Genomic DNA, 55,738 nt, shown 5'->3' with positions numbered 1-55,738 from the left:
GCCTCGCTGTTCGCCCCGCTGCGTGATGGCATGTACGCGGTGATGACGCCCGTCAGCGATTTTATCTGGAGTTATATTCTCGTCTACCTGCTGCTGGGGGCCGGCCTGCTGTTCACGATCCTGACCCGTGGCATGCAGTTTCGTCTGTTCGGTCATATGGCGCGGGTGACATTTACGGCCCGCGGGGCCGGTGAAGGCGTCAGCGGTTTCCAGGCGTTTGCCACGTCGCTGGCGGCACGCGTGGGCACCGGTAACCTGGCGGGGGTGGCCATTGCCCTATGGGTCGGCGGCCCGGGAGCCATTTTCTGGATGTGGATGACGGCGCTGGTGGGCTTTGCCACGGCCTTCGTGGAGTCGACCCTCGCGCAGGTCTACAAGCACCGCCACGAAGATGGTGTGTTTCGCGGCGGCCCGGCCTATTACATCGAGCGTAGCCTGGGTTGGCGCTGGCTGGGGGCCCTGTTCGCCATCTTTCTGCTCATCGCCTATGGCCTGGCCTTCAATGCCGCCCAGTCCAACACCATCGCCCAGGGGATGAACGGTGCCTTCGGTATTCCCAACTGGCTAAGTGGTGTGGCGCTTGTCGGTGTGGTTGCTCTGGTCATCTACGGCGGCCTGAAGTCCGTGGCGCGCACGGCGGAGAAGATCGTTCCGGTGATGGCCATCGCGTATCTTCTGGTAGCGCTGTGGGTACTGTTCATGAACATTGCCGAGGTGCCCGACATGCTGGCGCTGATCGTCAAGAGTGCCTTCGGTTTCGGCCCTGCCGTGGGTGGCGCCGTAGGCTATTCGATCAAGGTGGCGATGGAAAATGGCATCAAGCGCGGGCTCTTTTCCAACGAGGCCGGCATGGGCTCGGCGCCGAATGCGGCTGCTCAGGCAACGGTCAAGCACCCCGCCGCTCAGGGGCTAGTGCAATCTTTCGGGGTATTTATCGACACGCTGGTCATCTGTACCTGTACTGCTGTGGTGATCCTGTTGTCCGGCGTCTACGAACGACTGTTGAACACGTCGGCCGGTGAATCGATCGAGGGGATCAAGCTGACCCAAGACGCCATGGTCGATCATCTCGGCAGCTTCGGCGAGATATTCATCGCCATCGCTATCCTGCTGTTCGCCTTCACCTCGATAATTGCCAACTTCTCGTTTGCGGCGGTCAATATCGAGTACCTGTTCCGGCGCCATGCACGCAAGGCCGTGCATGCCTTGCGCTTTGCCGTGCTGGCTATGGTCATGATCGGTGCGTTGGCCAATCTCGAGTTCGTATGGCGTTTTGCGGACCTGTCCATGGGGCTGATGGCAACCACTAACCTGTTTGCCATCCTGATGCTGGCGCCGGTTGCCCTGCGCGTTCTCAAGGACTATGAGAGCCAGCGCCGCAACGGAGTCAGAGAGCCGGTGTTCGACCCCAAGGTGCTCAAGCGTCCGGAACTGGTCGATGCCGATGTCTGGCCACCGAAGAATGCCGACGTCTCGCCGTCGAAGGATGCCCGTTGAAGTATTTGGCGTTAAACTATGGGCCCGTCGTGTGGCGGGTCTGCCTTCCTGAACGATGAGGCTGCTATGCAGATTCAGCTAAATGGTGATCCTCGCGCTTTCGAAGCCGAGCCGACGATCAGCGAGCTCATCGCTTCCCTGGGCCTGACCGGCCGGCGCATCGCCGTCGAGGTCAACGAAGAGATCGTACCGCGCAGTCAGCACGACGAGACCCGCCTGGCCGATGGCGACCGTGTTGAGATCGTGCATGCCATCGGTGGTGGCTAGGCGCGATGTGCTGGCCGCTGTAACCCAACTATGCTGTGTCGCGCCGTTCCGGCCACCCGCCTGCGGGATGGGCAGGTCCGACGCGGACCCGTCAGCGCCTTTCTGGAGACGCCCCCATGTCTGAACGTATGGACATCCCAGGTGACCAGCCCTGGCACGTTGCCGGACGCGAGTTTGCCTCACGCCTGCTGGTCGGTACCGGCAAGTACAAAGACCTGGACGAGACCGCCGCCGCCATCGAGGCCAGCGGTGCCGAGATCGTGACCTTCGCGGTGCGGCGTACCAATCTCGGCCAGAACGCCGACGAGCCCAACCTGCTCGACGCCGTCTCGCCCGAGCGCTATACGCTGCTGCCCAACACTGCCGGCTGCTACACCGCCAAGGATGCGGTGCGCACCTGCAAGCTGGCCCGCGAGCTGCTGGACGGCCATAACCTGGTCAAGCTCGAGGTACTGGGCGACGACAACACGCTCTACCCCAACGTGGTCGAGACACTCAAGGCCGCCGAGGAGCTGGTCCGCGACGGCTTCGACGTGATGGTCTACACCAGCGATGACCCGATCGTCGCCAAGGAACTCGAGAAGATCGGCTGCAGCGCGGTCATGCCATTGGGCTCGCTGATCGGCTCCGGCCATGGCCTGCTCAATCCGGCCAGCCTGGCGATCATCCTTGAGAATGCCAACGTGCCGGTGCTCGTCGATGCCGGAATCGGGACGGCGTCCGACGCTGCCCTGGCTATGGAAATGGGCTGTGCTGGCGTACTCATGAACTCGGCGATAGCCCATGCTCGCCAGCCGGTGCTGATGGCTCGCGCCATGCGCAAGGCCATCGAGGCCGGACGAGAGGCGTTTCTTGCTGAGCGCATGCCGCGCCGCCAACGCGCCGAGGCGTCGTCGCCGATGGCCGGACGCATCAACCGCTGAACCCTTCGAGAGATTCAAGACCGCTGCATGAACAATGACCGTTTGAACGCCGACGACCCAGAGCAGGATGCCCAGCCCACTGTGTCCGAGCGTCCCCGGCGTGGCATCAAGAGCTATGTGCTGCGCGCCGGACGCATGACCGCCGCCCAGCAGCGTGGCCTGGAGGAAGTCTGGCCACGCCTGGGCCTGCATGTCGAGGATGGGTTGCAGGATCTCGACGCGCTGTTCGGCCGCCAGGCTCCGCGAGTGGTGGAGATAGGTTTCGGCATGGGCGCCTCGCTGATTGAGCAGGCAGCGGCCCATCCGGACACCGACTTCATCGGTATCGAAGTGCATGCGCCCGGCGTGGGCAAGTTACTCGATGAGGCCGACAAGTGCGGGCTGACCAACCTTCGCGTCTACCGTGATGATGCCCTGGAGGTGCTGACGCGTTGCCTGCCCGAGGCAAGCCTCGACGGGCTGCAGTTGTTCTTTCCCGATCCCTGGCCGAAGAAGAAGCACCACAAGCGGCGGATCGTGCAGCCGGCCTTCGTGGAACTGGTACGCAGCCGCCTCAAGCCTGGTGGTACGCTGCACATGGCCACCGACTGGGAAGCCTATGCCGAGGTCATGGCCGAAATTATGGCCGAGGCGCCCGGTTTCAGTAATACCTCGACCGATGGACCCTATGTGCCGCGGCCTGACTTTCGACCGCTGACCAAGTTCGAGCATCGAGGGGCCCGGTTGGGACATGGCGTATGGGATCTGATTTATCGACGTTGCGAGTGATCGCCACGCTAGCAGACCACTCAGGAGCCGCTCCCTTGGAGCGGCTCTTTTTTATGCAAACGTGACGTCGTAGGTCTGACAAACTGAACAAAAGAAAGCCGCTCCAAAAGGAGCGGCAAGACCGTGACTAGCTTGATGAGGAGATAACCATGGCAGGGAACGCCGCGCTTTCAGCATCCTCTGCGATGGAAAGTAGCGCCTGGCGAGCGCCACAACTTCAAAGTAAATCATTCTCATTTATTTCGTCAAGGTAAACGCGAATATTTTTTATTCGCTTTCTTACCCTGCCATTGCCAGCCAGGCTGGCAAGGTCAGCATGGCCAGCAGCGTCTGCCCAGTGATCAGGGCGGCCATGAGTTCGGCGTCGCCACCCAACTGACGCGCCAGGATGTAGGCCGACGTTGCGGTTGGCAGGGCAGCAAAGAGCAGGACCACATCCCGGCTCACGCTATCGAGCCCCAGAAGCACGGACAGCCCCAGTACCAGCGCCGGCATCAGCGCCAGCTTGATCAGGTTGGCGGCCCAGACTCCGCGGTCGAGACGTAGCAGGGCGCGGGGGCGCAGGGCAACGCCCACCGCGACTAGCCCCATGGGTAGCGCCGCGCGACCCAGCAGGGCGATGGCCTCACCACTCCAGCCGGGCAGGCCGACATCGGTGAGATTGAGCGTAATCCCCACCACACAGGCCAGGATCAGCGGGTTGCGTACCAGGGCGGCCAGGCTTTTGCCGAGACTCGATGAGCCCAGCGTGCCGGCAGCCACGAAGCTCGCCACGCAGAGTACATTGACCACCGGGACCATCAACGCCACCGCCACGGCGGCGACCGTGGCGCCTGCCTTGCCATGCAGCGCCGCGGCCCCGGCCACACCGACATACGTGTTGAATCGCAGCGCCCCTTGGAAGACCGAGGTAAAGGCCGCCGCCTCGAGGCCGAGTCGGACGCGCCATCGCCAGAGCAGTACGGCGAACAACACCATGCTGCCCAGCAAAGCCAGGGCGACGCGGCCGACCGGCACCTCGGCGACGTTGGCCGTGGCCAAGGTAGAGACCAGCATGGCGGGAAACAGCACGAAGTAGATCAGGCGCTCGAGTGGCGGCCAGAATCCGTCACCGGGAAAGCGGCAACCGCCCAGAACGGCGCCCAGCAAAATCAGCAGAAAAAGTGGCCCAAGGGCGCTCTCGACGCCGGTCATTTCGTCTCCTTGCGAGGTGGTCCCGTGCGACATCGTTTCGCAGGGGAAGTGTCGACAAACGCTGGTAAGCTTACCCGTTTCCGCCTTCCAATGGCTTCTCGAGTATGGCCATGTCCCGCCAAGACGACGATAGCGCGCGTTCGCCGCTGCTCAAGCTGTTAATCATCGTGACGTTGGCCACCATCGTGGTGGCACTCTGGTATCTGGTCGATTATTACGTTCGCAGCAGCACCGAAGACATTACCTGGTATCCGCCCCAGGTGCCTTGCGACCTGCACCGCAACGCCTGCCAAGCTGACCTGGGCGTGCATGCCGACCTGCGTCTGTCGCTAGGCCGGGAGCTGCAGCCCCTGCAGCCGGTGGAGATCGACGTGCATCTTCACGGCATCGAAGCCGAACAGGTCGTGGTAGAGTTCATAGGGCGCAACATGTATATGGGGCTGAATCGCTATGTCCTCGATGATGTTGGCAACGGCCATTTTCAGGGGCTGGGGCAGTTCAGTGACTGCAACGAGACCATCATGCACTGGCGCGCCCAGGTGATGATCGAGACCGCCGACGGGCGCAAGGGAAGCTGGTTCGATGTCGACATCCGACGGAGAGCATCATGAGACGTAGGCTCAGACAGCAATGGCCATGGCTCGCGCTGGGTGGTGTGGCGTTGGCCGCTGCGCTGGTCCTTGCCTGGACATTGCAGCAACTGTACCGCGACGATGATGGGGGGTTGCCTCAAGGTGGCCCGATTGAGCTGTCCTCTACCGTCGGTGCGTTCTCTCTCGATCAGCTCGACGATGGCCAGTTGGCCGTGGTCTTCTTCGGGTATACGCATTGTCCCGATGTGTGCCCGATGAGCTTGTCGGTGATGCGCCAGGCCCTGGCCCGGCTGGATGCTGGCGAGCGACAGCGCGTCGTGCCGCTGCTGATCTCGGTAGACCCGGCACGTGATGATCTGGAGCGTTTGCGGGAATACGTGGGCTTTTTCGGGCCACAGTTCATCGGCGCCACGGGCAGCCAGACGCAATTGGCCGATATTGCCGAGCGCTACGGCGTATTCTGGCGCAAGGTGGAGGCTGGCGACTCAGCCATGGGTTACACCGTCGATCATAGTGCTTCGCTGCTCATCGTCGACAACGACGGCGACATTCTCGAACGGGTGATGTATTCGCCGACGCCGGGACTATTGACCGAGACACTCGATCAGGTACTGGCCGCGACGCAATGATGTTACAGCGACACGAGTCGCTAGCCGGCGGGTGCCAGCCCGGAAAGGTGGTCGACCATGGCCTTGATCGCTTGGACCTGACGGCCCTGACGGCTGTCGTAAAGCGGATCGCGTTGCCAGCTGCTTTCATCGTAGCCCCACCAGTCCCAGCACGCCTTGGGATTGGGCAAGCTGGGTTCCACCTGGGGATATAGCACGACGATGCGGTTTGCCGCCGCCCAGGCATTCAGCCCCGACTCCCGGACAAAGGTCTCACCGATCTGTTCGGCACTCATGTCGCATCCATGTAGCGCTACGGTCAGCGCACAGCTCGCGCCTTCTTCGCACACTTTAGGTACATACACATAGCCCTGCTCGGCCAGCCGGTGCCCATCGTAGAAAGGGAACTGGTCGAAGGGCATCAGCATGCCCCGCTCCTCACCGGTGGGCGATTGCAGATCGCTGCCGTATAACCATTGCAGGGCTTGGCCGGCGCCATCCACGCCGCAGTCCAGCAGGTAAGGGCTGCCGCCTTGGCTGCAGTCGGCCGCTGTTGAGGATGCTACCGGCCAGCCATGGGCGGCCAGAGGGGAGTGTGCCGTCTTGAGCTGCGTCTCTGGGTCGCTCAGCCAGCCACGGTATTGATTGGCGAGAAGGGTGCCGAGTTGTGGATCGACCACGTCGTCCTGGCCGCCATGCCAGAGATAGACGCGTTGCTTGGCAAGCTCGTCGGGAGTGCCGACACGACCGGCATGTTGATAGTCGGCATGGCGCTGATGGAGGGATTCGAGATCGGGGGGCCCGAAGCGTGTCTGCATGCAGCGCATCAGGGCCTGCGAGAGTGTACCTTGAGCGCAACCCCAAGGCCCGGCGGCGAACACCGCCAGCCCCGAGAACCACGCTGGCCAGGCGACGGCCAGCTGTGTGGCCATGTAGCCCCCCGACGATACGCCCATCACACTGATGGTGTCGGGCTCAATGTTCAGCACCGGCAGTGGGGCCGGGCTCGTCGAGGGTTCGGCCAGTACGGTGGCCGGAAGGGCCACCAGAAACGAGGCCGCAACTACGGCCAGCGCGTTCACGCTGGGTTAACCCTGGTCGCTGCTTTCCGCGTTATCGCTACCGCTCCCGGCTTCCTCGACACCCAGCAGCTCGACCTTGAAGGACAGCGTTTCGTTGGGGCCGATCGGGCCACCGGTACCAGCCTGGCCATATGCCAGATCGGACGGCAGATAGATCATCCACGTATCGCCGACGCTCATCATCTGCAGGGCTTCCTGCCAGCCTTCGATTACCTGGTCGACCCGGAACTCGACCGGTTCACCACGCTCGTAGGAGCTATCGAAAACGGTTCCATCGAGCAGCTTGCCCTCGTAATGGACCTTGACGTTGTCCTTGGGCCCGGGCGTGGCGCCGTCACCGGATTTCAGCTCCTTGTATTGCAGGCCGGAGTCGGTGACCTTGATGCCTTCCTTCTTGGCATTCTCGGTCAGGAACTTCTCGCCTTCGGCTTTATTGGTCTCGGCGGCCTGCTTGGCCTTGGCCTGTTGCTCGGCCATCTTTTGCTGTTGGAACTGAGTCAGAGCCTGGGCCATCTCTTCCTGGCTCATCTGCAGTTCGTCGCCGGCGTAGATGTCTTCCAGCGCCTGGGTAAAGGCGTCGATATCGAGGTTTTCGACATCCTGGGAGAGGCTCTGACCAAGCGTGACACCGATGCTGTAGCTGAGCTTTTCCTGGTCACTCTCGGGAGCAGCCAGCACGAACGGCGCGGTGCTCAATGCTGCCGTGAATGCAGCGGCGGTCAGTAGGGTTTTCATAGGGCTCCTCTGGAATCGATATGCCTGCGGTTGAACTGTTATGGGGCCGTGTCGTACCAGCCCGAAACCTTGGGACTCTAACAGGACGCCATGGGTTCCGCACCCGCGGCACGAATCAGTCGGACCAGGGCCGGTTCGGTGGCGGGGGACAAGGCGGGAATCAGACAACGCAATTGAGCTTCCAGCGTGTCATTGGGCCGCATGGGGCACGTACCGTGCCCTGACTCGGCGAGGCGAGCCAGGCGAGCCAGCGCTTCGCGTTCCGCCAGCAGTTCGGCCTGCTTGATCGTCTCACGTAGCTGCGCCACGTTCTCATCATGCACTGCAAGGGACTTGAGCTCGCGACGCTGTGCCCGTAGCGGGCGGGTATAGCGAGCTTGCCAGCCACGTACTTCGACCAGGTGCACTTCGACATCCTCGGCTGGGCGCAGGCCGCGCTGAAATAACCAGCAAGTCCATAGCAGTTCGCAGACGTCAGCGCCGGCTTCGTCCTGCAGCGTCAGGCAGGCTTCTGCCACGCCGTGACGGCCATACAGGGACAGCGCATAGGTCCATAATTGGGTAGAATCGTCACTCATTTTTTGCGCGGCCTTCGCCGCCGTTCCCTCACCGTTTTATTTCGGAGTCGGCATGATCGCACTGCGCCAACTGGCCCTGCAACGCGGCACCCAGCCCCTCTTCGAGGAGGCCGAGCTGACCCTGCATCACGGCCACAAGGCCGGTATCGTCGGCCCCAACGGAGCCGGCAAGTCGAGTCTGTTCAAGCTGTTGCTCGGTGAACTGACCCCCGACCAAGGTCAGATCGAGCTTTCCGGTGGCCAGCGTATCGCTCACATGGCCCAGGAAATCGAGGCGCTGGATCGCTCGATTCTCGATTACGTCCTGGATGGCGATGTCGAGTTGCGTCGCACCGAGCTCGCGTTGGAAGAGGCCCGGCAGCACAATGACGCTCATCGAGAGGCCGAATTGCATGGCGAGCTCGAAGCATTGGATGGCTACAGTGCGCCGGCACGGGCCGCTCAGTTGCTGGTCGGACTGGGCTTCAGCCAGCCCCAGCTCGACCAGCCGCTATCGGCTTTTTCGGGGGGCTGGCGCATGCGCGTCAATCTGGCGCGCACGCTGTTCATGCCGTCCGACCTGTTGCTGCTCGACGAGCCCACCAACCACCTCGATCTCGACGCCCTGTTGTGGCTCGAACAGTGGCTCATTCGCTACCCCGGCACGCTGCTGCTGATTTCCCACGACCGCGATTTCCTCGATGCCGTATGCGACCACATCGTGCATTTCGACCGGCGTCGCCTGGTACTCTATCGCGGCAATTATTCCACCTATGAGCGGACCCGTGCCGAGAAACTCGCGCAACAGCAGGCCGAGGCTACCAAGCAGCAGGCCCGTCGTGAGGAAATCGAACGCTTCGTAGCACGCTTCCGCGCCAAGGCGACCAAGGCACGCCAGGCCCAGAGCCGCCTCAAGATGCTCGAGCGCATGGAAACCATTGCTGTCGCACATGTGGATTCACCGTTCCACTTCACGCTGCCATCCTCCGACAAGACCTCACATCCGTTGCTCGTTCTCGACCAGGCCACGCTGGGCTATGACAAACCGTTGCTGAACGATGTGAAGCTGACCCTCCTGCCTGGCCAGCGTATAGGGCTGCTGGGTCCCAACGGGGCGGGTAAGTCGACGCTGATCAAATCGTTGACAGGCGAGTTGCCAGTGCTTGGCGGCAAGCGCGTGGCCGGTGAACACCTGGCGATCGGCTACTTCGCCCAGCATCAGCTCGAAGGGCTCGATCTGTCGTCGACCCCTTTTATCCATGTGCAGCGCCTGTCACCCAAGGCCAGCGAGCAGGAGATCCGCAATTTTCTGGGTGGATTCGGCTTCAAGGGTGACGATGCCTTCGGCGAGGTCGGGCGTTTCTCGGGCGGCGAGAAGGCACGTCTGGCCCTGGCCCTGGTTGCCTGGCAAAAGCCCAACCTGTTGCTGCTCGACGAGCCCACCAACCACCTCGACCTGGAGATGCGCGAGGCACTGACCGAAGCCTTGGCCGGCTTCGAGGGTACGGTAATCATCGTTTCTCACGACCGTCACCTGCTGCGAGCAACGGTCGACGAGTTCTGGCGGGTGGCCGACGGCACGGTCGCGCCTTTCGATGGCGATCTGGAAGACTATCGTGCCTGGCTCAAGGCGCGCCTGGAGAGCGAGCGCCGTGAGGCACGCACGGACAAGACTGCCGAGAATACGCCGGCTCTGGATCGTAAGGCGGCCCGTCGCGCGGCAGCTGAGTTGCGCGAAAAGCTACGCCCGCTCAAGCGTGAGCGAGACAAGGCTGAGCGTGACATGACCCAGGTGAGCGACGAGCTGGTTGCGGTAGAGGAGCAACTGGGCGATGCCGAGCTTTACACCGACGCATCGCGCAAGGACGAGTTGACTACGTTGCTGGCCCGTCAGGGTGAGCTCAAGACCAGACTGGCCGCCCTCGAGCAGACCTGGCTCGATGCCGAAGAGGCGTTGGAGCAGCTCGAGGCCGAGCTTACCGCTGACTGACGAGGACAAGCAATGACGCAAAAGGTGTGGGTGGCGACGATCATGGTCGCTGTGCTCGGGCTGGTTGGCTGTGAGGATGCTCGCCTGACGCTGGACAGTTACGAGCAGCTCCAGGCAGGCATGACCCGGGCGCAGGTCGAGGATATTCTCGGCGAGCCCAGTGAATGCTCGGGTGCGGTAATGATCGACAATTGCCTGTGGGGTGATGAGTCTCGCTTCATACAGGCGCAGTTCGTCGGTGGCAAGGCCATGGCTTATCAGTATCAAGGGCTGAAGTAGGCGGGCGGGGTACGCATCCAGCACCTAGACTGCGTCAGAGCCAAGGTGAGAACTGGAGAGGCCTCATGCCTTACGATAAACGCAGCGACCTGCCTGACAATGTGCGTAATGTGTTGCCACCTCATGCCCAGGATATCTACCAGGAAGCCTTCAACAGCGCCTGGGACGAATACAAGGACCCTGAGGAACGACGTGGCAACGCCTCGCGGGAAGAGACTGCCCACCGTGTCGCCTGGGCGGCAGTGAAGAGCAAGTACGACAAGGGCCAGGACGGCAACTGGCATCCCAAGCAGGAATGATGCGGGCCATGAGCCCTAAGCAGACAGGCTGCCGATGGGCAGCCTGTCTGCTTAATGCCGTATGACTGGCCGGATCAATGCCGGTGACGCATGAAGGGCACTGGGCGTGCCCGCAAGGCAATCCCGGTTTCCCGCAACACGTTGCCGCAATCCTTGAACAGACGGAGCATGTAGGTCGACATGCGAAGGAAAGCATCCCCGGTCGGAAACGAGTTATCGCCATGCTTCATGAAGTAATTCAAGGTGGCCAGCAGGTCGAGTTCATCACGTGATACACAAGGTGATTTGGGGCCGAGCAGTTCGAACTCGCCTCGACTGTCCAGAGCATTCTTGATCAGCTGGACGAAGGGTGAGCTGTCGTCCGGATGAATGCCGAGGCGTTCCAGGACAGGCTCCACATCGGCCAATTGGGAATCCGCTTGCTTGATGGCCCTGAGGGCGCGTAAAAGTTCCTGCTCGGATTTCGAGCATTGAGCCTTGAGAAATAGAACATTGCCTTTCATCGCTAATGCCCTCCCTTGATCGGTGGTATGGCGCCGCAGCGCAGCATCCGGTGGCCAGTACCTCCGATGCCGTTCAACGTGCTAAGCAAGTGAACTTGTTCCACTATCTATTCTTTTAGTAAACAAGATTAACCATGGTTGAATTATGGGCGTACAACAGAAGGATTCCCACTGCCTCTTGATGAGAAATGACTATGACCGCCATTGTTACTCACGATAGGTGTCGACTCGATTGCCAACAGGATACAAAGCTGCCGATCCGGCAGCTTTTGCATGGTGGGACTACTCAGCCTGGCGGGGTTAGTCGGCGTAGATCATCTTGCGTGTCATGCCGCCATCGATGACGAACTCCTGGCCAGTGATAAAGCCGGCCTCGTCGCCCGCCAGAAAGGCCACGGCAGCGGCGACGTCATCGGGCTCCCCGACCCGGCCGGCGGGGTGCTGTTCACGATCGATGGGCCGATGTTCCGGTGTGCTGCGCTGACTGCTTTTCTGCCAAGGGCCGGTCTCGATCCAGCCCGGACAGATGGCGTTGACGCGCACCTCGGGTCCCAGGCTGATCGCCAGGGCGTGGGTCATTGCCAACAAGCCGCCCTTGGCGGCAGCGTAGGCTTCGCAGTGTGGTTCCGACTGCAGGGCCCGCGTCGAGGCCATGTTGACGATACTGCCTCGGCGAGTTCGCAGGCCGGGGATCGCCGCCCGCGTGCACAGGAAGGCGCCGGTCAGATGACTATCCTGCCAGCGCCGCCAGTCGGCCAGCGACAGCTGCTCCAACGGCCCGGTCTCGGGATCGGCAATACCGGCATTGTTGACCAGCAGATCAATCCCCGGGGGCTGGTTGGCCGCGCCCTGCCAGTCGTGCAAGCGGGTGATGGCTGCGTCCACCTCGGCCTCGTGGCGGTTGTCGGCTACTAACGGCAGTAGAGGGGAGGAGGGATGGGCGGCGTCCAGTTCAGCCAACGCCTCTCCATCACGGTCCAGGGCGGCGACACGCCAGCCGCGAGCCAGCAGGTATTCGACGATGCCGCGGCCGATGCCCTGGGCACCTCCGGTAATCACTGCGAGTCTCGAACTGGCCATGGGGTATCCTCCGGGTTGGTTGTTCAGGTTTCCAGCAAGAACGTAACGGGGCCGTCGTTGAGCAGGCTCACCTGCATGTCGGCACCGAACTCACCACTGGCGACGTTTGGCCATGCGTCACGTGCGCGTGTCAGCAGGTAGTTGAACAGGTGCTCGCCTTCGGCCGGCGGCGCGGCGCTGGAAAAACTCGGTCTCAGCCCCTTGCGGGTATCTGCCGCCAGGGTGAACTGCGAAACCAGCAACAGGCCACCGCCTATCTGCTGCAGGTCGAGGTTCATCTTCCCAGCATCGTCGCCGAACACCCGATAGTGCAGCAGCTTGTGCAGCAGCTTGTCGGCGCGCGCCTCATCATCACCTTTCTCCACGCCGATCAGGGCCAGCAGCCCCTGATCGATGGCCCCCACTGTACGGCCGTCGACATCCACACGGGCATGGCTGACGCGCTGTATCAATGCTCTCATTATTGCTCCAGAAAAACCCTCGCCCGTAGACGAGGGTAGCACGCGGATAAACGCATCGGCTCAGTTGGCCAGGTTGGGCAGGAACAGGGAGATCTGCGGAAACGCAATGATCAGGGCGGTCGCCAGCAGCAACAGGGCGATGAACGGTGGGGTTCCCTTGATGATATCCAGATAGGGCTTTCGGAACACCGCCACGGCCGTGAAGATGTCGCAGCCGAAGGGTGGCGTGGCCGAGCCGATCGCTGCCTGTAATGTGACGAGCACCCCGACATGTACCGGGTCGAGGCCGGCAGTTTCTATTGCCGGGGCGAACACCGGTGACAGGATCAGGATCACCACGATCGGGTCCACGAACATGCAACCGACGAAGAAGGCGGCGGCAATTACCACCAGTAGTGCATAGGGATGCTCAGAGAGGAACGGGATATAACCGCCAAGGACGGCGTCGGGAATCTTGGCGAAAGAAATGATCCACGAGAAGGCAGCGCCCGCGGCGACCAGTATGAATACCACGGCAGTGATCAGGCCGGTGCTGAAGGCCACCTTGGGAAGATCGCTGAACGAGACGCCACGGTAGATGACCATCTCCAATAGCAGGGCATAGAGCACCGATACGGTAGCCGCCTCGGTGGGCGAGAACATGCCTGAATAGATCCCGCCGATGATGATCACCGGAAATCCCGCCGGCAGGCTGGCGCGCTTGACGGCATGCCAGCGCTCGGCCCAGCTCTTGCGGGGTAACGGTTCGATGCCCAGCTTGTTGGATTTCCAGATGCAGTACACCGAGAACAGCGCCAGGATCAGCAGCCCCGGCAGGATGCCGGCGATGAACAGGTCGCCCACCGAGGTGCCGGTAGCCACGCCGTAGATGATCATGCCAATCGAGGGTGGAATCAGTAGCGCAATGTCCGAGGCATTGATGATCAGGGCGATGGTGAACTTGTCGCTATAGCCGGCATCCAGCAGACGCGGGCGGAGTGGACGGCCCATGGCAACCACGGTGGCCTGGGTCGAGCCGGATACGGCGCCGAACATGGTGCAGCCCATCGCGGTGGTCACCGGCAACCCGCCCTTCCAATGGCCGACGAAGCTCTCGATGACGTCGAGCATCCGCTGTGCGGTACTGCCCTTGAGCATGATATCTGCCGCCAGGATGAACATCGGTACGGCAGTCAGCACTACCGGCTGCAACCCGCCGATCATTTGCTGGATGGCGAGTTCGGGCTTGAGAAAGCTGAAACCGCTCAACAGAATGGCGAAGGCGCCGGCAAGCAGCGGAACCAGCATGGGTAGCCCCAGCAGCAGCAGGCCAACCATCATTAGCACAATCCACATGGGCTAGAATCCTCGTGTTCTTCTTGGTTCCCTGGTGTTACAGGTTGGTTTCGCTGAGATCGCCGCTCTCGGCATCGATTTCGGGCATCTTCCATGACATCCAGGCGCCACGGCTCAGCAGGTTGCGCATGATTGCCATGAGGAATTGCACGGCGCCGAGGCCCAGGCCGATGGGTACGATGGAATAGAGCAAGTCCAGCGGCCAGCGTAGCGACGGGGTGACACGTCCGGAGGCGGATAGGCTAACCACGTACTTGTAGGCCAGCCAGGCCAGCCAGGCCAGCAACGCACAGGTGATGATCTGTCCTGCGACCAGTAGCCACTTGCGGAAGGTTTCGCCAACCATGTCGAGCAGGGCGGTCACCCGGATATGGCGGCCGGCCCGGGCACCGTAGCTGATGCCCAGAAAGGTCAGCCAGATCTGAAGGATCTGCATGATCTCTTCGGTAAAGGGCAGGCTGTAGTTGAAGAGGTTGCGACCAATTACATTGGAAAAGCTGGCAACGGCCATGCCGATGACACAGCCAGCGATTAGCCAGCGCTCCACCACGGCCATGACACTGTCTGCCTTGTCGAGTCCGTGAGCCACACTTAACAGTCCCCGCGGTAAATGGCTTAGCGATTGCTCTCGTTCTTCTTCTGGTGTGGCCATGAGCGGTCCTTTGTTCGAAAGAATGAAAGTGCACTCTGCATTAATTGACTATTATCATAATGATAAATAATGGAGCTTTGGCAAAGCCTCGACCAATCTGTTATGTATGTATCACACCACCTCGAAAAAGGGATAACAACATGTTTAAGAAAGCAGGCCTGATTGCCGCGATTGCCACTGCTGGAGCCATGTCTACTAGCGTAGCTCAAGCGGAAACCTGGCGTTTTGCTCTTGAAGAAGTGGATGGCAGCGTACAGGACGCGTACGCAGAAGAATTCAAGAAGCGTATCGAGGAAAAATCCAACGGCGACATAACGGTCGAGATTTATCCCTACGGAACGTTGGGTACATCTTCGCAGCTGACCGAGCTGGTCCAGCAGGACGCCATTCAGCTCGCCTTCGCCTCACCTGGTCACTTGGCCTCGGTGATTCCCGAGACTGGCGTATTCACCCTGCATTTCCTGTTCTCGGATGACAACGAGGTCAACGAGCAGGTTCTGGGTAGCTCCAAGGCCATTGATATGCTTCAGGAGGCCTACCATGAACAGAACCTTGAGCTGCTGGGCGTAATTCCCGAAGGCTGGATGGTGTGGACGGCCGATCGCCAGATCCAGACGCCGGAGGACATGGAAGGCTTCAAGATCCGCACCATGACCTCACCGATTCTGGTCGAGTCTTACCGTGCCTACGGCGCCAACCCGACGCCGATGCCATACTCCGAGGTCTATTCGGGGCTGCAGCTCGAGCAGATCGACGGTCAAGTGAATCCGATCTTCGCCATCGAGGAAATGAGCTTCTACGAAGTTCAGGATTACATGATCCAGGCCAAGCAGGCGCAGTTCATTACTACGCTGGTAGCGGCCCAGGATTTTTACAGCAACTTGCCTGAAGAGCAGCGGCAGATGGTCGATGAAGTTACCGACAACATGCGCAGCTATATCTTCGAAAAGCAGGCTCAGTTCAACGAGGAGCGCCTGAATACCATTAAAGAAAATAGTGATATTCAGGTTTCCACACTGACCGATGAACAGCGCAATGCATTCCGTGAAAAGAGCATGTCGGTACGCGATACGTTCATCGAGCAGGCGGGTGATCGTGGTAAGCAGATCCTCGAAACACTGCAGCAGGACATCGAGGCAGCTGAAAAGCAGAAGAGCGGCAGCTAAGCTGGCCGTCTTGCCCTTGATGCAAAAGACCCGGCCTTTGCCGGGTCTTTTCAATAGGTACTAAGGCAGGATCAGAACAGGCCTTGACGCCTCGTCGCTACCAGGCGCGACATACCATCATGTCGCAGTGCGGTTCGGCGAGCAGGCGCTCGGTCAGATGGCCGTCGCGTCCCAGACGCATCTGGCTGCTGAGCGCCAGCAGGTCGGGTGGCTGGCGGCGCAAGCGGTTGAGCAGTACCTCGCCGGGGTCGCCCTGCTCCAGTTCCAGCTCGAGCTCGGGCACGTCACCGAGTTCGTTCATCATCCTGTCGATTTCGCCCTGAAGCTGCTGACGTAGCCGCTCCACCTCATGATCGCGCCACTGCGCGTAGCCGCTATTTGAGCCGAACTCCGCCTCGCCCGGGACATTCCAGGTATGCAACAGGGTCAGGCGGGCATCGGGGAAGCGCAGCAAGGTCTGTCGCAGGGTGTGTCGACAGCCCAGGGAGAAATCCACTGGCACCAGTATATCCTGCCACTCCTGGCTGGCGGCGTGGCTGATGAGGTAGACAGGGCAGGGCGCACCACGCATGACCCGCGCCAGGGTCGTGCCGCCCACCAGCTCCGGCTGGCCACGCTTGCGATGCGCGCCTAGCACGATGGCGCTGGCCTGACGTTCATGCGCCTCGCGAACGATTTCCACATAAGGCGATCCGGCCACGGTCTGGATCAACGTGGGCGGTGCTGGCAAGGCGTAATCCTCGCGCAGTTCGGTCATCAGGCGTTCCATTTCCTCGACGACGGCAGTCTCGAGATCACGCAGGGCCTGACGGGGCAGGTGTGGGTCGAGGACATGCAAGACATCCAACTGAGCACCATTTTCCACGGCCAAGCTTATGGCACGGGCGAATGCCGCGCGGTTTTCGGCGGACAGGTCGCAGGCAAACAGCAATGTCTGTGGCATGGCGGCTCCCTCCGGGTCGTTGAAGGTCGGTCATGTCCGGGGTATTCACCGGCCACCTTGGCTGCCGGATACCGTAGCCTCAGCATGGTCAGCCTCTGGCGGTCCTGCAAGTGATGCGATTCGGCAAGTTACCACCACGCATGGAAGTGATGCACCGGTCCCCGGCCGCGGCCGACATCAAGGCGTCCGCTTTCATGCAGTGCTTGGCTTAGCCACACCTTGGCACGTTGCACGGCGCTGACCAGCGACTCCTCGTGGGCCAGGCAGGCGGTAATTGCCGATGAAAGCGAACAGCCTGTGCCATGCAGGTTATCGGTGGCAATGCGCTCGGCTTCCAGCCAACTGCTGACGCCGGCGGACGCCAGCAGGTCGGGGCAGCGCTCGCCCTGCAGATGACCACCCTTGAGCAGCACGTGGGGAGCACCCAGAGCCAGTAGGCCCGGCACCATGGTCTCCATGGCATCGGCATCCAGAACACGGGGCGCATCCAGCAGAACGGCGGCTTCCGGCAGGTTGGGGGTGATCAGGTCAGCCAGAGGCACCAGGACGTCGCGCACCGCACGGATACCGGCCTCATCGACCAGCACGTCGCCGCTCTTGGCAACCATTACCGGATCGAGCACGACCCATCGCGGCCGCTGTTGGCTTAGCGCCTCGCGGATCACTTCCGCCACCTCCAGGCTGGCCACCATGCCGATCTTGACCGCATCGATGCGTACATCGGCGAGCAGCGTCTCGAGCTGAGCGGCAATAAAGTCGGCAGGGACCGGGTGCACTCCTGTCACACCTTGCGTGTTCTGGGCGGTCAGGGCCGTAATCACACTGGTGCCATAGGTACCGAGCGCCGAGAACGTCTTGAGGTCGGCCTGAATGCCGGCGCCGCCAGAAGGATCGGACCCGGCAATGGTCAGTACGTTGGGAATGCGGGAAGGTGTGGTCATCTTGAGCGGTCTTATGGGCTTGCGGAAATCGTATAGCCTAGATGATTTTGGCATGTCACGACTACGTTACCAGCCTCTGACAAATCTCTAATGATCTCCTACGCTTAAGCCAGATGAACGAAAACAGGGCGGTTCAGAGAAACTGCCTATGCCGTGAGACGGCCAGCCATGGCCGATCGGGCGTGGCTTGATGGGGAGAAGTATGGAGCAGAATGCTGCAGCGCTGATCGCCCAGTACTGGGCCGTGGGGCTCTTCGTGGTAGCCGTGTTCGGTCTGTGTGCCTTCATGATCGGTGCCGCCAGCTTGTTGGGCGGACGCAGCCGTGGCCGCAGCAAGTCCTTGCCGTTCGAATCCGGCATTATTGGTACCGGTAGCGCGCGTCAGCGCTTTTCCATCAAGTTCTACCTGGTCGCGATGCTCTTCGTGATCTTCGATATCGAGGCCGTATTCCTGTTCGCCTGGGCCGTCTCCGTACGTGAGGTCGGCTGGGCCGGGTTCTGGGGGGCGGCGGTATTCATCGCTATCCTGCTGGCCGGGCTGGTCTATGACAGCCGGGTCGGGGCGCTGGACTGGGCGCCGACGGCGCGCCGCAAGCGTCAGGATGGCGAGGCCTGACATCGTGACCCACACGCCAGAACCTGTTTTTTCCGATCGTTTTATCGCTTTGTCATGGGAGGAGTCGCATGGCGTATACCCTGACGCGTGCCGATGACGTGATAGCGGCGGACAACGCCCGCTATCCACTGGGCGAACGCCAGCGTGTAGAAGACCCGCTCGACCAGCAGGTCCATCGCAGTGTGTTCACCGGCAAGCTGGAGGAGGTGCTCCACTCGGCGGTCAACTGGGGGCGCAAGAACTCCTTGTGGCCTTACAACTTCGGCCTGTCGTGCTGCTACGTGGAGATGACCACGGCGTTTACCGCACCCCATGACATTGCCCGTTTCGGCTCCGAAGTCATTCGCGCTTCACCTCGCCAGGCGGATTTCATGGTTATCGCCGGGACCTGCTTCATCAAGATGGCGCCGGTCATACAGCAGCTTTATGACCAGATGCTCGAGCCCAAGTGGGTGATCTCGATGGGCTCGTGCGCCAACTCAGGCGGCATGTACGACATCTATTCCGTAGTTCAGGGGGTCGACAAGTTCCTGCCGGTGGATGTCTATGTGCCGGGCTGCCCACCGCGCCCCGAGGCGTTCCTGCAGGGGTTACAGCTGTTGCAGGACTCCATCCAGGAGGAACGGCGTCCGCTGTCGTGGGTGGTTGGCGATCAAGGCGTCTATCGTGCCGAGATGCCTTCCCAGCGCGAGAAGTCGCGGGCCCAGCGCATCCAGACCACCGAGTTGCGTACACCAGACAGCATCTAACGCATTGTACGATTGAGCAGGGAGAGCTGCCCGAGACATGAACGTCGCCACCCCTCATGACACGACCGCGAACGAAGCGCAGGCCGATCCGGTCGTCGTTGCCCTGATGCAGCGCTTCGGCGAGCACGCCTTCGTCGAGCAGGCCACCCTGATCGGCATGCCGGTGTTGTGGGTCGCTCGCGAGGCGCTGGTCGAGATGCTCTCCTTCCTGCGCGGCATGCCCGAGCCGTTCGAGATGCTGTTCGACCTCTCCGCCAACGACGAACGTCTGCGCGGGAACCGGCAGGGGCTGCCGGATTCGGATTTTACGGTGTTCTACCAGTTGCTGTCGGTTTCGCGGAATCGCGACATCATGCTCAAGGTGGCCCTTGCCGAGTCCGACCTGGAAATGCCCAGCATCGTCTCGCTTTATCCCAATGCCAATTGGTACGAACGTGAGGTATGGGACATGTTCGGAGTGGTCTTCCATGGCCACCCGCACCTCACCCGGATTCTGATGCCGCCGACCTGGATCGGCCATCCGCTGCGCAAGGACCACTCTGCGCGAGCCACCGAGTTCGACCCTTATACGCTGACTGTGGAGGGGCAGGACAAGGAGCAGGCGGCGCTCAAGTTCGACCCCGAGGCCTGGGGCATGCGCCGCGGGAACGAGAACAGTGAATTCATGTTCCTCAATCTCGGGCCCAATCATCCCTCTGCCCATGGGGCGTTCCGCATCGTGCTGCAACTCGAGGGCGAGGAGATCGTCGACTGCGTACCCGACATCGGTTATCACCATCGCGGTGCCGAGAAGATGGGCGAACGTCAGTCCTGGCACAGCTACATTCCTTACACCGACCGCGTCGACTACACCGGCGGGGTGATGAACAACCTGCCTTACATCCTGGCGGTAGAGAAGCTTGCCGGGATCACCGTCACCGACCGCGCCCGCACCATCCGCGTAATGATGGCCGAGCTGTTCCGCATCAGCAGTCACCTGCTGTTCCTCGGCACCTACCTGCAGGATCTGGGTGCCATGTCGCCGGTGTTCTACAGCTTCTCCGACCGTCAGAAATCCTATGAAGTGATCGAGGCGATCACCGGCTTTCGCATGCACCCGGCGTGGTTTCGTATCGGCGGTGTGGCTCAGGACCTGCCCAAGGGGTGGGATCGCCTGATGCAGGGCTTCGTCGACTGGATGCCCAAGCGGTTGCATGAATACGAACGGGCAATGATGGAGAACTCCATCGTCCGTGAGCGTACCCGTAATGTGGCTGCCTACTCCACGCAGGAGGCGCTGGAATGGGGCGTCACTGGCCCGAACCTGCGCGCCACCGGGTGCAATTACGACCTGCGCAAGAAGCGCCCCTACTCGGGCTACGAGAATTTCGACTTCGAGGTGCCGCTGGGGGGCAACGGCGATGCCTTCGATCGTGGCCAGGTGCGTATCGAGGAGATGCGCCAGAGTCTGCGCATCATCCAGCAGTGCATCGACCACATGCCGGCCGGTGACTACAAGGCCGATCATCCACTGACCACGCCGCCACCGCGCGACAAGATGTTGCAGCACATCGAGACGCTGATCACCCATTTCCTGCAGGTATCGTGGGGGCCGGTGCTCAAGCCCAACGAGTCTCAGCAGATGATTGAAGCCACCAAGGGCATCAATAGCTATTACTTGACCAGTGACGGCAACACCATGAGCTATCGCACGCGTATCCGTACGCCGAGTTTTCCGCATCTGCAGCAGATTCCGGCGGTGATGCGCGGTGGCTTCGTGCCGGATCTGATCGCACATCTGGGTAGTATCGATTTCGTCATGGCCGACGTGGACCGCTGAACATGAATTCGACCGCCGCTTCCCGTACCGACGCTCGCATCGCCACCGATGCCTTCATCCTGCACGACGAGGACCGCCGTGCCATCGTGCATGAACTCGGCCATTACGAGCAGCCGCAGGCGGCCTGCATCGAGGCACTAAAGATCGTCCAGCGTCGCCACGGTTGGGTCCCCGACGGGGCGATCCCGGCAATTGCCGAGGTGCTGGGCGTCGGCGCGGCCGATGTCGAGGGAGTGGCCACCTTCTATAGCCTGATCTTCCGTCAGCCGGTGGGGCGCCATGTGATCCTGGTCTGCGATAGCAGTTCGTGCTTTCTCACCGACTACGAGTCGCTGTATGCCTCCCTCTCTGAGACGCTCGGCATTTGCTTCGGCCAGACCACACCGGACGGTCGCTTCACACTGCTGCCGGTGTGCTGCCTGGGCGCCTGCGATCGCGGTCCGGCGCTGATGATCGACGACGATACCTATGGCCCCGTCAATCCGGACGACGTGGCCGAGCTGCTGGAGGCCTATGCATGACGGCAAGTCGCTCTTCGCTTCGTTATCGCTGTCAGTTACGCCAGCCGGCCACCGAGCGGCGTGCCGAGACGCACCCGCTGACCTGGCGGCTGCACGACGACAACCGCCTGATCGGGCTCGACGAGTATCTCGACAAAGATGGTTACGTTGCCGTGCGCGAGGTGCTCGGCAAGCAGTCGCCCGATGAGGTGATCGAACAGGTCAAGGAGGCCAACGTACGTGGCCGCGGCGGCGCCGGTTTCTCGGCCGGCATGAAGTGGAGCCTGACCATGAAGGGCGAAGGCATCCCGCGCGGCTATCTGGTGTGCAACGCCGATGAGATGGAGCCGGGCACCTTCAAGGACCGCCTGTTGCTCGAACAGCAGCCGCACCTGCTTATCGAAGGCATGATTCTCGGCGGTTACGCCAATAACTCGCGCTACGGCTACATTTTCCTGCGTGGGGAGTATGTCGAAGCTGCACGCGCCTTGAGCCGGGCGCTGGAGGAAGCCCGCGCCGCCGGCTGGCTGGGTAACGATATCGCCGGCAGCGGCTTCGATTTCGATATCGCCCTGCACACCGGCGCCGGGCGTTATATCTGCGGCGAAGAGACGGCGCTGATCAGTTCGCTGGAAGGCAGTCGCGCCAATCCGCGCGCCAAACCGCCGTTTCCCGGTCAGTCCGGGGCCTGGGGCAAGCCCACCGTGGTCAACAACGTCGAGACGCTATGCAACGTGCCGGCCATCCTGCGCCATGGCGTCGAATGGTACCAAGGCTTGTCCGGTGGGCGCAGCGACGACGGCGGCACCAAGCTCTATGGCGTGTCGGGACGGGTCAACACTCCCGGCCTCTGGGAGTTGCCGATTGGCACCACTGGCCAGGAGCTGATCGATCTGGCCGGAGGCATACGTGATGGCAAGGCACTAAAGACTTGGCTGCCGGGCGGCGGCAGCACGGGGTTCCTGCTGCCTGAGCACCTCGAGCTGGCGCTCGATTTCGATACCGTCGGCCAGTACGGCAGCCGCATGGGTACCGGACTGCTGACCGTGGTTACCGAGGAGCAGAGCGTGGTATCGCTGCTGCGCAATCTGGAGCAATTCTTCTCCCGCGAGTCGTGTGGCTGGTGCACGCCGTGCCGCGACGGCCTGCCGTGGGTGGTCAAGATCCTTCAGTCGATCGAGCGCGGCGAGGGTGAGCAGGGCGATATCGAGCTACTCGAGGATCTTGCCGTCAAGCTGGGGCCAGGCAAGACATTCTGTGCCCATGCGCCCGGCGCGGCGATGCCGTTGCAATCGGGGCTCAAGCATTTCCGGGACGAGTTCGAGCGCGGCATCTCGCATCGGCCACGGGCCGCCCACGAGGATCCAATACCGGTGGGGGAAGTATGACGCTGGCAGGCGCAGGGGAGACGCAGTAATGGCGACGATTCATGTGGATGGCAAGGCCTATGAGGTCGATGGCTCGGACAACCTGCTCCAGGCCTGCCTGTCGCTGGGGCTCGATATTCCTTACTTCTGCTGGCATCCGGCCATGGGCAGCGTGGGCGCCTGCCGCCAGTGCGCGGTCAAGCAATACAAGGACGCCGACGACACCAAGGGCATGCTGGTAATGTCGTGCATGGCGCCGGCCAAGGACGGCACTTATATCTCTATCGATGACGACGAAGCTCGTGACTTCCGAGAGAGCGTCATCGAGTGGCTGATGATCAATCATCCCCACGATTGCCCGGTATGCGAGGAGGGCGGCCATTGCCACCTGCAGGACATGACCGTGATGACGGGCCATGACCGGCGTCGCTACCGCTTTCGCAAGCGTACCCACCGCAACCAGTATCTCGGCCCGTTCATCGCCCACGAGATGAACCGCTGTATCACCTGCTATCGCTGCGTGCGTTTCTATCGAGACTATGCCGGCGGCGGCGATCTCGGTGCCTTTGGCGCTCACGACAACATCTATTTCGGACGCCACCAGGAAGGCGTGCTGGAAAGCGAGTTTGCCGGCAACCTGACCGAGGTGTGTCCTACCGGTGTGTTCACTGATCAGACCCACTCCGAGCGCTATACGCGAAAGTGGGACTTGCAGTTCGCTCCCAGTATCTGCCACCAGTGTTCGGTGGGCTGCAACATCAGTCCCGGCGAGCGTTACGGCGACATCCGGCGCATCGAGAATCGCTACCATGGCGAGGTCAATCGCTTCTTCCTGTGTGATCGTGGCCGTTTCGGCTACGGTTACGTCAACCGCAGCGATCGGCCTCGGCGCCCTGAATGGCGTGACGAGAACGGGCATGAGCCGGTCCCGCTCGAGGTCGATGCGGCACTCGAGCGTGCCGCCGATCAGTTACGTACCGCTCAGCGCGTGATCGGCATCGGTTCGCCACGCGCCAGCCTGGAAAGCAACCACCAACTGCGCGAGCTGGTCGGTGAAGGCAATTTTTCGACTGGCATTGCGGCTAACGAGCTGGCCTGCCTGGACGCCATGAATCGCCTCAATCGTGAGAGTGGTGTAGCCACCCCGACGCTGCGCGAGGTGGAGTCGCACGACGCGGTGCTGGTGTTGGGCGAGGACCTGATCCAGAGCGCCGCACGCCTGGGACTGGCGGTGCGCCAGGCGGTGCTGGGGCGCCGCGATGCGCTCGCCGAGCAGCGCGGCATTCCTGACTGGAATGCCGAGGCAGTCAAGACGCTGGGCCAGGATTCGTTCTATCCGCTGTTCAGCGCCTATCCCACGACGACCGGGCTTGATGCCATCGGCGAGGCAACCTGGACGCTGGCGCCGGATGACATCGCCCGGCTCGGTTTTGCCGTCGCTCATGCCATCGACGATACGGCGCCGGTTGTCGAAGGCCTCGACCCGGCCATGCGTGACGAGGCCGGGCGCATCGCAACCGCGTTACTTGCTGCCAAACGGCCATTGATTGTCAGTGGTGGCTCGCTGGGCTCGAAGGCCATCATCGAGGCCGCCGGCAGCGTGGCCCGGGCTCTTGCCCGGCGCACCAGGCAGGCTGGTCTGACACTGGTGCGCCGCGAGGCCAACAGTACCGGCGTTTCGTTGCTCGGCGGCGAATCGCTGGAATGGGCACTGCACGAACTCGAGGAGGAGCATGCCGATGCGGTCATCATCCTCGAAAACGACCTTTATCAGCGCTTGCCACGAGGCAGCATCGAGTCCGCCCTGGACGCAGCCGATACCGTCATCGTGCTCGACCATCAGCGCACGGCGACCTGGGAACATGCCCACCTCGGGCTACCGGCGGCGACGTTCGCCGAAGGCGACGGCACGCTGGTCAGTCTCGAGGGGCGCGCGCAACGCTTCTTCCAGGTCTTCGACCCTCGTTACATCCGTCCCGAGACGCGCATTCACGAGAGCTGGCGCTGGCTGCATGTTCTAAAGTCGGGGCTTGAGGGACGCAGCGGCGCAGAGGTCACCCTCGACGAGGTGACCCGTTCGTGTGCCGATCGCCACCCGGCACTGGCCGGCATCGTCAAGGCCTCTCCACATGCCGACTACCGGGTCGAGGGGCTCAAGCTGGCCCGCGAGCCCCACCGCTACAGTGGTCGCACGGCGATGCGCGCCAACCTGGACGTCAACGAGCCGCGGGCATCGCAGGATCCCGACTCGCCGTTCAACTTCTCGATGGAGGGCTATAGCGGCTTCCACCGTCCACGCCAGGAAGTGGCCTTCGCCTGGGCGCCGGGCTGGAACTCACCGCAGGCCTGGAACAAGTTCACCGATGAGGTCGGTGGTCACTTGCGCGCCGGTGACCCCGGGGTGCGCCTGCTGGAGCCTCAGCCCGGTGACTACTCCTACGCGGACGAGATTCCTCCCGGCTTTACGCGACGTGAGAATGCCTGGCAGGTGATCGTCCTGCCGCGGCTGTTCGGAGGTGAGGAGACGTCGCTGCGTGCCGCGCCGATCGAAGCACGTGCAGCGGCACCGGCCATCATGCTGGCCGCAGAGGACGCACAGCGACTGGGGCTTGCCGAGGGTGAGCGTGTTTCCCTCGAGACCGAGACGGGGCGAGTGATACTGCCACTCCACTCCTCCGAGGGCTTTCCGGCCGGCCTGGTTGGCCTGCCGGCAGGTGTCTCGGCGGACATGGTCACGGGCGCGTGGGGCCGGTTGTGTGCTGCAGGCGCAGATGATGCCGGCGATGGGGCCGATGTCAGCCCGTCATCCCGCGCCGATCACGAGGAGGATCGCCCATGAGCTGGTGGACGCCGACAGTCGAGGCCGCATTCATCGCCATGTTGCAGGCACTGGTCATCCTCCTCGGGGCAGTGCTGCTGGGCGCGGTTATGACTGTGGTCGAGCGCCGGTTGCTGGGGCTGTGGCAGGACCGCTATGGTCCCAACCGCGTTGGCCCGTTCGGTTCGCTGCAGCTGGTCGCCGACATGCTCAAGATCTTCTTCAAGGAGGACTGGATACCGCCGTTCGCCGATCGCACGCTGTTCGTGCTGGCGCCGGCCATTGCCATGGCCTCGCTGTTGCTATCGTTCATGATCATTCCCATCACCCCCGGCTGGGGGGTGGCGGATCTGCACATCGGGCTACTGTTCTTCCTGGCCATGGCCGGCATCAACGTTTATGCGGTGCTGTTCGGCGGCTGGTCTAGCGGCAATAAGTACGCCCTGATCGGCGCCATGCGCGCCTCCGCACAGACATTGTCCTACGAAGTCTTCATGGGCCTGGCATTGATGGGGGTGGTGGCCATGGCCGGCAGCTTCAACATGCGCGAAATCGTCGATGCCCAGGAAGGGATCTGGTTCGTCATCCCGCAATTTTTCGGTTTTTGCACCTTCCTGCTTGCAGGCGTGGCCGTGACTCACCGAGCGCCTTTCGACCAGCCCGAGGCCGAACAGGAACTGGCCGATGGTTATCACGTCGAGTACTCGAGCATGAAGTTCGGCATGTTCTTCATTGGTGAATACGTCGGCATGGTGCTGGTCTCGGCGCTGATCGTCACGCTGTTCTTCGGTGGTTGGCATGGGCCGCTGCTGCCGCCCATCGTGTGGTTTGCGCTCAAGACAGGATTCTTTCTGGTGTTGTTCGTCCTGCTGCGTGCCGCGCTGCCCAGGCCGCGCTATGACCGGGTGATGAGCTTCGGCTGGAAGGTCTGTCTGCCGCTGACGCTGGTCAACTTGTTGGTGACGGGAGCGGTGATTCTGCTCGTCTCCCCGCAATGACATGTTCGAACGTAAGGAGTCACGTATGTTCATGTGGCTGATCAAGGGCACCTGGTCGCAGCTACGTACACTGGGCATGGTCTTCATGCACAGCTTCCGCAAGCGCGAGACACATAACTACCCCGACGAGCCGGTGCCGCTACCGCCACGCTATCGCGGGCGCATCGTACTGACCCGCGACCCCGACGGCGAAGAGCGCTGCGTGGCCTGCAACCTCTGCGCCGTTGCCTGTCCGGTGGCCTGCATCTCGCTGCAGAAGGGCGAGAAGGACGATGGCCGCTGGTATCCCGAGTTCTTCCGCATCAACTTCTCGCGCTGCATCTTCTGTGGCATGTGCGAGGAGGCCTGCCCGACCTCGGCGATCCAGTTGACGCCTGACTTCGAGATGAGCGAGTACCGTCGTCAGGAGCTGGTCTACGAAAAGGAGGACCTGCTGATCAACGGGCCCGGCAAGGATCACGACTACCACTTCTACAAGGTGGCCGGGCTGGCGATCGCCGGTAAGGACAAGGGGCGGGCGCAGAATGAAGAAGCGCCGATCGACGTCAAGACCCTGCTCCCATGAATGAAGCCTGCGCGGGCTCGGCGTCCCGGCAACCGCTGTTGCGCGGCAGGTGATCGTTAGCAGGTTGGCAAGGGGATAGGGAATGGAATTCGCTTTTTACTTGAGTGGCCTGGTAGCAGTGCTGGCAACCCTGGGGGTAATCATCAGCCCCAATCCGGTGCATGCGCTGCTGTATCTCATTGTCTCGTTGATCGCCGTGGCGATGGTGTTCTTCTCTCTGGGCGCGCCATTTGCCGGGGCGTTGGAGATCATCGTCTATGCCGGGGCGATCATGGTGCTGTTCGTGTTCGTGGTGATGATGCTCAACCTCGGCGAAGCTGCGGTCGAACAGGAAAAGGCCTGGCTGAGCCCCGGGACCTGGCGGGGGCCGGCGGTGCTGGCCGCGGTGCTGCTGGTGACGCTGGTCGTCACGTTGTGGCAGGGCGACATCGGCATGGTGATCGCCGGTGAGACGCTGACCGCCAAGGCAGTTGGGGTAACGTTGTTTGGCCCGTGGCTGCTGATTGTGGAACTGGGGGCGATGCTGCTGCTGGCGGCGCTGGTCACAGCGTCCCATGTGGGGCGGCTGGCGGCGCCACGTCAAGCGTCAGGGCGGGATTCGAGCGGAAAGGAGGGGGCATGAGCGGCATTCCAATGGAACATGGCTTGATCCTGGCGTCGATCCTCTTTGCGCTGGGGCTGGTGGGGCTGATGGTCCGCCGCAACATGGTGTTCGTGCTGATGAGCCTGGAAATCATGCTCAATGCGGCGGGGCTGGCCTTCATCGTCGCCGGCACGGCCTGGGGTCAGCCCGAGGGGCAGGCGATGTTCCTGCTGGTGATCACCCTGGCGGCAGCCGAAGCCAGTGTGGGCCTGGCACTCCTGATCCAGCTTTATCACCGCTTCAAGACCCTGGATACCGATGCCGCCAGCCGGATGCAAGGATGATGGAGTCGCCGATGTCGCTGTTTCTGCCCTTGACCTTTCTGTTGCCCCTGGCAGGCACATTGATCCTGTCGTTGTCCCGCGGCCGGCTGGGGCGAGCCGACAGCGCCTGGGTCGGCGTATCGAGCGTCGGGTTGGCCGCCGTGGTCACGGCACTGCTGACCTGGACCTTCCTGGCCTCGCCGGGCACCTATGAAGTCACGCTATGGACTTGGATCTCGGTCGGCGATTTCCAGCCCACTATCGGCCTGGCGCTGGATGGCCTGTCGCTGACCATGCTTGGCATCATCACCGGCGTAGGTTTCCTGATTCACCTGTTCGCGGCCTGGTACATGCACGGCGAGAGTGGCATCACGCGCTTCTATGCCTACATGAACCTGTTCGTGTTCAGCATGGTCCTGCTGGTGCTGGGCGACAATCTGCTGTTGCTGTTCCTCGGCTGGGAGGGGGTCGGCCTGTGCAGTTATCTGTTGATCGGCTACTACTACCAGACCGCGGCCAACGGCTGGGCCGCCTTCAAGGCGTTCATCGTCACGCGTATCGGCGACGTGTTCCTGGCTATCGGCCTGTTCCTGCTATTTCGTGAGCTGGGTACGCTGGATATCTCCGAGCTGCTCCAGCGTGCTCCGCAGGTGTGGGCCGAAGGCGATGCCACGGTGGAGTTGGCGGCCCTGCTGCTGCTGGGTGGGGCCCTGGGCAAGTCGGCCCAGTTGCCGCTGCATACCTGGCTGGCCGATGCCATGGCTGGCCCCACGCCGGTCTCCGCACTGATCCATGCGGCAACCATGGTCACGGCGGGGGTTTACCTGATCGCCCGGCTGCATGGTGTGTTCCTGCTGGCGCCGGATGTGCTTTACCTGACCGGAGTGATCGGTGCGCTGACCCTGCTTCTGGCCGGCTTTGCCGCTCTGGCACAGACCGACATCAAGCGTGTACTGGCCTACTCGACCATGAGCCAGATCGGCTACATGTTTCTGGCGCTGGGCGCAGGCGCTTTCGATGCCGCCATCTTCCACCTGATGACGCATGCCTTCTTCAAGGCGCTGCTGTTCCTCTCCGCCGGGGCAGTGATCGTCAGCTGCCATCACGAGCAGGACATGCGCCGCCTGGGCGGACTGTGGCGGCGACTGCCGCTGGCCTACGCCGGGTTCGTGGTCGGCGGGGCAGCGCTGGCGGCACTACCGCTGGTTACTGCCGGCTTCTACAGCAAGGACGAGATTCTCTTCCAGACACTGCTGGCCGGCCAAGGCGGGTTACTGCTGGCAGGGCTGATCGGGGCCTTCCTGACCTCGATCTATACGCTGCGCCTGATCATCAACACCTTCCATGGCGAGATGAAGAGCGACAATGCCCGGCATGCCGAGCCTGGCCGCGGCCTGGTGCATGGCGTGCCGCTGGTGGTTCTGGCGATCCTCTCGACATTTCTGGGTGCCTGGATTACTCCGCCGCTTGAGGGCGTGTTGCTGGCGGCGGAAGAGACCGGGCATGGCGCATTGCACACCACGCTCGAGATCGTTGCGGCCGGGGTTGCCCTGGCGGGTATCGCACTCGGGGCGTGGCTGTTCCTGTATCGGCGGGCGTGGCTGCGTGAGCAGGTCGCCCAAGGCTGGGGCGCACGGCTGCGCACGCTGTGGTACACCGCCTGGGGGCTCGATGCCTTCTTCGACCGCACCTTGGTGCGTCCGTACCAGGGCCTGGTGGGTTGGCTGCGCAGTGACCCCATCGACCGAACCGGCAGCCGAGTCGCCTGGCTGGCTGGGGTAATGCACCGGGGGCTATCGAGAACACAGACCGGGCGGCTGCGCTGGTATGCCACCTCGATGGTGATCGGTGCGACCGTGGTACTGCTGATATTGACGCTGGGGGCGTAGCGTCGGCCTGCATACCGACGCCGCTGGGGGAGCCGTGATGACAAGACGACAAGGAATGCGACATTTATGACGCTGGTCTGGCTGATTCTGATTCCCTTCATTGGCGGGCTGCTGTGCTGGAAGGCGGAGCGCTTGGGCGAGATGGCACCCCGCTGGATTGCGCTGGGGACCATGGGGCTGGTGCTGCTGATTACGCTCGGGCTGTGGTTTCAGGGCGAGTACCACCTGCCCGATCCGACCGCCTCCAGCGAGGCGGCGCGCTGGTCGATGGAATGGCGGGCGGCGTGGATTCCCCGCTTCGGCATCGAGGTGCATCTGGCGCTGGATGGCCTGTCGCTGGTGCTGATCGCCCTGACCGGCTTTCTCGGTGTGCTGGCAGTACTGTGTTCCTGGAACGAGATCGTGCGCCGTGTCGGCTTCTTCCATCTCAATCTGCTGTGGATCCTCGGCGGGGTGGTCGGTGTGTTCCTGGCCATCGACCTGTTCCTGTTCTTCTTCTTCTGGGAAATGATGCTGGTGCCGATGTACTTTCTGATTGCGCTGTGGGGACACAGCGGTTCGGAGGGCAAGACACGCATCACCGCCGCCACCAAGTTCTTCATCTATACCCAGGCCAGCGGGCTTCTGATGCTGGTGGCGATACTGGGCCTGGTTTTCGTCCACCATGCCAATACCGGCGAGTATTCTTTCAGCTACGACGACTTGCGCAACACGCCACTGTCCGACGGCCTGGCGATGTGGTTGATGTTGGGCTTTTTCATTGCCTTCGCGGTCAAGCTGCCGGTGGTGCCGCTGCACGGCTGGCTGCCAGATGCACATGCCCAGGCACCGACCGCGGGTAGCGTCGATCTGGCGGGTATCCTGCTCAAGACGGCTGCCTACGGCATGCTGCGCTTTGCGCTGCCGCTGTTTCCCGAGGCCTCGCAGGCCTTCGCTCCGGTAGCCATGGCGCTGGGCCTGATAGGCATCTTTTACGGAGCGGTGCTGGCGTGCGGTCAGCACGACGTCAAGCGGCTGATCGCCTACACCAGCATCTCGCACATGGGCTTCGTGCTGATTGGCATCTATGCAGGGACCGAGTTGGCCCTGCAGGGCGTGGTCATGCTGATGGTGGCGCATGCCTTCTCGGCGGCCGGACTTTTCATCCTAAGCGGCCAGCTCTACGAGCGACTGCATACCCGTGACATGCGCGAGATGGGGGGGCTGTGGGGACGCTTGGGTAGCTTACCCGGGTTTTCGCTGTGTTTCGTTGCCGCCTCGCTGGGCATGCCGGGCACGGCCAATTTCGTTGGCGAGTTCATGGTGCTGTTCGGCAGCTTTGCGGTGGCGCCATGGGTAGTGGCGACCGCCAGCGCCGGGCTGGTACTGGCGGCCATCTACTCGCTACTGCTGATGCAGCGCGTACACTTCGGGCCCACCCAGAACGATACCCCGCTTGCCGGGCTCGACCGGCGCGAATTTTTCATGATGTTGGGCCTGCTTGCCCTGGTGCTGTTGTTTGGCTTGTATCCGCAGTTGCTGCTCAACACTACCGATGCCGCCATGCTGGAGGTGCAGCGCCTGTTCAGTGCGGCTGACACACTCATCACCACACTGCCGACGGGGGTCGCATGACACTGACCTTGACGCATCTCGTTGCGCTACTTCCGTTGATCTTGGTCTGTGTCACGGCCATTGTGGTGATGTTGGGGATCGCCTGGCGGCGTCATCACTCAGGGACTGCCTTTGCCACGGTGGTCGGACTCAATCTGGCCCTGTTCTCGCTGCTCATCGTATGGCAGGTGGCGCCGCTCGAGACGCCGCTGCTGGCCGTGGATGGCTTGGCGATGTTTGCCGCCGTGCTGATTCTCGTCTCTTCGCTGGCCTGCGCCACGCTGGCCCACGCCTATCTGGAGCATTACCAAGGACCTCGCGAGGAGTTCTATCTACTGCTGCTGTGCGCCGCCGCTGGCGGGCTGGTACTGTCGGCCAGTCAGCACTTGGCCACGCTGTTCTTCGGTCTTGAGCTGCTGTCGATGCCGCTCTACGGGATGCTTGCCTATACCTTCCACGAGCGTCGCTCGCTGGAGGCCGGCATCAAGTATCTTGTGCTATCGGCGGGGGGTACCGCCTTTCTGCTGTTCGGCATGGCGCTGCTTTATGCCCAGACCGGACGCCTAGACTTGGCCGGCCTATCGGCGGGTCTCGTTCAGGGTGCGGGCGCATGGGGAGTGGCCGGTGCCGGGCTGATGCTGGTGGGCCTGGGCTTCAAGCTGTCGGTTGTGCCGTTTCATCTATGGACCCCCGATGTCTACGAGGGCGGGCCAGGACCGGCAGCGATGTTCCTTGCCTCGGCCAGCAAGGTGGCAGTGTTCGTTGTGCTGTTGCGCCTGGTGCTGTCGGCACCGGCCTTCCAGGATGCCTGGCTGCATGATGTGCTGGCGGCTCTTGCGCTGCTCACCATGCTGGTCGGCAATCTACTGGCGTTGACCCAATCCAACCTCAAGCGCCTGCTGGGCTATTCATCGATCGCTCACTTCGGCTACCTGTTGGTAGCGCTGGTGGTCAGCGACGGGTTGGCGGCGGAAACCGGTGCCGTCTATCTGATCACCTATCTGATCACGACACTGGGCGCTTTCGGCGTGGTGACATTGCTGTCGAGCCCCTACGGTGGCAGCGATGCCGCGGGGCTGCATCATTATCGCGGCTTGTTCTGGCGGCGGCCCTACCTGACGGCAGTACTCACCGTGACCATGCTGTCGCTGGCCGGCATTCCCTTTACGGCGGGGTTCATCGGTAAGTTTTACATCATTGCGCTGGGGGTCGAGGCAGGCCGATGGTGGTTGGTTGGCGGCATCGTCGTGGGCAGCGCCATCGGTCTGTATTACTACCTGCGGGTCATGGTCACGCTATATCTGGTCGAGCCGGGCATGCAGAGTCGTGATGCGCCGCATGACTGGGGCATACGTGCTGGCGGGGTAGTGGTGCTGGGGCTGGCGCTGCTGGTGGTCCTGCTGGGCATCTATCCGGCGCCAATGATCGACTGGGTGCGTGCCATGGGCACCTTAACGAGCTAGCAGCGCTGAATATAAAAAACCGGGCTCGCAACGCGAGCCCGGTGACCGATGCGCTACAGCGATTATTGCTGCTGGGTGGTGGGGGTATCGCCGTCCGGGTTACGGGCGTTGTAGTACGCCTGCTCGGAGATGGCGTGGTAGTTCTCGACCTTGTCCTGGAACGCGCTGTAGGAGTCGTAGATCTTCTTGGCCATGTCGTTGGTCTCGGCCAGCTCCTGCACCACCGCCTGTGAGTGCTTCTTGGCTTCGGCCAGCACGTCGTCGGGGTAACGCTTAAGCTGGACGCCATGCTCCTCGACAAGCGTCTGCAGGGCATCGTTGTTACGCGCGGTGTACTCGTTGAGCACCGACAGGTTCACGTCATGCACGGCGGTCTTGAGGATTTCCTGCAAGTCGGCTGGCAGCGAGTTGTAGGCCTCCTCGTTGACGATGGCCTCGAACATCACGGTCGGCTCGTGCCAGCCCGGGTAGTAGTAGTAGTCCGCTGCCTGGTGCAGGCCGAAGGCCAGGTCGTTGTACGGTCCGATCCAGTCGGTGGCGTCGATGGCACCGGACTGCAGCGAAGTGAAGATCTCGCCACCGGGCATATTGACGATCGCCGCACCCATGCGGTTCATGACCTCGCCACCCAGCCCCGGCATGCGCATCTTGAGCCCGTTGAGATCCTCGACCGAGTTGATCTCCTTGTTGAACCAGCCGCCCATCTGCACACCGGACGCGCCGGCGGTCATGACATCGACGCCGAACTGGTCATACAGCTCATTCCACAGCTCGATACCTCCGCCATACTGCAGCCAGGCGTTCATTTCCTGGGCGTTCATGCCGAACGGCACCGCGGCAAAGAACTGTGCGGCCGGCGCCTTGCCCTTCCAGTAGTAGGAGGCGGAATGGCCCAGCTCGGCAGTGCCCTCGGAGACTGCATCGAAGACCTCGAAGCCGGGGACCAGCTGGCCGGCTCCGTAGACGTCGATGGTGAGACGACCGTCGGACATCTTGTCGACCAGCTCGGCCAGGCGCTCCGGCCCTTGACCGACACCGGGGAAGTTCTTCGGCCACGACGTGACCATTTTCCACTTGTAGGTGTCATCCTGCGCATGGGCGGGGTTATCGAGGGCAGTTGCCAGGCCCAGGCCGGTGGCGGTGCTGGCCATGGCGATGACGGCGGCAAGAGACTTGAGTTGCATAGCGCATTTCCCCTTATTGTGTCGTTGAGCGCGTTGTGCGCCTAGGGTTGTCATCGTGCGGCGGTGGGCGGGTACCCACCGCCAACACATACTAATCAGTCTGGACCATTCCCCCGATCAGAACTGCGCTGGTAGCCAGGTGGCGAGCTCCGGCACGAAGGCCAGGGCGACCAGCATGCCCAGCTGCAGCACGATGAAGGGAACGACGCCACGATAGATCGCCGTGGTGGGCACCGTGTCCGGTGCCACGCCGCGCAGGTAGAAGAGCGCGAAGCCGAACGGCGGTGTCAGGAACGACGTTTGCAAGTTGATAGCGATCATGATGCCCAGCCAGATCGGGTCGAGGCCCATGGCCAGCAGCACCGGACCGACGATCGGCACGACGACGAAGGTGATCTCGATGAAATCGAGAATGAAGCCGAGCAGGAAAATCACCAGCATGACGATGATCGTCGCGCCGACCACACCGCCGGGCATATTGTCGAACAAGTGCACGACCAGTTCCTCGCCACCGTAGGCGCGGAATACCAGCGAGAACAGCGCGGCACCGATCAGGATCAGGAAGACCATGGTGGTCACGTGGGTCGTCGAGCGCACGACTTCCTTGAGCGTGGCGAAGTCCAGCTTGCGGTAGGCCAGGGCCAGGATCAGCGCGCCGAAGGCGCCCACCGCCGAAGCTTCCGTCGGCGTAGCGAAACCGCCAAGGATCGAGCCCAGCACGGCAACGATCAGCACGATCGGCGGTACCAGCCCCTTGAGCAGCAGGAGGCCCAAGCCGCCTTGGTGGCCGAGTTCCTCCATCAGCTCCTGGCGATCCGCAGGCGGAGCGGCGCTAGGCCGCAACCAGGCGATGACAGCGACATAGATAATGTACAGCGCGACGAGAATCAGGCCCGGGACGATGGCACCCATGAACAGGTCGCCGACAGAGACGGTCTTGGGGCTGAAGATCCCCATGGCCAGCTGCGCCTGCTGATAGGCGGAGGAGAGTACGTCGCCGAGCAGCACCAGTGCGATGGAAGGCGGAATGATCTGGCCAAGGGTGCCGGTAGCACAGATCGTGCCGGTGGCCAGCGACTGGCTGTAGCCGCGCTTGAGCATGGTCGGCAGCGACAGCAGGCCCATGGTGACCACGGTGGCGCCGACAATACCGGTGGAGGCGGCAAGCATCATGCCGACAATGGTCACCGAGATACCCAACCCACCGCGCAGCGAACCGAACAGCAGAGCCATGGCGTCGAGTAAGGTCTCGGCGACCTTGGATTTTTCCAGCAGGACGCCCATCAGTACGAACAGCGGCACGGCCAGCAGCGTCGAATTGGACATGATGCCGTAGAGGCGGTTGGGAAGCGCCGACAGAAAGGCCGAGTCGAAATTGGCGTCGATGCCCAGCGATTCCAGGCCCATTCCCAACCCGGCGAAGGCCAGCGCAGTGCCGGCCAGCGACAGCGCCACCGGGTACCCGAACATCAGCACGATACAGATGACGGCGAAAAGCACGAGCGCCATGTATTCGAACATTTACACACGCTCCTCAAGGTGATCGTCGTCATGCGCCGGGGGCGCGATGCGTCCGGCAATGATCAGGGCGTTACGGATCAATTCGGCGATGCCCTGTACAATCATCAGTACGGCGAACACGGGAATCAGCGTCTTGAGCAGGAAAATGGCAGGAATGCCGCCGGTATCCGGGGACCCTTCGAGGATCGCCCATGACTTGCTGACGTAGCCCAGGCTAGAGACGAGCACGAAGAGCATGACCGGCATCAGCAGGAACAAGGTTCCGAACAGGTCGACCCATGCCTTGCGACGCGCCGAAAATCCCCGATAAAAGATATCGACACGTACGTGGCCATCGTGTTTCAGCGTGTAGGAGGCGGCGAGCAGGAAAACCAGGGCATGCATGTACATGACCGATTCCTGCATGGGTATGCTATTGAAGTTGAACATGTAGCGCAGCACCACGATCAGGAACTGGATCAGCATCATCGCGAGGATCAGCCAGGCAAGTGCCTTACCCAACCGCTCGGTGACAACGTCGATCCAGGCCAGGGGGGCTGGCACGGACGAAGCACGATTCATGGAACCCTCTCAGTCTAGGCGTTTTGCGCCGTTATTTTGCTGGAACGTCACGCTGCTGCCCAGAGCGACAGCAGACTCGACATGCCAGGGGGCCTATCTTCGCACAGTCCGGCTTGTGGCCGTGATGGTGGCGATGGCCGCGCTTCACGCAAAATCTACGCTAGCGTGAACGCTGGCCGCCGCCAGGGCAATGGTTCATTGGTCTGACAAGGCAGGGATGGTCTGACGGCAGGCGTCGGGAAGATGAATATCCACTGCCAGCGGCAAGTGATCGGAGGTCAGCGGATCCAGTGCCATGATCTCGCCTGCCTCAAGCGAGGAAGACAGCAGAATATGGTCCAGGGCCCGGCTCGGTTGCCAGGATGGATAGCTCAGCAACGGGCGTACCGGATGCAGCGGCAGCGAGGTACAGAATCGGGAATGGGCGTTTAATTGATCGGGGGTACAGTTGAGATCGCCCATGACCACCACATGCTTCAGCGGGGTGATGATCTCGCTGAGGTAGTCGAGCTGGCGCACACGCCCGCGGTGGCTCAATGCCAGATGAGCAACGAAGACGTGCAGAGCATCGGGGCCTTCGCCATAACGGGCATGGATGGCTCCGCGGCCGGGCAGGGTGCCAGGCAACCGGTGCTCTTCGACCTGGTTAGGCGACATTCGTGACAGCAGGCCGTTGCTGTGCTGGGCCACACGGCCCAGATTGCGGTTCAACTGCTGGTAATGGAAGGGAAACCCCGCCCGATGGGCGAGGTATTCAACCTGATTGACATTCCCCGAGCGAAAGCTGCCACCATCGACTTCCTGTAGGCCGACGATATCGAAGCGGCCAAGTACCTCACCGAGCAGGTCGAGGCGTCCCTGCCGCTTGGCGTGTGGCAGCAGATGCTGCCAGCTGCGGGTGATGTAGTGGTGGTAGGCCGAAGTGTGAATGCCGACCTGCAGGTTGTACGTCAGCAGGCGCAGCGTGTCTGCACGGCCTTTGTGGATGGCACGCGCGTGCATCGCTCACTCTCCCTGATTGCTGCGTTCGCTACGGACCTGCTCGATGAGGGCACCGGCAATCTGCGGCATGTTCTCAAGGCTACCCGCACTGCTTGGGGTGATCACGTAGCGGCCATCGACGACCAGCGCCGGCACCCCCATCAGCTTATAGGCGCGCATCTTGGCATGGGCCCGATTGATCTGGCTCTTGACGCCGAACGAGGTCAGCGCATCCTTGGCTTCCTTTTCGCTGACGCCATAGTTGCTGAAAAACTCGGCAATCTCGTCGGCATCGGCGAGCTTGCGCCCGTCCTGATGGATCGCGTCGAAGAAGTCATCATGGAGCTTCTCGAGAATGCCCAGTTGCTGGGCAGCATAGAAGGCTGTGGCATGGGTCGTCCAGACATCGCCCATGGTCGCTGGCAGGCGCTGGAAAGTGACATCTTCCGGCAGCTCGGCCACCCAGGCGTTGAGCGGCGCTTCCAGGTTGTAACAGTGCGGGCAGCCATACCAGAAGGCTTCTGTCACCTCGATCTGTCCCTCGTCGACATTGGTTTCCACCGGCTCGTCGAGCACCTGATAATCCTCGCCTGCGACCGGGGCGGCCAAGGCCATGGTCGAAAGGCCAAGTCCGGCAACCATTGCAATCCAGTGTTTCAGCATGTGCCACGTCTCCTTGATGTACTTAACGATTCTCTGCCTAATAAAGGTATCAGAATCTCGGCCACGGGGCTGCGCCCGAGACTGATGTCGTCTTTGAACGCGAACCGGCAAGGCGGTTCCCCGGGTCGGAACGACACAAGGCGGCCGAGGCCGCCTTGGTAATGTGCATGCAAGCGCCAAACGCGCTTAGTTCAAGCCATAGACATAGTTGGCCACGGCCTCCATGTCGCTGTCGCTCATCTTGGAGGCGATGTCGCGCATGATGGCGTTGGGGTCATTGTCGCGCTCACCGTTGGCGAAAGCTTTAAGCGTGGTCACGGTATATTCCGGATGCTGGCCTGAAAGCGCCGGATAGCGGGCGGTGTTGATACCTTCCCCAGTCGGAGTGTGGCAGGCCATGCATGCGGGGATGCCCTTGGCTAGGCTGCCGGCCTTGTAGAGTTCGAGACCGCGCTGGGCTAGATCGGGGTCGGCCTGGCCCAGATTGGCGGGCTGGTTGGCGAAATAGACTGCCAGGTCGGCGATGTCCTGATCGCTGAGGTTGGCGACGATGCCGGCCATCTGTGGCACTGGACGCACACCGTCACGAATGTCGACGACCTGCTTGAAGAGATAGTTGGGTTGCTGGCCTGCCAGGTTGGGAAACGTCGGGGCCGCACTGATGCCTTGCTGGCCGTGACAGGCCGCGCAGACCTGGGCCTTTTCGCGGCCCGCTGAGGGATTGCCGTCGACCTGAGCGTGAACCGTGCCCACCAGACCCAGAGTGATAGCCAGGCTTGCCAGTAACTTTCTCATCGCTAATCCCACTATGCCGTTTCATTATATTTTGTCTGGCTGGGAGGCCCGCGTGCCAAAGCCCTCGATGGCCTAGCGTTCGCGACCGCCGTGTACCGAGTGGTACACTAGCCCGGCCCAGGGCGACATCAACTGTTGGGCAGTATATCGAATCCCCTCGGTGGGGTGAATGTGGCCATATTGCTGCACGTAGCCCATGACAGCCCCACCGATGCTCGCCGCTTAGCCAGGAAGAGACCCGCCGTGACCCGCCTCAATTACCACGCTACCCGTTTCATGACCAGTGCCCCGACCTTGGCGGCGTGCCCGCCCGACGACGGCCGAGAGGTCGCCTTCGCCGGACGTTCCAATGCCGGCAAGTCCAGCGCGATCAACGCCTTGACCCAGCAGAAGGCACTGGCCCGCACATCCAAGACACCGGGCCGCACCCAACTGATCAACTTCTTTAGCGTGGGCGAAGACACGGGGAGCCGCCTGGTCGACCTGCCTGGTTATGGCTTCGCCAAGGTGCCTGAAAAGGTCAAGCTTGAGTGGCAGCGTCACCTGGCGGATTACCTGCAGCGCCGCGCGTCATTACAGGGGTTGGTGCTGCTCATGGACGTTCGCCATCCATTGAGCGAATTCGATGAGATGATGCTGGGGTGGGCCGACGAACAGGACATGCCCGTGCATATCCTGCTGACGAAAGCCGACAAGCTCAAGCCGGGCGCGGCCAAGAGCAGCTTGCTACAGGTACGCCAGCGACTGCGCGAGTGGGAGGACCTGGTCAGCGTGCAGCTGTTCTCGGCGCTCAAGAAGCAGGGGGTGGATGAGGCCCGAATGCGTCTGGATACCTGGCTAGCGCCCGAGCTGGTCGAGTAGCGCGGGCAACTCGCGCACATGGACGAGCCGGTAGACGCCTTCGGGCAGTGCCCCTGGGTCTTCGCCGCGCTTGTCGATCCAGGCAACACGCATCCCCAGCCGCCAAGCCGGTAACACATCCTCGTTCCATGAATCGCCGACATGTAGCGCCCGCGATGGGGTGCTGCCCAGGCGCGCCAGTGCCGCCAGAAACGGCCGTGCATCGGGCTTGGGTGTGAGCATTTCTCCAGCCGCAATGATTACCGAGAAATGGTGGGCCAATTCCAGGCGCCTCAGGTCGGCGTTGCCATTGGTAATGGCCGCCAGTCCATAGCGTGTACGCAAGGCGTCGAGCATCGGTACGACTTCAGGGTAGGGCGTAAGCTCGTGACGCAGGGTCAGGAAGCGTTCGATGGCCGCCGCAGCCCACAGGTGGGCCGCGCTGCGTGGCAGGCCGAACTCCTCGAGCAGCTCGACCAGGGCCCGTTCGCGCAGCCAGGTGAAGTCGCCGCGACGCAGCGGATGCCGCCGGGCCACGTCCAGGCGGCGCTGAAGGTAATGTTCCAGCGTATAGCCTTCACCGTAGCGGCCCAGCTGGCGCAGGGCCTCGTCGACCACGGTCTCGTCAAGCCACACGGCCAAGGCATCGTCGAGCCAGGCATGATGTTCCTGCTCGGCACGCTCCATGATCGGGCGGTTATCCCAGAGCGTGTCATCAAGGTCGAAAGTCAAGGTATCGATGGGAGACATGGCGTTGGCCTCAGGTGGTCGGGTCGTCGCCGGGCGTTTGGCGCTGACGGCGGGCCCGGGGATGAGCAGCATCGTAGGCACTGGCCAGGTGCTGCCAATCGAGCCGGGTATAGACCTGGGTGGTGGCCAGGTTGGCGTGGCCCAGTAGTTCCTGGACGGCACGCAGGTCTTGGCTGGATTCCAGCAGGTGGCTGGCGAACGAGTGGCGCAGACGGTGTGGGTGCAGATGCTCCGGGAGGCCGCGTGCGACGGCGCTTTCAGCCAGGCGCTGTTGAATGGCGCGATGGCCGAGACGGCGACCGCGCTGCCCGACGAACAGAGCCGATTCTTCATCCCCGGCAAATGTTCCGCGGACCTTGAGCCAAGCGTCCAGAGCCTGGCGGGCACGTTTGCCGACCGGGACCTGACGCGGCTTGTTGCCTTTGCCCACCACCCGCACGCGGCGCATGTCGAGACTGTCAAGGTTCAGTGCGGCGAGCTCGGCCAGGCGCAGGCCGCACGAGTAGAACAGCTCGAGCATGGCCTGATCACGGATTGCCAGTGGTGACTCATCGTGTGGCGCATCAAGAAAGCGGGTCAGTTGGTCGATATCCACCGGCCTGGGCAAATGCTGAGGCTGTCGGGGTGTTCTTACCAACTTGACAGGGTTTAGCGGCAACACCCCTTGGCGCATCAGTGTCTCAGCGAAGCGCGACAGGGCGGCGCGACGCCGGGCCAGGCTACGTGGGGCCAGGCCGCGGCTGCGTTCCCGGCCCAGAAAGCGCCGTACCAGGGCGGCATCGAGCGCCTGCCATTCGGTGACCCCCTGCTCGACAAGGTAGGTCTGCAGTGACGCCAGGTCGCGGCGGTAGGCGTCCACGGTCGCAGGGCTGGCCTGCTGCGCCAAATCGGCCAGAAAACACTCCACTGCCTCATTCATAACTCACCTGCCTCACTGGCCCTGGGTCAGCCGCACTAACAGGCGTACCACGACATCACCGAGATACTCGGTGAACAACGTGTCCAGGCTGGCACGGAAATGCTCGGTGTCATGGCTGGCCAGGATCAGATAGCCGAACGGCTCGCCGAGTGTCAGGCGGGTCAGCGCGCAGGAGCCTGCCTGAGCTGGCGGCTCGATGTGCGGCAGCAAGAGCTGCCAGTCCTTGCGCGACAGGCGCCGGCAGCGGCTGGCGCGACCATCTAGCAGGGCGGCGAGTCGGATACCGGCGGCGTCATCGAGTATGAAGCGTGGCGGCTGGGGTGGCTGCGGTTCGCAATCGGTCAGGCTGGGAGCGCACCACAGCGCCACCGATTGAGTCCGGAAGCGTTCGGAAAGCTGGGTCGCCAAGGCCTGTCCCAGTGCATCGCTACTCTCGGCTTCGAGCAGCGCCAGAATCAGCTCGCGGGTGCGCCGATATTGCGATTCGTTGTGACGGGCCGACTCCAGCAACTGTTCGAGCCGCCACTCGGCGCCCTCGGCCCGTTCACGCAGATCGTGAACCAGGCGCTCCAACAGGGAGATTGCGCCCTGGGTTTCCGGGTGTGGCACCTTGAGTTGCTGTAGCAACCCTTCGCGCCCGACGAAGAAATCGGGATGTCGGGCCAGCCAGCGAGCCACCGCTTCAGGAGACAATGTCTGGCGGGGGTCGGGGGCTTGGGCTTGGGTCATGTTGGTTACCTCGTGATCGCACGGCACTCAGCCGAGCGGCACTCGACCGTCGAACACCCGCACGGCGGGGCCGGTCATGAACAGGGGCTCACCGTCGCCGGCCCATTCCAGGGTCAGCGTTCCGCCAGGGAGCTCGACATCCACAGGGCTCTCCAGCAGGCCCCGGCGAATACCGCTGGCAACGGCTGCGCAGGCGCCGGTGCCGCAGGCCAGCGTCTCGCCGGCACCGCGCTCAAAGACGCGCAGGCGAACGGCATGCCTTGAGACGACCTGCATGAAACCGGCGTTAACCCGGCGAGGAAAGCACGGATGCGATTCGATCTTCGGCCCCAGCGTTTCCACCGGAGCGTTATCGACATCGTCGACCTGCAGAACAGCGTGTGGATTGCCCATCGAAACCACGCCGACCTGCAGCGTTTCGCCATCAACCACGATATCGTGCAGGGGACGATCTTCCGTGGCATCGAAAGGGACATCCGCCGGGGCGAAGCGCGGTGCGCCCATGTTAACGCGTACCCGGCCATCGTCTTCGATCACCAGGGTCAGCTGGCCGCCCTGGGTCTCGACGCGGATCTCGCGCTTATGGGTCAGGCGCTGATCGCAGACGAAGCGCGCGAAGCAGCGCGCCCCGTTACCGCAATTTTCCACCTCGCTACCGTCAGCGTTGTAGATCCGGTAGCGAAAGTCCATGTCCGGGTCGCGTGGCGGCTCGACGACCAGCAATTGATCGAAGCCGATGCCGAAGTGGCGATCGGCGAGCTGACGGATGCACGCCTCGTCGAAGCGCGCCCGCTGGGTGACCAGATCAACGACCATGAAGTCATTGCCCAGCCCGTGCATCTTGGTGAAATGCAGCAGCATCAGCGACTCTCCGGCAGCAATGATTCTCCGGCCCACAAGTCCTCGAGACGTTCGCGGCGGCGCACCAGATGCGTGCGGTCACCATCGACCATGACTTCCGCCGGCCGCGGTCGGCTGTTGTAGTTCGAGGCCATGACGAAGCCATAGGCGCCCGATGAACGCACCGCCAGCAGGTCGCCGGCATCCACCGCCAGATCACGGTCCTTGCCCAGGAAGTCGCCGGTTTCGCAGACCGGGCCGACCACGTCGTAGGTAGCGGTGTCGCGCGGCATGCGAGTATCGGCCGGGATGATCGCCTGCCAGGCCTGGTAGAGCGACGGCCGGATCAGGTCGTTCATGCCGGCATCGACGATGGCGAAGTTCTTGGTTTCACCGGGCTTCAGGTATTCGACGCGGGTCAGCAGTACGCCTGCATTGGCGGCAATCGAGCGCCCCGGTTCGAACAGCAGTGTCAGGTTGCGTTTGCCATCCCATGCCGAGAGCCGCTCGAGCAGGGCGCGGGCGTAGTCGAACGGCGCCGGTGGGGTCTCGCCCTGATAGGGCACGCCGAGACCGCCGCCCAGGTCGAGATGCTCGATGTGGATCCCGCGCTCCTTGAGCCGATCGAGCAGCACCAGCAAGCGATCCAGGGCATCCAGAAACGGTGACAACTCGGTGAGCTGCGAACCGATGTGGCAGTCGATACCCACCGGATCGACGTTGGGCAGGGCCGCGGCGCGTTCGTAGACCTCCACTGCCTGGTCAATGGCAATGCCGAACTTGTTGGCCTTGAGTCCGGTAGAAATGTACGGGTGAGTGCGGGCGTCAACATCGGGATTGACGCGTAGCGACACCGGGGCGACCTTGTCCAGGCTGGCAGCGACGGCATTAAGGCGCTCCAGCTCCGGCAGCGATTCGACGTTGAAGCATTTGATGCCAACCTCCAACGCACGGGTCATTTCGTCGGCCTGCTTGGCGACGCCCGAGAACACCACCTTGGCGGGGTCGCCGCCGGCGGCCAGTACCCGCTCGAGTTCACCCTGCGAGACGATGTCGAAGCCGGCACCCAGGCGGGCAAGCAGATTGAGCACTGCCAGATTGGAATTGGCCTTGACCGCGTAGCAGATCAGGTGCGGGTGGCTGCCCAGGGCCTCGGTATAGGCCCGGTAGTGGCGCTCCAGCGTGGCCCGCGAGTAGACGTAACAGGGCGTGCCGAAGCGTTCGGCCACCTGGGCGAGCGGAACGTCTTCACCGTAGAGTACGCCGTCGCGATATTCGAAATGATCCATCGTTATTCCCTGGCGCCGGACGATATGGCGTTTCCGGCGTCTGTGTCATGGTCTTGGCCAGCCTCGGGCTGGCTCTCTTCAGGCTGGCTTTCGTGGGTGCCTGCCGGGTCATAGGCTTCCGCGGCTTCTTCGTCCCCTGGCAGGTAGAGTGGCCCCTTCTGCCCGCAGCCGGCGAGCAGCAATACAGCCAGCAGGAGAGCAGGCAGGGCCAAACGTAAGCGCATTTCAGCCTTCCCCTCTCATGGCCTGGAGGACGTCGCGTGCACGCTGGGCAGCGGCGCGAACCTGATTCGGCGCCGTGCCGCCGATGTGATTGCGTGCCGCTACCGAACCTTCCAAGGTCAGGACCTCGAAGACATCCTCGCCGATGATGTCCGAAAACTGGCGAAGCTCGTCGAGGCTCATCTCGGAGAGATCCTTCTTCTGGGCGATACCGTAGGCCACGGAATGGCCAACGATCTCGTGAGCGTCGCGGAAGGCCACGCCCTTGCGAACCAGGTAGTCGGCCAGGTCGGTGGCGGTGGAGAAGCCACGACGGGCCGCTTCGCGCATATTGTCCGCCTTGGCCTCGATGGCCGGCACCATGTCAGCGAAGGCCTTGAGGCAGCCCTTGACGGTATCGAGGGTGTCGAACAACGGCTCCTTGTCTTCCTGATTATCCTTGTTGTAGGCCAGCGGCTGCGACTTCATCAGAGTCAGCAGACCCATCAGATGGCCATAGACGCGTCCGGTCTTGCCGCGCACCAGTTCGGGTACGTCGGGGTTCTTCTTCTGCGGCATGATCGAGGAGCCGGTGCAGAAGCGATCAGGAAGGTCGATGAAGTCGAATTGGGCGCTGGTCCACAGCACCAGCTCCTCGCTCATGCGCGACAGGTGCATCAGCAGGAGGCTGGCGAAGGCGGTGAATTCGATGGCGAAGTCGCGATCGCTGACCGCGTCCAGCGAATTCTCGGCGGGGCGCTCGAAGCCCAGCAGTTCAGCCGTGACATGACGATCGATGGGGTAGGTGGTACCGGCCAGGGCTGCAGCGCCCAGGGGCATCACGTTGACCCGCTTGCGGCAGTCACGCAGGCGCTCGTGGTCACGGGCGAGCATTTCCTGCCAGGCCAGCAGGTGATGGCCGAAGGTCACAGGCTGAGCGGTCTGCAGGTGAGTGAAGCCGGGCATGATGGTGTCGGCTTCGCTGGCGGCCAGCTCGATCATGCCATGGCGCAGGCGGGCCAGTTCGGCATCGATGGCATCGATCTCGTCGCGCAGATAGAGGCGAATGTCGGTGGCCACCTGATCGTTGCGCGAACGACCGGTATGCAGCTTCTTGCCGGTAATACCGATCTTCTCGGTCAGGCGCGCCTCGATGTTCATGTGAACGTCTTCGAGCTTGACCGACCACGGGAACTCGCCGGCCTCTATCTCGCGTTCGACCTCGGCAAGGCCGCCAATGATGGCGTCGCGCTCATCGGCGGTGAGCACGCCGACCCGCTCTAGCATCGTGGCATGGGCCACCGAGCCGCGGATATCGTGGTGATAGAGGCGGCGATCGAAGTCCACCGAGGCGGTGAATTTCTCGACGAAGGCGTCGGTGGGTTCGCTGAAGCGGCCACCCCATGACTGGTTGGTCTGCTGGCTCATCGGGCGTAAGCGTCCTGCATTGTCACTGAAAGAAATGAGTGTACCAGAGTCGACGCCACTGGCGAGGCCGGCCGGGGGCATTGCAGGTAGCGATTTTTCCTTGCTTCGCGACTGCTTTATGATGAAGGGCAACGGGCCATGACCATGGCCGCACTATTTGTGTCGGCGCGAACGCCGTCCATTCCATTGTAGGGAGACTGACGTGTCCGCCATCACCAAGCTTCGTATCGCCACTCGCAAGAGTCTGCTCGCCCTGTGGCAGGCTGAGTATGTGCGTGACCGTCTCATGGCGCTGCATCCAGGCCTTGAGGTGGAACTGGTTGCTATGTCCACCCGGGGCGACAAGATTCTCGATACGCCGCTGGCCAAGGTCGGCGGCAAAGGTCTGTTCGTCAAGGAGCTCGAGGAGGCGATGATCGATGGTCGTGCCGACATTGCCGTGCATTCCATGAAGGACGTCCCGATGCATTTTCCCGAAGGCCTCGGGCTTTCGGTGATCCTGGAGGGTGCCGAACCCACCGATGCCTTCGTCTCCAACCGCTATGCCAGCTTCGATGACCTGCCCCATGGCGCCCGCGTGGGCACGTCCAGCCTGCGTCGCGGCCTGCAGGTCAGCGAGGCGCGCCCCGACCTGCAAGTACTCAATCTGCGCGGCAACGTGCAGACCCGCCTGGGCAAGCTCGATGCCGGTGAGTTCGATGCGATCATTCTGGCGACGTCCGGGTTACGCCGGCTGGAGCTCAGTGATCGCATTACCATGGAGCTGCCGCCGGAAATCTGCTTGCCGGCCTGTGGCCAGGGCGCGCTGGGCATCGAGTGCCGGACCAATGCGCCGGAGCTTCTGGCATTGCTGACGCCCCTCGACCACCCTGAGACGGCCACCCGGGTGCGCGCCGAGCGGGCCATGAATACGCGTCTCGAAGGTGGTTGCCAGGTGCCTATCGCCGGCCATGCCATACTCGAGGGTGATACGCTCTGGTTGCGTGCGCTGGTCGGCATGCCGGACGGCTCGAAAGTGCTGCGTGCCGAGGGGCGAGGATCGGCCAGTGAGCCCGAGACATTGGGGATACGGGTCGCCGAGGATCTTCTCGATCAGGGCGCTGGTGATATCCTGGCGCAGGTCTACGGCGAGTACTGATGGCTTCGCCCCCCAGGGTCCTGATTACTCGACCGGGCAAGCGGGCGCAGCCGTTGCGTCAGGCGCTCGAGGCCGTGGGGGTCGAGGCGGTGTCGCTTGAGGCGCTACGGCTGGAGGCCTTGGCTGAATCGCCTGAGACGCGCCAAGCGTGGCTCGACTTCGACCTCTTTCAGCGGGTCGTGGTGATCAGCCCCTTCGCGGCGGAGTGCCTCGCCGATGGGCTCGACCGATACTGGCCTCAACTACCTCTGGGGCCCAGCTTCTACGCGGTGGGCGCGGGCACGGCCAAGGTACTGCATGAAACGCTCGGCGTGCGTGTTCACATGCCGCCGGCGAATGCCGTAGACAACAGTAGCGAATCCCTGTTGCGCCTGCCGTCCCTGCAGCGCCTGGACGAGCAGCGTGTGCTGCTGGCTGCAGGGGAGGGAGGCCGCACTATGCTGGCAGATAGCCTGGCTCAGCGAGGAGCGAAGCTGACCCGGCTAGCGTTGTATCGACGCATACCGGTTGAGCCTGGCGGGCCGGGCGCGCAGTATCTTACACAAGGTGATTTTTCTGCACTGGTGGTGACGAGCGGCGAGTTGCTCGAACATCTGGCAGGATGGTGTTCTGCCAAGGCGTTGAACCAACCGCTAATCGTTTCCAGCCAGCGTTTGGCTACACTGGCCCACACGCTGGGCTACCTGCGTCCTCATGTGGCGCAAGGCGCCACACCGGTCGCCCTGGCGGCCGCCGTGGCCAACGCGTGTAACCTGGATGGCGCCGATCATGATGATCTTGAAAAGGGCTAGCGACAGATGAGCAAGCAAGAGCACGATCAGGACGAAAAACGTGCGCCTTCCGGCGCGGGAAAGGGCGAATCCCCTGGCGATGCGTCGAAAAAACCGGCCACGGACAAGGGGGCGATAGCCCAGTCCGGTAATGGCACGACTGCATCGACACCGGAAAAGAACGACAAGGGCCAGGGGGCGGATGCTGTCAAAAAGACGGACAAGCCGGACGCTAACCGCCCAGTGACGGGCAGTAATGCGCCACAACAGGAACATGCGGCTTCTGCGCCGGCCAAAGGCCAGGATTCCAAGCCTGGCAAGCCTCAAGACACCAAGCCGGAACCGGCAAAGGCGGGCGCAGGTGGCAATGGCCCCTCCAAGCCCAAGGATGCCTCTGGCAAACCTGCCGCGGGAAGCGCCACCACCACGGCGGGAGCCGGCGGAGCGGGCACGGCAACACCCCGGCCCGCTGGGAGTGGCAGCGATGGCAAAGGCGGCAAGGCCGGCATCGCGGCGCTGATCCTAGTCATTCTACTGGTGCTCGTTGCCGCTATCGCTGGCTGGTGGGCCTGGCAGAAGCTGCAGGCTCAGCAAGCGCAGCTCTCCCAGCTGTCGCAGGTCGAGAGCAGCGCCAGTGCCAACGCCAATGCCATCGATGAGCTGCGTTCCCAGCTGAGCGGGCGCGACCAGCAGAGCCAGCAGGCCGTGCAGGATCTGCGCAACGAGATGCAGCAATATCGCCAGGAGATGAACCAGACCCTCGATCAGGTGCTGGCGAAACTCGCCGAGGAACAGGAGACCGATCCTAACGAGTGGTTGTTCTCCGAGGTTGAGTACCTATTGCGCCTGGCCAACCAGCGTCTGCAGCTTGAGCGTGATGTGAATGGAGCGATCTCTCTGCTGCGTACGGCCGATGAGCGTTTGGCTCAGACCGACAACCCTGCCCTGACGCCGGTGCGGCGTGCCATCCAATCCGAGTTGGGTGAACTGCAATCGGTACCCAACATTGACCGTACGGGGCTTTACCTGCAACTCATGGCGCAGCAGGAGCAGCTTGCCAAGCTGCCCTTGCAGCAGGACATTGAGCAGATCGCCGCCGAGGGAGGCGACACCTCCACGGTCGAGGGTGCCTGGCAGCAGCAACTGTCTCGTCTGTGGCAGGAGATCAAGGAGCTGGTCGTCGTGCGCCGTCATGACCAGGCCCTGGAAGCCTTGATGACGCCTGAGCAGGAATCCTACCTGCGCCAGAATGTACGTCTGCAGCTGGAGCAGGCCCAGTTGGCATTGCTTCAGGCGAACCCCGAGCTCTATCAGGCCAGCCTGGAGAAGGCAGTCACCCTGATCGAGGGTTACTATGACACCGAGAGTGATGGCGTTCAGCAGGTCCTGGACACGCTTCGCTCACTGATGGACAAGACGATTCGCCCTGAGCTGCCGGACATCAGCCAGTCGCTGCAGGCCCTGCGAGATTTCATGACACGTCGCCAAGGCGGCGGGAGTGGTGACGCATGAGAAAGCTGATCCTCATCGTCGTTATCGGCCTGGCACTGGGTGCCTTGCTAGGCCAGTTGATGCAGTCATTGCCCGGCTACTGGCTGGTGCGCGTGGGCGACACCTCTTTCCAGACCTCGTTCTGGTTCGGGCTCGTGGTGCTACTGGGCGTATTCTTCGTGCTGCATTTCGTGTTGCGCCTATTGATGCGCATGCGCCGCCCGGTCAGCCGTCTCAAGGTCTGGAACAGCCGCAACCGCAACCGCAATGCCATGCGCCGTACCGTGCGTGGCCTGGTGGCGCTGGCCGAAGGTCGCTGGAAGCGCGCCGAAAAGGCACTGACCAAGGCGGCAGACGACTCTAGTACGCCATTGGTCAACTACCTGTCTGCCGCGCTGGCTGCCCATTATCAGGGGCGCTACGAGCAGGCCGACACGCTGCTGCGCCGCGCGCACAACAGCACCGAAGGCGCCGATACAGCCGTAGGCATGGTCCAGGCCCAGCTGATGCTCGATCGTCAGCAATTCGAGGAGGCCTTGGCGACGTTGACGCGCCTCGAGAAACAACTGCCCGAGCATCCGCAGGTACTCAAGCTGCTCAAGCAGGCCTACCTGAGCGTCAACGACTGGGAAGGTATCCGCCGGCTAATGCCGCGCATGGCTCGTCAGCAACTGGTCACACAGGAAGAGCGCCACGAGCTGGAGCAGCGTGCCTATCGCGAGTTGATCCTGCAGGCGGCGCGTCACCCCGGCAATGTCGAGCGGGTCCGCAACCTGTGGGCGGACATGCCCGATCATCTGCGCAGTGATGTTGAGCTGGTCGGGCTGTATACCGAGGCGTTGGTAAGAGGCAAGGAGGAGGGCATTGCCGAACGGCTATTGCGGCATTCTCTCAAGGAGCGCTGGGACAGCCGCCTTGTGCTGCGTTACGGGCTGCTCAATGTCGATCCCGGACGTCAGCTGGCCTACGCCGAGAAATGGTTACAGGAGCGCCCCAACGATCCTGACCTCCTGTTGACCTTAGGGCGGTTATCGCTGCGCAATGCCTATTGGGGCAAAGCGCAGGAATACTTCGAGGCCAGCCAGCGTCAGCGTCCGAGTGGCGTGGTCTGTGCCGAGCTGGCTCGTCTGTTTGCCAATTTGGGCGAGCATAACAAGAGCCAGCTTTACTACCGCCAGAGTGTCGAACTGCTCGACAAGTCACTGCCTGCACTGCCGCAACCCAGCGACAGCAACCGGTAGGCCGACTTCGCTTTGCTCTCCTGGGCGCCGCATGGCGCCCTTTTTTATGCCCTGAGTAAGCCACCCCCACTGGGCACCAGCGCCGCGCAGACCTCCATCGAGTCGGGAGCAGGGGAATCACCGGGCGGTCGTACCAGGGTGGTTGCGGGGGGCATCGCTGTGCTGCTTAGTGTGGTAATGCTGATAACGACTCAGTAATTCTGCGTTCGCTATGCTCACGAAAAAAGGGCTGCCGGATCGGCAGCCCTTCTTGTACCCAGGCGACGCAATCAACGTGCTTGGGGGTCGTCTATGTCATCCGCATCCGGCTTGCGGTGGGATGGATCGCTTGCCCGGTAGGTTTCGGTGCCCGACGTGTCGTCGGGTCGTTCCGGCTGTGTCTCCACTGCCTGGCGACGGTCCTCGGCCAGGCGCAGATGGGCCGGCGGTGCCGTACCGTCCTTGTTCTCGCCGAAGTACAGCGTGGTATGCGGGAACGGAATCTCGATACCGGCGGCATCGAAATGCATCTTGACCAGACGATTGTAGGCGCGTCCTACGCCCCATTGATCGCCGGGGGTGGTCTTGATGATTACGCGGATATTCACCGAGCTGTCCGCCAAGGCAGTGACCCCCGCCACGGTGAGCGGCGCCAGGATCTTGTTGCCGTGCTCCTCGCTAGCCTTGAGTTCCTCGAAAGCGGCCTGGAGATGTTCAATGGCGTGATCGATGTTCTCGCGATAGGCGATGCCGTATTCACCAACGTGGTTACCGAATTCGCGCATGTAGTTGGACACCGTGTCGACGCTGGAAAACGGCACGATGTGATAGGTGCCGGACAGGTCGCGAATGCCCACCGAGCGGATACTCAAGCGCTCGGCCGTGCCGGTGATGCCGCCCACTGATACCACGTCACCGGTGTTCATGGCGTTTTCCACCTGGATGAAGATGCCGGTGATGATGTCTTGAACCAGCTTCTGGGCACCGAAGCCTATTGCCAGGCCCAGCACCCCAGCGCCGGCAATCAGCGGCCCGATGTTGATACCGATTTCGGCCAGTACGATCATGCCGGTCATGGTGATCAGGGCGATCGCCAAGGCATTGCGGAACAGGCTGAGCAGCGTCTTGGCGCGGGCAGAAGGCTCGCCGGTGCCGGTTTCGGGACTCAGGCGATGTTCGATCAGGCTAGCCAAGGCAATCCACAGGGCGGCCGCGATGACCAGAATAATGATCACATCGATCAATTTGCTGACGGTTCCTGCGCCCGCATCGGTGGCGTACCAGGCTGCCAGGTCGAACACACCCCAGGCATTCAGCACCAGAAGTACCACGGTGATCAGGATGATGGCTCGGATCACCTTGAGGAAAGTAGGAATATAAGCATTCAACCGCACCTCGAGCTTAGGCAGCTTGCGGCGCAGATCATCGGAAAGCATGATGCGCTTGCCTATCAACTGAGTCAGTACCCCAGAGAGCAGTAGGCCGATGCCAACGATGATCAAAGTCTGCAGGGTAGCCAGCATGACACTGGGCAGTGCATCTTCGGGCCGTACTATGCTCAGCAACAGGACGATCAGGAAGTAGGCGATGGCGAGCCAGTGCCAGGTTTTGGCCAGCAGGGTAAGGGCGACACGCGAGGCACCCATGCTGGCCTTGGCGGCACGCGCTTCCAATGCATGGCGCAGCTTGAGTCGATTCTTCAGTACAAAGACGGTCGCGTAGGCGAAGGCCAGTAGCATGATGATCAGGCCTATACCGCGTCCCAGCGCTGGCGAGAGGTAGAAGTTGATGATGGGTACGACTACCAGCATGCCGTAGCCTACAAAGCCGGTCAATGTGGCCAGCCAGCGGTTCCAGTGTGCGGCCTCCTGGGTCGAGGCCGGTAATAAGCGCAGTCCCTCGTAGCGAGACGAGAAGAGCATGCGAATCGCCGCCTTGATGAGTTCGATGATCAGGAAGGCATTGAGGAACAGCGAGGCGCGCGTTGAGAGCTCACCCGTTTCACCGATCAGGAAGGTAGCGATCAGGTTGCCGCCGACATAAGCCAGGGCGACGACAATGACATCAATCAGGGCGGCAAACGCTACGGCAGCGATGACACGTAGCAAAGGGCTACGTCCACTACTGTGCTGCGACCAGTGACTGACCCGGCTGAATAGTGGTCTCGCCAAACTGCGCAAGATCATGAAGGTGACAAAGGTCGCAATGATGACCATTGCCAGGTTCAAGGCCGCATCGGTGATCTCGGCCATGCTGATCCGTGGTCCCGCATCGGTGCTGGCCGAGGTGACTAGACTGCCCAGGGCCTCGACCAGTGCAGTGAACTGGTGGCCCAGGCCACTGGCGATCTCGCTGGTGGTCTCGGCCAGGCGTCGGGCCAGGGAGGTTTCGGCGGGATCTGGCGCGCTGGCCTCTTGAGCCGCAATCACACCGGGTGCCTCAATGGCTGGGACGGAGCCGTCACTGGCCAGGGTGCGTAATTGCTCGATCAGGTGTTGGCGTGTGGCATCGTTCTCGAGCAGGTCGGCCAGAGTGGAGTAAGCCACCGTGTCGCTGGCGGTGCCTCCCTCTGTGGTCTCTGCCTGTTGGGCCAAGGCCGGCATTGCCATGAGTAGTAGCAACATGAGCGCAAGCCAATGACTCAACCGTGCTTTCAAGCGCGGTAGTAACACTACGAACCTCCATGTTGGCGGGGGTCAGCCCGCATCGTCTCACGAGTTGATGTCAGGGGGACGTTCTGGGAAAAGCGTCGAGGCGCTGGGCGCCGGCTCTTGGGACGCGCACTTTCCATTTTGCCTGATACAGGCTCTAGTCTGACGGTTTATTTGTGAATAAAAAAGTATATCTGTACACAAGTTGTACAAGCGAAATTTTTTTGACAGGGTATAATGAAAACGTTGCATTGTATGGAAAGGGAAAGCCCAATGCTTAAGGTAACGCTGGAACTGCGCTGCAATGTGTGCGGCGGAGAGCGCTTCATGATCCCCACCCTGAATGAGGTGGAGCAGGATGTCCGCTGTGCCGACTGTCATGCATTCAAGTGTCGGAGTGACTCGCTCGAAGAGACGATGGCGCACGCCAAACGCCGGTTGGCACAGCATGGACAATGGGGTCGCCTGGCCTCATAAGCTATCGTGCCGCCTTCTTATGTAGGCAAGCCTGTAGTAATTGGCCACCGGCAGGTGGCTTTTTTGCTTATGGTCTCCGTCACCAGTATGGCTGTCTTGCCCCGTTGCTTGTCTTGCGCACCAATTCCCCCTCGCGCTTCGCCATGAGTGCTTTTCATCTCGACGAATAGTGATGCGGGTGCCACTCTTGTTTGCGAAGAAGCCAGACGTACTGGCCGGAGGTAGGGATCGCCTAGGGGTCGCAATGGATGCTGTTGCAAGTCGTGCACTTTATGTATGTCGTCACTGTGAGTCCATGCTCTACATGGACGCGTTAACCCCCAGCAAGCCGCCTTGCCCGCATTGCCGGCAATCCGATTATGCTCTTGTCAGCGTGCCTGCCTACACCCAGGCATCGCAAGCCATCACCTACATGTTGTCCTCCGCTGGCACGCGTTGGGGGCAAAGGGTTCATTAGGCCTCAAGGTAAATGGAACTGAAGTGCTCAGAAAGCCCGGCCCCGCGTCCGGGCTTTCTTGCGCTTGTGTGTTGTTGGCCACGACCTTGCTTTCATGCGCCAACCTGCGAGGCTAAAAGAGAGGAAGTTCTAGCACGTAACATCCATCGGAAGGAGAATATGTTATGCAGCCTCCTGACGCGCCGCTTAACCACGACGGTATGCCAATGGAGCAGCGCAAGGCCATGCTGACCGATGCGATCCGGCAGACCCAGGCGGGAAGCGAAGAGGACGCCAGGGACATTATTGAGGCGTTGGATGAAACTGGGCGCTGGTATTTTAAAGCCTTCGCTGCACTATCCAAGACACGAGCAGCGGGGCTACACCCTGAGCCCATCTCATTCGAAGAAATAACGGCCTATATGGAGGTTCAGGAGCTTTCGGTTGCGCCTGACGCCTTCATCGAAGTGATCCAGGCAATGGATAGGGCCTGGCTGGATGTGAACGGCGGCTGATGAGCCATGAAAGGAGGGCACACCACTACACTCAAGTGAATGGAATCATTGTCCGGGGCCGCGCCGCATCCGGATGGGAGTAGGTTGGAGATAATCGTCAAAGGATGTAGGAGGATAAGCATGCCATTGAAGCTAGAGGGGAGCATCACCGTTCAGGTGGGCACCGCGAAAGAAGATCTCGTCCACATTGATGCGAAGGATTTGGTCTACAAGGAAGGCGGCATGCGGGTGCTAGGTGACAAATGTACGCAACACGAGTTTCTCTACGCCTACCAGGAGCCTCGCTTCAGCCTCTCCCTGACCTCCACTGTCCTTGATGGCATCGTTCAGTCCAGTGACCTGAGTATCGAGGCCAAGGCCGACAGTAATACGGCAATAACGCAAGATACAATCAATGTAAGCTTCGAGCACGACCCTGATCAGGATGACGAGCCCTTGACACCTATCTCGAGTAACTAGGAGACAGTGGCAATAAGGCAACCATCGCGGCTTTGATCGCTTTACGGTAATCATGGAGGGGGGCGGTTCTCTGCGTTTCATGAGGGCGTCCCCTCGTCTCGGTAAGAGAGTGTCCGGGGTAAGCGTAAGGAGGCTTAACGCCTGGCGGAGGCGCTGACTTAGCTAGCCCTCCTTCAACCGCTCATGATGGAGAGATGCTAGGAACAGTACCGACTTCATTGAAAGCCCGTTCGGTGCGGGGAGGCGATCTGGTGGGTGAATCAGATCACGCTAAGAATTGTCCTATCCCTGCTTCAGAAACGAAAAAAGCACCCGGAGGTGCTCTTTCGTGGGGTGTCTGGTGGAGGCGGCGGGAATTGAACCCGCGTCCGCCGACACGCGCTCTTCGGCTCTACATGCTTAGGTCCGTCTTTTGATTTAACGGCATGAACTCCGACGGGCAGGATTCCATACCGCGATCCTTCTAAGTGTTAACGGTTAACGGGAAGGCGCCGTCAACCGCGATCCTATCAGCTTTAGCTCATCTCCCCTCCACGATGGATAGGCACATCGCTTTGGGGCCAGGCTAACTACCAGCAGTTTTTAAGCTGCCAGAGCGCCCTGAGCGTAGTTTTCGTCGTTTGCGACTATTTAATTGTGATGTTGGATTTACGAGATACATCACGCTCTCGGCATGCACCTAGGAGGTTGTCATCGGCGTCGAAGCCATGTCGCCCCCTGTAAC

56 protein-coding genes and 1 other RNA gene (1 of these 57 running past the window's edge) are annotated in these 55,738 nt (G+C 61.9%); 31 read left to right on the top strand and 26 right to left on the bottom strand.

The window, feature by feature from the left end:
* From F568_RS0112930 to trmB, 4 genes are all read left to right on the top strand, one after another.
* On the top strand, positions 1-1,497 hold the 3' portion of the coding sequence (locus F568_RS0112930) for an alanine/glycine:cation symporter family protein (RefSeq protein WP_019019158.1). Its footprint begins 12 nt before the window's first position; 1,497 of the gene's 1,509 nt are visible here — the last part of the coding sequence; its start codon lies beyond the left edge, outside the window; the stop codon is at positions 1,495-1,497.
* A 66-nt stretch (positions 1,498-1,563) separates the two neighbouring features.
* Positions 1,564-1,764, top strand: coding sequence for a sulfur carrier protein ThiS (thiS, locus tag F568_RS0112925; protein WP_026300527.1), 201 nt, complete (start codon positions 1,564-1,566; stop codon positions 1,762-1,764).
* A 116-nt stretch (positions 1,765-1,880) separates the two neighbouring features.
* Positions 1,881-2,687, top strand: coding sequence for a thiazole synthase (locus F568_RS0112920; RefSeq protein ID WP_019019156.1), 807 nt, complete (start codon positions 1,881-1,883; stop codon positions 2,685-2,687).
* A gap of 27 nt (positions 2,688-2,714) precedes the next feature.
* Entirely contained in the window at positions 2,715-3,455 is a 741-nt protein-coding gene (trmB, locus tag F568_RS0112915) for a tRNA (guanosine(46)-N7)-methyltransferase TrmB (RefSeq protein WP_019019155.1), read from the top strand.
* A 279-nt stretch (positions 3,456-3,734) separates the two neighbouring features.
* Here the strand turns inward: trmB and F568_RS0112910 are convergent, their stop codons facing one another.
* Positions 3,735-4,649, bottom strand: coding sequence for an AEC family transporter (locus F568_RS0112910; protein ID WP_019019154.1), 915 nt, complete (start codon positions 4,647-4,649; stop codon positions 3,735-3,737).
* Positions 4,650-4,759: 110 nt separating this feature from the next.
* Here F568_RS0112910 and F568_RS0112905 point away from each other — a divergent pair, with 110 nt between their 5' ends.
* Both F568_RS0112905 and F568_RS0112900 read left to right on the top strand, forming a co-directional pair.
* On the top strand, positions 4,760-5,260 hold the full coding sequence (locus tag F568_RS0112905) for a hypothetical protein (RefSeq protein ID WP_019019153.1): 501 nt from the start codon (positions 4,760-4,762) through the stop codon (positions 5,258-5,260).
* On the top strand, positions 5,257-5,871 hold the full coding sequence (locus tag F568_RS0112900) for an SCO family protein (protein ID WP_019019152.1): 615 nt from the start codon (positions 5,257-5,259) through the stop codon (positions 5,869-5,871). The genes F568_RS0112905 and F568_RS0112900 overlap by 4 nt, the downstream gene beginning before the upstream one ends.
* A gap of 20 nt (positions 5,872-5,891) precedes the next feature.
* On the opposite strand, the gene F568_RS0112895 is transcribed toward F568_RS0112900, so the two are convergent.
* From F568_RS0112895 to F568_RS22880, 3 genes are all read right to left on the bottom strand, one after another.
* Positions 5,892-6,932 carry an extracellular catalytic domain type 2 short-chain-length polyhydroxyalkanoate depolymerase gene (locus tag F568_RS0112895; RefSeq protein ID WP_019019151.1) on the bottom strand — a complete coding sequence of 347 codons (1,041 nt, stop codon included), beginning with the start codon at positions 6,930-6,932 and terminating at the stop codon, positions 5,892-5,894.
* Between the two features lie 6 nt (positions 6,933-6,938).
* Positions 6,939-7,667, bottom strand: coding sequence for a BamJ family beta-barrel-assembly machinery protein (bamJ, locus tag F568_RS0112890; protein WP_019019150.1), 729 nt, complete (start codon positions 7,665-7,667; stop codon positions 6,939-6,941).
* 77 nt (positions 7,668-7,744) lie between these two features.
* The gene (locus tag F568_RS22880; RefSeq protein WP_019019149.1) at positions 7,745-8,245 is read right to left on the bottom strand and encodes a TIGR02444 family protein; all 501 of its coding nucleotides are present in this window, start codon (positions 8,243-8,245) and stop codon (positions 7,745-7,747) included.
* Positions 8,246-8,297: 52 nt separating this feature from the next.
* Here F568_RS22880 and abc-f point away from each other — a divergent pair, with 52 nt between their 5' ends.
* The 3 genes from abc-f (at position 8,298) to chaB (ending at position 10,792) form a co-directional block, all read left to right on the top strand.
* Positions 8,298-10,214, top strand: coding sequence for a ribosomal protection-like ABC-F family protein (gene abc-f / locus F568_RS0112880; RefSeq protein ID WP_019019148.1), 1,917 nt, complete (start codon positions 8,298-8,300; stop codon positions 10,212-10,214).
* Between the two features lie 12 nt (positions 10,215-10,226).
* Positions 10,227-10,493, top strand: a complete 267-nt coding sequence (gene bamE, locus F568_RS0112875; RefSeq protein ID WP_019019147.1) for an outer membrane protein assembly factor BamE domain-containing protein — start codon at positions 10,227-10,229, stop codon at positions 10,491-10,493.
* Between the two features lie 65 nt (positions 10,494-10,558).
* A complete protein-coding gene (chaB, locus tag F568_RS0112870; RefSeq protein WP_019019146.1) occupies positions 10,559-10,792 on the top strand; it encodes a putative cation transport regulator ChaB in 234 nt (77 codons plus the stop codon).
* Between the two features lie 74 nt (positions 10,793-10,866).
* Here the strand turns inward: chaB and F568_RS0112865 are convergent, their stop codons facing one another.
* The 5 genes from F568_RS0112865 to F568_RS0112845 form a co-directional block, all read right to left on the bottom strand.
* Positions 10,867-11,295 (bottom strand): hypothetical protein, encoded by a 429-nt coding sequence (locus F568_RS0112865; protein WP_019019145.1) that lies wholly within the window; start codon positions 11,293-11,295, stop codon positions 10,867-10,869.
* Between the two features lie 300 nt (positions 11,296-11,595).
* Positions 11,596-12,375 (bottom strand): SDR family NAD(P)-dependent oxidoreductase, encoded by a 780-nt coding sequence (locus tag F568_RS0112860; protein WP_019019144.1) that lies wholly within the window; start codon positions 12,373-12,375, stop codon positions 11,596-11,598.
* Between the two features lie 23 nt (positions 12,376-12,398).
* The gene (gene dtd, locus F568_RS0112855; RefSeq protein WP_019019143.1) at positions 12,399-12,836 is read right to left on the bottom strand and encodes a D-aminoacyl-tRNA deacylase; all 438 of its coding nucleotides are present in this window, start codon (positions 12,834-12,836) and stop codon (positions 12,399-12,401) included.
* Positions 12,837-12,896: 60 nt separating this feature from the next.
* A complete protein-coding gene (locus tag F568_RS0112850; protein ID WP_019019142.1) occupies positions 12,897-14,171 on the bottom strand; it encodes a TRAP transporter large permease in 1,275 nt (424 codons plus the stop codon).
* A gap of 37 nt (positions 14,172-14,208) precedes the next feature.
* The gene (locus F568_RS0112845) at positions 14,209-14,823 is read right to left on the bottom strand and encodes a TRAP transporter small permease (RefSeq protein ID WP_083933040.1); all 615 of its coding nucleotides are present in this window, start codon (positions 14,821-14,823) and stop codon (positions 14,209-14,211) included.
* Positions 14,824-14,963: 140 nt separating this feature from the next.
* On the opposite strand from F568_RS0112845, the gene F568_RS0112840 reads away from it, so the two are divergent.
* A complete protein-coding gene (locus F568_RS0112840; protein WP_019019140.1) occupies positions 14,964-15,989 on the top strand; it encodes a TRAP transporter substrate-binding protein in 1,026 nt (341 codons plus the stop codon).
* Positions 15,990-16,086: 97 nt separating this feature from the next.
* On the opposite strand, the gene F568_RS0112835 is transcribed toward F568_RS0112840, so the two are convergent.
* Positions 16,087-16,932 (bottom strand): universal stress protein, encoded by an 846-nt coding sequence (locus tag F568_RS0112835; RefSeq protein ID WP_019019139.1) that lies wholly within the window; start codon positions 16,930-16,932, stop codon positions 16,087-16,089.
* Positions 16,933-17,060: 128 nt separating this feature from the next.
* Positions 17,061-17,873 (bottom strand): bifunctional hydroxymethylpyrimidine kinase/phosphomethylpyrimidine kinase, encoded by an 813-nt coding sequence (gene thiD, locus F568_RS0112830; RefSeq protein ID WP_019019138.1) that lies wholly within the window; start codon positions 17,871-17,873, stop codon positions 17,061-17,063.
* Positions 17,874-18,075: 202 nt separating this feature from the next.
* Here thiD and F568_RS0112825 point away from each other — a divergent pair, with 202 nt between their 5' ends.
* The 13 genes from F568_RS0112825 to nuoN all read left to right on the top strand — a co-directional run bounded on the left by F568_RS0112825 (position 18,076) and on the right by nuoN (position 33,156).
* Positions 18,076-18,489, top strand: a complete 414-nt coding sequence (locus tag F568_RS0112825) for an NADH-quinone oxidoreductase subunit A (protein ID WP_019019137.1) — start codon at positions 18,076-18,078, stop codon at positions 18,487-18,489.
* A gap of 68 nt (positions 18,490-18,557) precedes the next feature.
* A complete protein-coding gene (locus F568_RS0112820) occupies positions 18,558-19,238 on the top strand; it encodes a NuoB/complex I 20 kDa subunit family protein (protein ID WP_019019136.1) in 681 nt (226 codons plus the stop codon).
* Between the two features lie 37 nt (positions 19,239-19,275).
* Entirely contained in the window at positions 19,276-21,057 is a 1,782-nt protein-coding gene (gene nuoC, locus F568_RS0112815) for an NADH-quinone oxidoreductase subunit C/D (RefSeq protein WP_019019135.1), read from the top strand.
* A gap of 2 nt (positions 21,058-21,059) precedes the next feature.
* Positions 21,060-21,578 (top strand): NADH-quinone oxidoreductase subunit NuoE, encoded by a 519-nt coding sequence (nuoE, locus tag F568_RS0112810; protein WP_019019134.1) that lies wholly within the window; start codon positions 21,060-21,062, stop codon positions 21,576-21,578.
* Entirely contained in the window at positions 21,575-22,945 is a 1,371-nt protein-coding gene (nuoF, locus tag F568_RS0112805) for an NADH-quinone oxidoreductase subunit NuoF (protein WP_019019133.1), read from the top strand. The genes nuoE and nuoF overlap by 4 nt, the downstream gene beginning before the upstream one ends.
* Before the next feature lie 28 nt (positions 22,946-22,973).
* Complete coding sequence (nuoG, locus tag F568_RS22875) at positions 22,974-25,763, top strand: NADH-quinone oxidoreductase subunit NuoG (RefSeq protein WP_019019132.1); 2,790 nt, start codon at positions 22,974-22,976, stop codon at positions 25,761-25,763.
* Complete coding sequence (nuoH, locus tag F568_RS0112795; RefSeq protein ID WP_019019131.1) at positions 25,760-26,740, top strand: NADH-quinone oxidoreductase subunit NuoH; 981 nt, start codon at positions 25,760-25,762, stop codon at positions 26,738-26,740. The genes nuoG and nuoH overlap by 4 nt, the downstream gene beginning before the upstream one ends.
* Before the next feature lie 25 nt (positions 26,741-26,765).
* The gene (gene nuoI, locus F568_RS0112790) at positions 26,766-27,305 is read left to right on the top strand and encodes an NADH-quinone oxidoreductase subunit NuoI (protein WP_019019130.1); all 540 of its coding nucleotides are present in this window, start codon (positions 26,766-26,768) and stop codon (positions 27,303-27,305) included.
* A gap of 82 nt (positions 27,306-27,387) precedes the next feature.
* Positions 27,388-27,927, top strand: a complete 540-nt coding sequence (nuoJ, locus tag F568_RS0112785) for an NADH-quinone oxidoreductase subunit J (RefSeq protein WP_019019129.1) — start codon at positions 27,388-27,390, stop codon at positions 27,925-27,927.
* Entirely contained in the window at positions 27,924-28,232 is a 309-nt protein-coding gene (gene nuoK, locus F568_RS0112780) for an NADH-quinone oxidoreductase subunit NuoK (protein ID WP_019019128.1), read from the top strand. Before nuoJ ends, nuoK begins: the two co-directional genes overlap by 4 nt.
* A gap of 11 nt (positions 28,233-28,243) precedes the next feature.
* On the top strand, positions 28,244-30,100 hold the full coding sequence (gene nuoL, locus F568_RS0112775) for an NADH-quinone oxidoreductase subunit L (protein WP_019019127.1): 1,857 nt from the start codon (positions 28,244-28,246) through the stop codon (positions 30,098-30,100).
* Between the two features lie 66 nt (positions 30,101-30,166).
* Positions 30,167-31,714 (top strand): NADH-quinone oxidoreductase subunit M, encoded by a 1,548-nt coding sequence (gene nuoM, locus F568_RS0112770; protein WP_019019126.1) that lies wholly within the window; start codon positions 30,167-30,169, stop codon positions 31,712-31,714.
* Positions 31,711-33,156: an NADH-quinone oxidoreductase subunit NuoN gene (gene nuoN, locus F568_RS0112765; protein WP_019019125.1), complete on the top strand. Its 1,446-nt coding sequence runs from the start codon at positions 31,711-31,713 to the stop codon at positions 33,154-33,156. The genes nuoM and nuoN overlap by 4 nt, the downstream gene beginning before the upstream one ends.
* Before the next feature lie 62 nt (positions 33,157-33,218).
* Here the strand turns inward: nuoN and F568_RS0112760 are convergent, their stop codons facing one another.
* The 6 genes from F568_RS0112760 to F568_RS0112735 form a co-directional block, all read right to left on the bottom strand.
* A complete protein-coding gene (locus F568_RS0112760) occupies positions 33,219-34,340 on the bottom strand; it encodes a TRAP transporter substrate-binding protein (protein ID WP_019019124.1) in 1,122 nt (373 codons plus the stop codon).
* 117 nt (positions 34,341-34,457) lie between these two features.
* The gene (locus F568_RS0112755) at positions 34,458-35,861 is read right to left on the bottom strand and encodes a TRAP transporter large permease (RefSeq protein WP_019019123.1); all 1,404 of its coding nucleotides are present in this window, start codon (positions 35,859-35,861) and stop codon (positions 34,458-34,460) included.
* Positions 35,862-36,422, bottom strand: a complete 561-nt coding sequence (locus tag F568_RS0112750) for a TRAP transporter small permease subunit (RefSeq protein ID WP_019019122.1) — start codon at positions 36,420-36,422, stop codon at positions 35,862-35,864. It lies immediately after the preceding gene.
* 195 nt (positions 36,423-36,617) lie between these two features.
* Positions 36,618-37,424, bottom strand: coding sequence for an endonuclease/exonuclease/phosphatase family protein (locus tag F568_RS0112745; protein ID WP_019019121.1), 807 nt, complete (start codon positions 37,422-37,424; stop codon positions 36,618-36,620).
* Positions 37,425-37,427: 3 nt separating this feature from the next.
* On the bottom strand, positions 37,428-38,066 hold the full coding sequence (locus F568_RS0112740; RefSeq protein WP_019019120.1) for a thiol:disulfide interchange protein DsbA/DsbL: 639 nt from the start codon (positions 38,064-38,066) through the stop codon (positions 37,428-37,430).
* Between the two features lie 186 nt (positions 38,067-38,252).
* Positions 38,253-38,861, bottom strand: coding sequence for a c-type cytochrome (locus tag F568_RS0112735; protein WP_019019119.1), 609 nt, complete (start codon positions 38,859-38,861; stop codon positions 38,253-38,255).
* Between the two features lie 243 nt (positions 38,862-39,104).
* On the opposite strand from F568_RS0112735, the gene yihA reads away from it, so the two are divergent.
* Positions 39,105-39,722, top strand: coding sequence for a ribosome biogenesis GTP-binding protein YihA/YsxC (gene yihA / locus F568_RS0112730; RefSeq protein WP_019019118.1), 618 nt, complete (start codon positions 39,105-39,107; stop codon positions 39,720-39,722).
* Here the strand turns inward: yihA and F568_RS0112725 are convergent.
* The 7 genes from F568_RS0112725 to argH are packed head-to-tail and all read right to left on the bottom strand — an operon-like array spanning position 39,699 to position 45,857.
* Positions 39,699-40,451: an HAD family hydrolase gene (locus F568_RS0112725; RefSeq protein WP_019019117.1), complete on the bottom strand. Its 753-nt coding sequence runs from the start codon at positions 40,449-40,451 to the stop codon at positions 39,699-39,701. The two genes, yihA and F568_RS0112725, sit on opposite strands and share 24 nt — an antisense overlap.
* A 10-nt stretch (positions 40,452-40,461) precedes the next feature.
* On the bottom strand, positions 40,462-41,370 hold the full coding sequence (locus tag F568_RS0112720) for a tyrosine recombinase XerC (protein WP_019019116.1): 909 nt from the start codon (positions 41,368-41,370) through the stop codon (positions 40,462-40,464).
* Positions 41,371-41,382: 12 nt separating this feature from the next.
* Entirely contained in the window at positions 41,383-42,099 is a 717-nt protein-coding gene (locus tag F568_RS0112715) for a DUF484 family protein (protein WP_019019115.1), read from the bottom strand.
* Positions 42,100-42,126: 27 nt separating this feature from the next.
* Positions 42,127-42,960 carry a diaminopimelate epimerase gene (gene dapF / locus F568_RS0112710; RefSeq protein ID WP_019019114.1) on the bottom strand — a complete coding sequence of 278 codons (834 nt, stop codon included), beginning with the start codon at positions 42,958-42,960 and terminating at the stop codon, positions 42,127-42,129.
* Positions 42,960-44,228, bottom strand: a complete 1,269-nt coding sequence (gene lysA / locus F568_RS0112705; RefSeq protein ID WP_019019113.1) for a diaminopimelate decarboxylase — start codon at positions 44,226-44,228, stop codon at positions 42,960-42,962. The genes dapF and lysA overlap by 1 nt, the downstream gene beginning before the upstream one ends.
* A gap of 2 nt (positions 44,229-44,230) precedes the next feature.
* Complete coding sequence (gene lptM / locus F568_RS0112700) at positions 44,231-44,452, bottom strand: LPS translocon maturation chaperone LptM (RefSeq protein WP_019019112.1); 222 nt, start codon at positions 44,450-44,452, stop codon at positions 44,231-44,233.
* Position 44,453: 1 nt separating this feature from the next.
* A complete protein-coding gene (argH, locus tag F568_RS0112695) occupies positions 44,454-45,857 on the bottom strand; it encodes an argininosuccinate lyase (protein ID WP_026300523.1) in 1,404 nt (467 codons plus the stop codon).
* Positions 45,858-46,059: 202 nt separating this feature from the next.
* On the opposite strand from argH, the gene hemC reads away from it, so the two are divergent.
* From hemC to F568_RS0112675, 4 genes are read left to right on the top strand one after another with little or no spacing between them, the layout of a single operon-like run.
* A complete protein-coding gene (gene hemC, locus F568_RS0112690; protein WP_019019110.1) occupies positions 46,060-46,995 on the top strand; it encodes a hydroxymethylbilane synthase in 936 nt (311 codons plus the stop codon).
* Positions 46,995-47,786, top strand: a complete 792-nt coding sequence (locus F568_RS0112685; RefSeq protein WP_019019109.1) for a uroporphyrinogen-III synthase — start codon at positions 46,995-46,997, stop codon at positions 47,784-47,786. The genes hemC and F568_RS0112685 overlap by 1 nt, the downstream gene beginning before the upstream one ends.
* A gap of 6 nt (positions 47,787-47,792) precedes the next feature.
* The gene (locus F568_RS0112680; RefSeq protein ID WP_019019108.1) at positions 47,793-49,277 is read left to right on the top strand and encodes a uroporphyrinogen-III C-methyltransferase; all 1,485 of its coding nucleotides are present in this window, start codon (positions 47,793-47,795) and stop codon (positions 49,275-49,277) included.
* Positions 49,274-50,497 (top strand): heme biosynthesis HemY N-terminal domain-containing protein, encoded by a 1,224-nt coding sequence (locus F568_RS0112675; RefSeq protein ID WP_019019107.1) that lies wholly within the window; start codon positions 49,274-49,276, stop codon positions 50,495-50,497. Before F568_RS0112680 ends, F568_RS0112675 begins: the two co-directional genes overlap by 4 nt.
* A 269-nt stretch (positions 50,498-50,766) precedes the next feature.
* Here the strand turns inward: F568_RS0112675 and ybiO are convergent, their stop codons facing one another.
* Complete coding sequence (ybiO, locus tag F568_RS0112670) at positions 50,767-53,100, bottom strand: mechanosensitive channel protein (protein WP_051087968.1); 2,334 nt, start codon at positions 53,098-53,100, stop codon at positions 50,767-50,769.
* A gap of 300 nt (positions 53,101-53,400) precedes the next feature.
* On the opposite strand from ybiO, the gene F568_RS0112665 reads away from it, so the two are divergent.
* The 3 genes from F568_RS0112665 to F568_RS0112655 all read left to right on the top strand — a co-directional run bounded on the left by F568_RS0112665 (position 53,401) and on the right by F568_RS0112655 (position 55,014).
* Complete coding sequence (locus F568_RS0112665) at positions 53,401-53,604, top strand: hypothetical protein (protein ID WP_019019105.1); 204 nt, start codon at positions 53,401-53,403, stop codon at positions 53,602-53,604.
* A 621-nt stretch (positions 53,605-54,225) separates the two neighbouring features.
* Positions 54,226-54,555 (top strand): hypothetical protein, encoded by a 330-nt coding sequence (locus tag F568_RS0112660; protein ID WP_019019104.1) that lies wholly within the window; start codon positions 54,226-54,228, stop codon positions 54,553-54,555.
* A gap of 120 nt (positions 54,556-54,675) precedes the next feature.
* Positions 54,676-55,014, top strand: a complete 339-nt coding sequence (locus F568_RS0112655; RefSeq protein ID WP_019019103.1) for a hypothetical protein — start codon at positions 54,676-54,678, stop codon at positions 55,012-55,014.
* A gap of 338 nt (positions 55,015-55,352) precedes the next feature.
* Here F568_RS0112655 and ssrA read toward each other — a convergent pair.
* Positions 55,353-55,732: a transfer-messenger RNA gene (ssrA, locus tag F568_RS24460) on the bottom strand.
* Positions 55,733-55,738: the final 6 nt, after the last annotated feature.

The organism is Modicisalibacter luteus DSM 23508, from assembly GCF_000378505.1.
GTDB lineage: Bacteria > Pseudomonadota > Gammaproteobacteria > Pseudomonadales > Halomonadaceae > Modicisalibacter > Modicisalibacter luteus.
The sequence above is the reverse complement of the archived record's forward strand: the minus strand, read 5'-3'. Positions and strand labels throughout refer to the sequence as shown.

Excerpts from the sequence above, each read along its gene's own strand:
- F568_RS0112665 (WP_019019105.1), top strand. The coding sequence starts at position 53,401 with ATGCTTAAGGTAACGCTGGAACTGCGCTGCAATGTGTGCGGCGGAGAG.
- nuoF (WP_019019133.1), top strand. The coding sequence starts at position 21,575 with ATGACGGCAAGTCGCTCTTCGCTTCGTTATCGCTGTCAGTTACGCCAG.
- ybiO (WP_051087968.1), bottom strand. The coding sequence starts at position 53,100 with ATGTTGCTACTACTCATGGCAATGCCGGCCTTGGCCCAACAGGCAGAG.
- F568_RS0112825 (WP_019019137.1), top strand. The coding sequence starts at position 18,076 with ATGGAGCAGAATGCTGCAGCGCTGATCGCCCAGTACTGGGCCGTGGGG.
- nuoH (WP_019019131.1), top strand. The coding sequence starts at position 25,760 with ATGAGCTGGTGGACGCCGACAGTCGAGGCCGCATTCATCGCCATGTTG.
- nuoN (WP_019019125.1), top strand. The coding sequence starts at position 31,711 with ATGACACTGACCTTGACGCATCTCGTTGCGCTACTTCCGTTGATCTTG.
- F568_RS0112905 (WP_019019153.1), top strand. The coding sequence starts at position 4,760 with ATGTCCCGCCAAGACGACGATAGCGCGCGTTCGCCGCTGCTCAAGCTG.
- chaB (WP_019019146.1), top strand. The coding sequence starts at position 10,559 with ATGCCTTACGATAAACGCAGCGACCTGCCTGACAATGTGCGTAATGTG.
- F568_RS0112725 (WP_019019117.1), bottom strand. The coding sequence starts at position 40,451 with ATGTCTCCCATCGATACCTTGACTTTCGACCTTGATGACACGCTCTGG.
- F568_RS0112680 (WP_019019108.1), top strand. The coding sequence starts at position 47,793 with ATGAGCAAGCAAGAGCACGATCAGGACGAAAAACGTGCGCCTTCCGGC.
- F568_RS0112655 (WP_019019103.1), top strand. The coding sequence starts at position 54,676 with ATGCCATTGAAGCTAGAGGGGAGCATCACCGTTCAGGTGGGCACCGCG.
- lysA (WP_019019113.1), bottom strand. The coding sequence starts at position 44,228 with ATGGATCATTTCGAATATCGCGACGGCGTACTCTACGGTGAAGACGTT.
- F568_RS0112660 (WP_019019104.1), top strand. The coding sequence starts at position 54,226 with ATGCAGCCTCCTGACGCGCCGCTTAACCACGACGGTATGCCAATGGAG.
- argH (WP_026300523.1), bottom strand. The coding sequence starts at position 45,857 with ATGAGCCAGCAGACCAACCAGTCATGGGGTGGCCGCTTCAGCGAACCC.
- F568_RS0112860 (WP_019019144.1), bottom strand. The coding sequence starts at position 12,375 with ATGGCCAGTTCGAGACTCGCAGTGATTACCGGAGGTGCCCAGGGCATC.
- F568_RS0112715 (WP_019019115.1), bottom strand. The coding sequence starts at position 42,099 with ATGACCCAAGCCCAAGCCCCCGACCCCCGCCAGACATTGTCTCCTGAA.
- lptM (WP_019019112.1), bottom strand. The coding sequence starts at position 44,452 with ATGCGCTTACGTTTGGCCCTGCCTGCTCTCCTGCTGGCTGTATTGCTG.
- dtd (WP_019019143.1), bottom strand. The coding sequence starts at position 12,836 with ATGAGAGCATTGATACAGCGCGTCAGCCATGCCCGTGTGGATGTCGAC.
- bamE (WP_019019147.1), top strand. The coding sequence starts at position 10,227 with ATGACGCAAAAGGTGTGGGTGGCGACGATCATGGTCGCTGTGCTCGGG.
- F568_RS0112675 (WP_019019107.1), top strand. The coding sequence starts at position 49,274 with ATGAGAAAGCTGATCCTCATCGTCGTTATCGGCCTGGCACTGGGTGCC.
- F568_RS0112820 (WP_019019136.1), top strand. The coding sequence starts at position 18,558 with ATGGCGTATACCCTGACGCGTGCCGATGACGTGATAGCGGCGGACAAC.
- trmB (WP_019019155.1), top strand. The coding sequence starts at position 2,715 with ATGAACAATGACCGTTTGAACGCCGACGACCCAGAGCAGGATGCCCAG.
- F568_RS0112920 (WP_019019156.1), top strand. The coding sequence starts at position 1,881 with ATGTCTGAACGTATGGACATCCCAGGTGACCAGCCCTGGCACGTTGCC.
- thiS (WP_026300527.1), top strand. The coding sequence starts at position 1,564 with ATGCAGATTCAGCTAAATGGTGATCCTCGCGCTTTCGAAGCCGAGCCG.
- F568_RS0112685 (WP_019019109.1), top strand. The coding sequence starts at position 46,995 with ATGGCTTCGCCCCCCAGGGTCCTGATTACTCGACCGGGCAAGCGGGCG.
- F568_RS0112835 (WP_019019139.1), bottom strand. The coding sequence starts at position 16,932 with ATGCCACAGACATTGCTGTTTGCCTGCGACCTGTCCGCCGAAAACCGC.
- F568_RS0112755 (WP_019019123.1), bottom strand. The coding sequence starts at position 35,861 with ATGTTCGAATACATGGCGCTCGTGCTTTTCGCCGTCATCTGTATCGTG.
- bamJ (WP_019019150.1), bottom strand. The coding sequence starts at position 7,667 with ATGAAAACCCTACTGACCGCCGCTGCATTCACGGCAGCATTGAGCACC.
- F568_RS0112840 (WP_019019140.1), top strand. The coding sequence starts at position 14,964 with ATGTTTAAGAAAGCAGGCCTGATTGCCGCGATTGCCACTGCTGGAGCC.
- nuoJ (WP_019019129.1), top strand. The coding sequence starts at position 27,388 with ATGGAATTCGCTTTTTACTTGAGTGGCCTGGTAGCAGTGCTGGCAACC.
- nuoK (WP_019019128.1), top strand. The coding sequence starts at position 27,924 with ATGAGCGGCATTCCAATGGAACATGGCTTGATCCTGGCGTCGATCCTC.
- F568_RS0112760 (WP_019019124.1), bottom strand. The coding sequence starts at position 34,340 with ATGCAACTCAAGTCTCTTGCCGCCGTCATCGCCATGGCCAGCACCGCC.
- F568_RS22880 (WP_019019149.1), bottom strand. The coding sequence starts at position 8,245 with ATGAGTGACGATTCTACCCAATTATGGACCTATGCGCTGTCCCTGTAT.
- nuoM (WP_019019126.1), top strand. The coding sequence starts at position 30,167 with ATGACGCTGGTCTGGCTGATTCTGATTCCCTTCATTGGCGGGCTGCTG.
- F568_RS0112910 (WP_019019154.1), bottom strand. The coding sequence starts at position 4,649 with ATGACCGGCGTCGAGAGCGCCCTTGGGCCACTTTTTCTGCTGATTTTG.
- nuoG (WP_019019132.1), top strand. The coding sequence starts at position 22,974 with ATGGCGACGATTCATGTGGATGGCAAGGCCTATGAGGTCGATGGCTCG.
- F568_RS0112750 (WP_019019122.1), bottom strand. The coding sequence starts at position 36,422 with ATGAATCGTGCTTCGTCCGTGCCAGCCCCCCTGGCCTGGATCGACGTT.
- nuoC (WP_019019135.1), top strand. The coding sequence starts at position 19,276 with ATGAACGTCGCCACCCCTCATGACACGACCGCGAACGAAGCGCAGGCC.
- dapF (WP_019019114.1), bottom strand. The coding sequence starts at position 42,960 with ATGCTGCTGCATTTCACCAAGATGCACGGGCTGGGCAATGACTTCATG.
- F568_RS0112735 (WP_019019119.1), bottom strand. The coding sequence starts at position 38,861 with ATGAGAAAGTTACTGGCAAGCCTGGCTATCACTCTGGGTCTGGTGGGC.
- F568_RS0112740 (WP_019019120.1), bottom strand. The coding sequence starts at position 38,066 with ATGCTGAAACACTGGATTGCAATGGTTGCCGGACTTGGCCTTTCGACC.
- nuoE (WP_019019134.1), top strand. The coding sequence starts at position 21,060 with ATGAATTCGACCGCCGCTTCCCGTACCGACGCTCGCATCGCCACCGAT.
- F568_RS0112865 (WP_019019145.1), bottom strand. The coding sequence starts at position 11,295 with ATGAAAGGCAATGTTCTATTTCTCAAGGCTCAATGCTCGAAATCCGAG.
- F568_RS0112900 (WP_019019152.1), top strand. The coding sequence starts at position 5,257 with ATGAGACGTAGGCTCAGACAGCAATGGCCATGGCTCGCGCTGGGTGGT.
- F568_RS0112850 (WP_019019142.1), bottom strand. The coding sequence starts at position 14,171 with ATGTGGATTGTGCTAATGATGGTTGGCCTGCTGCTGCTGGGGCTACCC.
- nuoI (WP_019019130.1), top strand. The coding sequence starts at position 26,766 with ATGTTCATGTGGCTGATCAAGGGCACCTGGTCGCAGCTACGTACACTG.
- nuoL (WP_019019127.1), top strand. The coding sequence starts at position 28,244 with ATGTCGCTGTTTCTGCCCTTGACCTTTCTGTTGCCCCTGGCAGGCACA.
- F568_RS0112845 (WP_083933040.1), bottom strand. The coding sequence starts at position 14,823 with ATGGCCACACCAGAAGAAGAACGAGAGCAATCGCTAAGCCATTTACCG.
- F568_RS0112745 (WP_019019121.1), bottom strand. The coding sequence starts at position 37,424 with ATGCACGCGCGTGCCATCCACAAAGGCCGTGCAGACACGCTGCGCCTG.
- F568_RS0112720 (WP_019019116.1), bottom strand. The coding sequence starts at position 41,370 with ATGAATGAGGCAGTGGAGTGTTTTCTGGCCGATTTGGCGCAGCAGGCC.
- abc-f (WP_019019148.1), top strand. The coding sequence starts at position 8,298 with ATGATCGCACTGCGCCAACTGGCCCTGCAACGCGGCACCCAGCCCCTC.
- thiD (WP_019019138.1), bottom strand. The coding sequence starts at position 17,873 with ATGACCACACCTTCCCGCATTCCCAACGTACTGACCATTGCCGGGTCC.